Origin of the sequence: Mycobacterium gordonae (genome assembly GCF_017086405.1) — a bacterium.
In the GTDB taxonomy this organism is placed as follows: domain Bacteria; phylum Actinomycetota; class Actinomycetes; order Mycobacteriales; family Mycobacteriaceae; genus Mycobacterium; species Mycobacterium gordonae_D.
In genome coordinates this window covers 2073849-2130761 of record NZ_CP070973.1, presented here as the reverse complement: position 1 = coordinate 2130761, position 56913 = coordinate 2073849, and the positions used below count along the sequence as shown (strand labels likewise).

Annotated in this window: 56 protein-coding genes and 3 pseudogenes (2 of these 59 running past the window's edge); 35 read left to right on the top strand and 24 right to left on the bottom strand. The window is 65.1% G+C overall.

Features of this window, described 5'->3' with window-relative positions:
* Nucleotides 1-1315 carry the end of a type 2 lanthipeptide synthetase LanM family protein gene (locus tag JX552_RS09280; protein ID WP_205877056.1) on the top strand. The gene continues 1910 nt to the left of window position 1, outside the view, so only the last 1315 of its 3225 coding nucleotides appear in the window; its start codon lies off the left edge, out of view; it ends in the stop codon at nucleotides 1313-1315.
* Nucleotides 1316-1340: 25 nt separating this feature from the next.
* Here JX552_RS09280 and nrdE read toward each other — a convergent pair whose 3' ends face one another.
* The 4 genes from nrdE to JX552_RS09260 all read right to left on the bottom strand — a co-directional run bounded on the left by nrdE (nucleotide 1341) and on the right by JX552_RS09260 (nucleotide 5334).
* Nucleotides 1341-3506 carry a class 1b ribonucleoside-diphosphate reductase subunit alpha gene (nrdE, locus tag JX552_RS09275; RefSeq protein ID WP_205877055.1) on the bottom strand — a complete coding sequence of 722 codons (2166 nt, stop codon included), beginning with the start codon at nucleotides 3504-3506 and terminating at the stop codon, nucleotides 1341-1343.
* Nucleotides 3476-3949 carry a class Ib ribonucleoside-diphosphate reductase assembly flavoprotein NrdI gene (gene nrdI, locus JX552_RS09270; protein WP_205877054.1) on the bottom strand — a complete coding sequence of 158 codons (474 nt, stop codon included), beginning with the start codon at nucleotides 3947-3949 and terminating at the stop codon, nucleotides 3476-3478. Before nrdI ends, nrdE begins: the two co-directional genes overlap by 31 nt.
* Nucleotides 3950-3988: 39 nt before the next feature.
* Nucleotides 3989-4228 (bottom strand): redoxin NrdH, encoded by a 240-nt coding sequence (locus JX552_RS09265; protein ID WP_205877053.1) that lies wholly within the window; start codon nucleotides 4226-4228, stop codon nucleotides 3989-3991.
* Between the two features lie 545 nt (nucleotides 4229-4773).
* Nucleotides 4774-5334 (bottom strand): NAD(P)H-dependent oxidoreductase, encoded by a 561-nt coding sequence (locus JX552_RS09260; protein WP_205877052.1) that lies wholly within the window; start codon nucleotides 5332-5334, stop codon nucleotides 4774-4776.
* Nucleotides 5335-5449: 115 nt separating this feature from the next.
* Here JX552_RS09260 and JX552_RS09255 point away from each other — a divergent pair, with 115 nt between their 5' ends.
* On the top strand, nucleotides 5450-6049 hold the full coding sequence (locus tag JX552_RS09255; protein ID WP_205878339.1) for a TetR/AcrR family transcriptional regulator: 600 nt from the start codon (nucleotides 5450-5452) through the stop codon (nucleotides 6047-6049).
* The gene (locus tag JX552_RS09250; RefSeq protein ID WP_205878338.1) at nucleotides 6046-7086 is read left to right on the top strand and encodes a DNA polymerase IV; all 1041 of its coding nucleotides are present in this window, start codon (nucleotides 6046-6048) and stop codon (nucleotides 7084-7086) included. Before JX552_RS09255 ends, JX552_RS09250 begins: the two co-directional genes overlap by 4 nt.
* Nucleotides 7087-7153: 67 nt before the next feature.
* On the opposite strand, the gene JX552_RS09245 is transcribed toward JX552_RS09250, so the two are convergent.
* Genes JX552_RS09245 through JX552_RS09235 form a run of 3 tightly spaced genes read right to left on the bottom strand, consistent with a single transcriptional unit; the run spans nucleotide 7154 to nucleotide 10044 of the window.
* The gene (locus tag JX552_RS09245) at nucleotides 7154-8479 is read right to left on the bottom strand and encodes an RsbRD N-terminal domain-containing protein (RefSeq protein ID WP_205877051.1); all 1326 of its coding nucleotides are present in this window, start codon (nucleotides 8477-8479) and stop codon (nucleotides 7154-7156) included.
* Between the two features lie 10 nt (nucleotides 8480-8489).
* Entirely contained in the window at nucleotides 8490-9368 is an 879-nt protein-coding gene (locus tag JX552_RS09240) for an SDR family oxidoreductase (RefSeq protein ID WP_205877050.1), read from the bottom strand.
* A 28-nt stretch (nucleotides 9369-9396) separates the two neighbouring features.
* Nucleotides 9397-10044 (bottom strand): TetR/AcrR family transcriptional regulator, encoded by a 648-nt coding sequence (locus JX552_RS09235; protein ID WP_431195938.1) that lies wholly within the window; start codon nucleotides 10042-10044, stop codon nucleotides 9397-9399.
* A gap of 121 nt (nucleotides 10045-10165) precedes the next feature.
* On the opposite strand from JX552_RS09235, the gene JX552_RS09230 reads away from it, so the two are divergent.
* Nucleotides 10166-11656: a cytochrome P450 gene (locus tag JX552_RS09230; protein ID WP_205877049.1), complete on the top strand. Its 1491-nt coding sequence runs from the start codon at nucleotides 10166-10168 to the stop codon at nucleotides 11654-11656.
* A gap of 494 nt (nucleotides 11657-12150) precedes the next feature.
* Here JX552_RS09230 and JX552_RS09225 read toward each other — a convergent pair whose 3' ends face one another.
* The 3 genes from JX552_RS09225 to JX552_RS09215 form a co-directional block, all read right to left on the bottom strand.
* Nucleotides 12151-12480, bottom strand: a complete 330-nt coding sequence (locus JX552_RS09225; RefSeq protein WP_205877048.1) for a LysR family transcriptional regulator — start codon at nucleotides 12478-12480, stop codon at nucleotides 12151-12153.
* 167 nt (nucleotides 12481-12647) lie between these two features.
* Nucleotides 12648-13154, bottom strand: coding sequence for a homocitrate synthase (locus JX552_RS09220; RefSeq protein ID WP_205877047.1), 507 nt, complete (start codon nucleotides 13152-13154; stop codon nucleotides 12648-12650).
* A gap of 137 nt (nucleotides 13155-13291) precedes the next feature.
* A complete protein-coding gene (locus tag JX552_RS09215) occupies nucleotides 13292-14377 on the bottom strand; it encodes an IS630 family transposase (protein WP_205876017.1) in 1086 nt (361 codons plus the stop codon).
* Between the two features lie 207 nt (nucleotides 14378-14584).
* Here JX552_RS09215 and JX552_RS09210 point away from each other — a divergent pair, with 207 nt between their 5' ends.
* From JX552_RS09210 to JX552_RS09200, 3 genes are all read left to right on the top strand, one after another.
* Nucleotides 14585-14743 (top strand): hypothetical protein, encoded by a 159-nt coding sequence (locus tag JX552_RS09210; RefSeq protein ID WP_205877046.1) that lies wholly within the window; start codon nucleotides 14585-14587, stop codon nucleotides 14741-14743.
* Between the two features lie 254 nt (nucleotides 14744-14997).
* Complete coding sequence (locus tag JX552_RS09205) at nucleotides 14998-15138, top strand: hypothetical protein (RefSeq protein ID WP_205877045.1); 141 nt, start codon at nucleotides 14998-15000, stop codon at nucleotides 15136-15138.
* 184 nt (nucleotides 15139-15322) lie between these two features.
* Nucleotides 15323-15463, top strand: a complete 141-nt coding sequence (locus JX552_RS09200) for a hypothetical protein (protein ID WP_205877044.1) — start codon at nucleotides 15323-15325, stop codon at nucleotides 15461-15463.
* Between the two features lie 28 nt (nucleotides 15464-15491).
* On the opposite strand, the gene JX552_RS09195 is transcribed toward JX552_RS09200, so the two are convergent.
* The 3 genes from JX552_RS09195 to JX552_RS09185 all read right to left on the bottom strand — a co-directional run bounded on the left by JX552_RS09195 (nucleotide 15492) and on the right by JX552_RS09185 (nucleotide 19222).
* On the bottom strand, nucleotides 15492-16469 hold the full coding sequence (locus JX552_RS09195; RefSeq protein WP_205877043.1) for a sensor histidine kinase: 978 nt from the start codon (nucleotides 16467-16469) through the stop codon (nucleotides 15492-15494).
* A gap of 115 nt (nucleotides 16470-16584) precedes the next feature.
* Nucleotides 16585-18030, bottom strand: a complete 1446-nt coding sequence (locus JX552_RS09190; RefSeq protein ID WP_205877042.1) for a FadR/GntR family transcriptional regulator — start codon at nucleotides 18028-18030, stop codon at nucleotides 16585-16587.
* A gap of 7 nt (nucleotides 18031-18037) precedes the next feature.
* Entirely contained in the window at nucleotides 18038-19222 is a 1185-nt protein-coding gene (locus tag JX552_RS09185; protein ID WP_205877041.1) for a thiolase family protein, read from the bottom strand.
* Between the two features lie 63 nt (nucleotides 19223-19285).
* Here JX552_RS09185 and JX552_RS09180 point away from each other — a divergent pair, with 63 nt between their 5' ends.
* Nucleotides 19286-19624 carry a Zn-ribbon domain-containing OB-fold protein gene (locus tag JX552_RS09180; RefSeq protein ID WP_205877040.1) on the top strand — a complete coding sequence of 113 codons (339 nt, stop codon included), beginning with the start codon at nucleotides 19286-19288 and terminating at the stop codon, nucleotides 19622-19624.
* 19 nt (nucleotides 19625-19643) lie between these two features.
* Here JX552_RS09180 and JX552_RS09175 read toward each other — a convergent pair whose 3' ends face one another.
* A complete protein-coding gene (locus tag JX552_RS09175) occupies nucleotides 19644-21809 on the bottom strand; it encodes an acyl-CoA dehydrogenase family protein (RefSeq protein ID WP_205877039.1) in 2166 nt (721 codons plus the stop codon).
* A 78-nt stretch (nucleotides 21810-21887) separates the two neighbouring features.
* The gene (locus JX552_RS09170; protein WP_205877038.1) at nucleotides 21888-22646 is read right to left on the bottom strand and encodes an SDR family NAD(P)-dependent oxidoreductase; all 759 of its coding nucleotides are present in this window, start codon (nucleotides 22644-22646) and stop codon (nucleotides 21888-21890) included.
* A gap of 112 nt (nucleotides 22647-22758) precedes the next feature.
* On the opposite strand from JX552_RS09170, the gene JX552_RS09165 reads away from it, so the two are divergent.
* The 5 genes from JX552_RS09165 to JX552_RS09145 all read left to right on the top strand — a co-directional run bounded on the left by JX552_RS09165 (nucleotide 22759) and on the right by JX552_RS09145 (nucleotide 30331).
* Nucleotides 22759-24282 carry an ATP-dependent DNA ligase gene (locus JX552_RS09165; RefSeq protein ID WP_205878336.1) on the top strand — a complete coding sequence of 508 codons (1524 nt, stop codon included), beginning with the start codon at nucleotides 22759-22761 and terminating at the stop codon, nucleotides 24280-24282.
* A 24-nt stretch (nucleotides 24283-24306) separates the two neighbouring features.
* On the top strand, nucleotides 24307-26601 hold the full coding sequence (locus JX552_RS09160) for a carbon starvation CstA family protein (protein ID WP_205877037.1): 2295 nt from the start codon (nucleotides 24307-24309) through the stop codon (nucleotides 26599-26601).
* Nucleotides 26602-26738: 137 nt separating this feature from the next.
* A complete protein-coding gene (locus JX552_RS09155) occupies nucleotides 26739-27554 on the top strand; it encodes a class I SAM-dependent methyltransferase (RefSeq protein WP_346779314.1) in 816 nt (271 codons plus the stop codon).
* 595 nt (nucleotides 27555-28149) lie between these two features.
* On the top strand, nucleotides 28150-29679 hold the full coding sequence (locus JX552_RS09150; protein WP_205877035.1) for an Hsp70 family protein: 1530 nt from the start codon (nucleotides 28150-28152) through the stop codon (nucleotides 29677-29679).
* Nucleotides 29666-30331: a nitroreductase family protein gene (locus tag JX552_RS09145; RefSeq protein WP_205877034.1), complete on the top strand. Its 666-nt coding sequence runs from the start codon at nucleotides 29666-29668 to the stop codon at nucleotides 30329-30331. The genes JX552_RS09150 and JX552_RS09145 overlap by 14 nt, the downstream gene beginning before the upstream one ends.
* Before the next feature lie 9 nt (nucleotides 30332-30340).
* Here JX552_RS09145 and JX552_RS09140 read toward each other — a convergent pair whose 3' ends face one another.
* Nucleotides 30341-31039 carry an MspA family porin gene (locus tag JX552_RS09140; RefSeq protein ID WP_205878335.1) on the bottom strand — a complete coding sequence of 233 codons (699 nt, stop codon included), beginning with the start codon at nucleotides 31037-31039 and terminating at the stop codon, nucleotides 30341-30343.
* Between the two features lie 180 nt (nucleotides 31040-31219).
* On the opposite strand from JX552_RS09140, the gene JX552_RS09135 reads away from it, so the two are divergent.
* The 3 genes from JX552_RS09135 to JX552_RS09125 all read left to right on the top strand — a co-directional run bounded on the left by JX552_RS09135 (nucleotide 31220) and on the right by JX552_RS09125 (nucleotide 33097).
* A complete protein-coding gene (locus tag JX552_RS09135; protein WP_205877033.1) occupies nucleotides 31220-31483 on the top strand; it encodes a hypothetical protein in 264 nt (87 codons plus the stop codon).
* Between the two features lie 73 nt (nucleotides 31484-31556).
* On the top strand, nucleotides 31557-32387 hold the full coding sequence (locus JX552_RS09130) for an oxidoreductase (protein ID WP_205877032.1): 831 nt from the start codon (nucleotides 31557-31559) through the stop codon (nucleotides 32385-32387).
* Nucleotides 32387-33097, top strand: coding sequence for a hypothetical protein (locus JX552_RS09125; RefSeq protein ID WP_205877031.1), 711 nt, complete (start codon nucleotides 32387-32389; stop codon nucleotides 33095-33097). Before JX552_RS09130 ends, JX552_RS09125 begins: the two co-directional genes overlap by 1 nt.
* Before the next feature lies 1 nt (nucleotide 33098).
* Here the strand turns inward: JX552_RS09125 and JX552_RS09120 are convergent, their stop codons facing one another.
* On the bottom strand, nucleotides 33099-33515 hold the full coding sequence (locus tag JX552_RS09120) for a DoxX family protein (protein WP_205877030.1): 417 nt from the start codon (nucleotides 33513-33515) through the stop codon (nucleotides 33099-33101).
* Between the two features lie 299 nt (nucleotides 33516-33814).
* On the opposite strand from JX552_RS09120, the gene JX552_RS09115 reads away from it, so the two are divergent.
* A complete protein-coding gene (locus JX552_RS09115) occupies nucleotides 33815-34138 on the top strand; it encodes a DMT family transporter (RefSeq protein WP_205877029.1) in 324 nt (107 codons plus the stop codon).
* Nucleotides 34135-34722, top strand: a complete 588-nt coding sequence (locus JX552_RS09110; RefSeq protein ID WP_205877028.1) for a TetR/AcrR family transcriptional regulator — start codon at nucleotides 34135-34137, stop codon at nucleotides 34720-34722. Before JX552_RS09115 ends, JX552_RS09110 begins: the two co-directional genes overlap by 4 nt.
* On the opposite strand, the gene JX552_RS09105 is transcribed toward JX552_RS09110, so the two are convergent.
* The gene (locus tag JX552_RS09105; protein WP_205877027.1) at nucleotides 34689-35144 is read right to left on the bottom strand and encodes a CD225/dispanin family protein; all 456 of its coding nucleotides are present in this window, start codon (nucleotides 35142-35144) and stop codon (nucleotides 34689-34691) included. The genes JX552_RS09110 and JX552_RS09105 overlap by 34 nt on opposite strands.
* Before the next feature lie 244 nt (nucleotides 35145-35388).
* Between JX552_RS09105 and helR the strand changes: the two genes are divergently transcribed.
* Complete coding sequence (gene helR / locus JX552_RS09100) at nucleotides 35389-37563, top strand: RNA polymerase recycling motor ATPase HelR (protein ID WP_241010979.1); 2175 nt, start codon at nucleotides 35389-35391, stop codon at nucleotides 37561-37563.
* Here the strand turns inward: helR and JX552_RS09095 are convergent.
* On the bottom strand, nucleotides 37500-38141 hold the full coding sequence (locus JX552_RS09095; protein ID WP_431195937.1) for a TetR/AcrR family transcriptional regulator: 642 nt from the start codon (nucleotides 38139-38141) through the stop codon (nucleotides 37500-37502). The genes helR and JX552_RS09095 overlap by 64 nt on opposite strands.
* A gap of 235 nt (nucleotides 38142-38376) precedes the next feature.
* Between JX552_RS09095 and JX552_RS09090 the strand changes: the two genes are divergently transcribed.
* Nucleotides 38377-40812, top strand: a complete 2436-nt coding sequence (locus JX552_RS09090) for a glycogen/starch/alpha-glucan phosphorylase (RefSeq protein WP_241011111.1) — start codon at nucleotides 38377-38379, stop codon at nucleotides 40810-40812.
* Nucleotides 40813-40831: 19 nt separating this feature from the next.
* Nucleotides 40832-42096: pseudogene (locus JX552_RS09085) on the top strand (APC family permease).
* A gap of 19 nt (nucleotides 42097-42115) precedes the next feature.
* Here JX552_RS09085 and JX552_RS09080 read toward each other — a convergent pair.
* Nucleotides 42116-42322 carry a long chain fatty acid-CoA synthetase Faa4p gene (locus JX552_RS09080; protein ID WP_205877023.1) on the bottom strand — a complete coding sequence of 69 codons (207 nt, stop codon included), beginning with the start codon at nucleotides 42320-42322 and terminating at the stop codon, nucleotides 42116-42118.
* Nucleotides 42323-42471: 149 nt separating this feature from the next.
* Here JX552_RS09080 and JX552_RS09075 point away from each other — a divergent pair, with 149 nt between their 5' ends.
* The 6 genes from JX552_RS09075 to JX552_RS09050 all read left to right on the top strand — a co-directional run bounded on the left by JX552_RS09075 (nucleotide 42472) and on the right by JX552_RS09050 (nucleotide 46197).
* Nucleotides 42472-43218, top strand: coding sequence for an alpha/beta fold hydrolase (locus JX552_RS09075; RefSeq protein WP_205877022.1), 747 nt, complete (start codon nucleotides 42472-42474; stop codon nucleotides 43216-43218).
* Between the two features lie 38 nt (nucleotides 43219-43256).
* Nucleotides 43257-43601, top strand: a complete 345-nt coding sequence (locus JX552_RS09070) for a hypothetical protein (protein WP_205877021.1) — start codon at nucleotides 43257-43259, stop codon at nucleotides 43599-43601.
* Nucleotides 43602-43617: 16 nt separating this feature from the next.
* Nucleotides 43618-43980 carry a PaaI family thioesterase gene (locus JX552_RS09065; protein ID WP_205877020.1) on the top strand — a complete coding sequence of 121 codons (363 nt, stop codon included), beginning with the start codon at nucleotides 43618-43620 and terminating at the stop codon, nucleotides 43978-43980.
* A gap of 174 nt (nucleotides 43981-44154) precedes the next feature.
* Entirely contained in the window at nucleotides 44155-44604 is a 450-nt protein-coding gene (locus JX552_RS09060) for a hypothetical protein (RefSeq protein WP_205877019.1), read from the top strand.
* Between the two features lie 202 nt (nucleotides 44605-44806).
* On the top strand, nucleotides 44807-45277 hold the full coding sequence (gene rnhA, locus JX552_RS09055; protein WP_205877018.1) for a ribonuclease HI: 471 nt from the start codon (nucleotides 44807-44809) through the stop codon (nucleotides 45275-45277).
* Nucleotides 45278-45393: 116 nt separating this feature from the next.
* Nucleotides 45394-46197 carry a DUF1906 domain-containing protein gene (locus JX552_RS09050; RefSeq protein WP_205877017.1) on the top strand — a complete coding sequence of 268 codons (804 nt, stop codon included), beginning with the start codon at nucleotides 45394-45396 and terminating at the stop codon, nucleotides 46195-46197.
* Nucleotides 46198-46350: 153 nt separating this feature from the next.
* Here the strand turns inward: JX552_RS09050 and JX552_RS09045 are convergent, their stop codons facing one another.
* Both JX552_RS09045 and JX552_RS09040 read right to left on the bottom strand, forming a co-directional pair.
* Entirely contained in the window at nucleotides 46351-47028 is a 678-nt protein-coding gene (locus JX552_RS09045) for a TetR/AcrR family transcriptional regulator (RefSeq protein WP_205877016.1), read from the bottom strand.
* Between the two features lie 167 nt (nucleotides 47029-47195).
* Nucleotides 47196-47570, bottom strand: a complete 375-nt coding sequence (locus JX552_RS09040; protein WP_205877015.1) for a DoxX family protein — start codon at nucleotides 47568-47570, stop codon at nucleotides 47196-47198.
* A gap of 273 nt (nucleotides 47571-47843) precedes the next feature.
* Between JX552_RS09040 and JX552_RS09035 the strand changes: the two genes are divergently transcribed.
* The 5 genes from JX552_RS09035 to JX552_RS33675 are packed head-to-tail and all read left to right on the top strand — an operon-like array spanning nucleotide 47844 to nucleotide 50187.
* Complete coding sequence (locus tag JX552_RS09035; protein ID WP_205877014.1) at nucleotides 47844-48041, top strand: hypothetical protein; 198 nt, start codon at nucleotides 47844-47846, stop codon at nucleotides 48039-48041.
* On the top strand, nucleotides 48038-48421 hold the full coding sequence (locus JX552_RS09030; protein WP_205877013.1) for a nuclear transport factor 2 family protein: 384 nt from the start codon (nucleotides 48038-48040) through the stop codon (nucleotides 48419-48421). The genes JX552_RS09035 and JX552_RS09030 overlap by 4 nt, the downstream gene beginning before the upstream one ends.
* Nucleotides 48422-48453: 32 nt before the next feature.
* The gene (locus JX552_RS09025; RefSeq protein ID WP_205877012.1) at nucleotides 48454-49218 is read left to right on the top strand and encodes an FAD-dependent monooxygenase; all 765 of its coding nucleotides are present in this window, start codon (nucleotides 48454-48456) and stop codon (nucleotides 49216-49218) included.
* A 54-nt stretch (nucleotides 49219-49272) separates the two neighbouring features.
* Nucleotides 49273-49902, top strand: coding sequence for an FAD-dependent monooxygenase (locus tag JX552_RS09020; RefSeq protein ID WP_241010978.1), 630 nt, complete (start codon nucleotides 49273-49275; stop codon nucleotides 49900-49902).
* Nucleotides 49903-49914: 12 nt separating this feature from the next.
* A complete protein-coding gene (locus JX552_RS33675) occupies nucleotides 49915-50187 on the top strand; it encodes an aromatic-ring hydroxylase C-terminal domain-containing protein (RefSeq protein ID WP_346779313.1) in 273 nt (90 codons plus the stop codon).
* A gap of 168 nt (nucleotides 50188-50355) precedes the next feature.
* Here the strand turns inward: JX552_RS33675 and JX552_RS09010 are convergent, their stop codons facing one another.
* Nucleotides 50356-52935, bottom strand: a complete 2580-nt coding sequence (locus tag JX552_RS09010; protein ID WP_205877010.1) for a winged helix-turn-helix domain-containing protein — start codon at nucleotides 52933-52935, stop codon at nucleotides 50356-50358.
* A gap of 320 nt (nucleotides 52936-53255) precedes the next feature.
* Between JX552_RS09010 and JX552_RS09005 the strand changes: the two genes are divergently transcribed.
* The 3 genes and pseudogenes from JX552_RS09005 (at nucleotide 53256) to JX552_RS34045 (ending at nucleotide 56567) form a co-directional block, all read left to right on the top strand.
* Complete coding sequence (locus tag JX552_RS09005) at nucleotides 53256-54746, top strand: aldehyde dehydrogenase family protein (RefSeq protein ID WP_205878333.1); 1491 nt, start codon at nucleotides 53256-53258, stop codon at nucleotides 54744-54746.
* Nucleotides 54747-54965: 219 nt separating this feature from the next.
* A pseudogene (locus JX552_RS34050) lies at nucleotides 54966-55751 on the top strand (DUF222 domain-containing protein).
* Nucleotides 55672-56567 (top strand): annotated as a pseudogene (locus tag JX552_RS34045) (HNH endonuclease signature motif containing protein). The pseudogenes JX552_RS34050 and JX552_RS34045 overlap by 80 nt, the downstream one beginning before the upstream one ends.
* Here JX552_RS34045 and JX552_RS08995 read toward each other — a convergent pair.
* A protein-coding gene (locus JX552_RS08995) for a long-chain fatty acid--CoA ligase (protein ID WP_205877009.1) crosses the window boundary here: on the bottom strand, nucleotides 56564-56913 show its final stretch. The gene runs 1321 nt beyond the window's last position; the window shows 350 of its 1671 coding nt (coding positions 1322-1671); its start codon lies off the right edge, out of view; its stop codon occupies nucleotides 56564-56566. The pseudogene JX552_RS34045 and the gene JX552_RS08995 overlap by 4 nt on opposite strands.

Genomic DNA, 56913 nt, shown 5'->3' with positions numbered 1-56913 from the left:
TCAGATCGCACGGCAAACCGAAGTGATCGAGGTCAGCACCGCCACGCTCAGGCGCCAGGTGCCCCGCTTGACACTCGCACCGCTGAACAACGACGGCAGCGCCGGCGCAACGAGCGAGGACGCGTTCCACGCGGCGGCCGAAGCGGCCGTGAAAACCCTGAGCCAGCATGCCTTTCACGGCAACTCCGACGCGGCATGGATCGGGCTGGACTGGCTGGGCGATAACGAGGTATCACAACTCGTCGCGCTCGGGCACGATCTCTACAACGGCACTTGCGGCATAGCCCTCTTCCTTGCCGCGCACGCGGCAGTCACAGGTTCGGCGTCCTCGCGCGACCTCGCCGTTGCGGCGCTGGCCGACCTTCGGGAACGGCTGCACGGTCGCAACCCGGGCCGCGTTGCCCGCTTGCTGGGCCTGGGTGGCGGCTTCGGACTGGGATCGATCGTGTACGGCCTGGCAGTCGTCGCGGACCTGCTCGGCGACAGCGGGCTGCTCGCGGACGCTCACCGGATAGCGGAGCTGGTCACCGACGAGCTCATCGCGGCCGATCGACAACTCGACGTCCTGGGCGGTAGCGCCGGCGCCATTCTGGGCTTACTTCGACTGCACCGGCAGACCGGCTCCGGCGACGCGCTCGCGCGCGCCATCCGCTGCGGCAAGCACCTGCTGGCCCAGAGCCGCGTCGGAGCACCCGCACAGCGCACCTGGCTCACGCCCGGATTCGCCCGCCCGATCAACGGGATGTCACACGGGGCGGCCGGCTTCGCCTACGCGTTGGCGTCGCTGTCCTCGGTCACCGGATCCGACGAATTCGCCGACGCGGCACGGGAATGCCTGGCCTTCGAGAACGCCTCCTTCGATGCGCAGCGAGGCAACTGGCCGGACTTGCGCAGCGACCCGGCGGCATGGCCCTGCAAGTGGTGCCATGGCGCTCCTGGCATCGGGCTGGCTCGCGCCGCAATGACCGGGTATGCCGTGGTGCCGGGTGACGTGTTGCGGACCGATATCGGCCACGCGCTCACCGCTACCGCTCGCGCATGGCCCGCCCCGACCGACACCCTGTGTTGCGGCACACTGGGCAGTGTCGAATTACTTTGGGAGGCAAGCGATGTGCTCGGCGACCATGCGCTGCGCGACCGTGCCTCGCAGTGGCTGTTGTCGGTTGTGCTCACCGCCCGGGAACGAGGAACGTATCGCTGGAGCAGCGGCACCAGCCAGTTCAACCTCGGCTTGTTCCGCGGCGTCGCAGGGGCGGGGTACACGTCGTTGCGGCGTGTAGCCCCGGCCCTTCCCAACGTCTTGATGTGGGAATGAACGATCCGGCCCGGGGGCACCGACTCTAGAGCATGCAGGACACGCAGCCCTCGACCTCGGTCCCTTCCAGTGCCATCTGCCGCAGCCGGATGTAGTACAGCGTCTTGATTCCCTTGCGCCAGGCGTAGATCTGCGCTTTATTGACGTCCCGCGTGGTGGCCGTGTCTTTGAAGAACAGCGTCAGCGACAGCCCCTGGTCCACGTGCTGGGTGGCCGCGGCGTAGGTGTCGATGATCTTCTCGTAGCCGATCTCGTACGCGTCCTGGTAGTACTGCAGGTTGTCGTTGGTCATGTAGGGCGCCGGGTAGTAGACCCGGCCGATCTTGCCTTCCTTACGGATCTCCACCTTGGACACGATCGGGTGGATCGACGACGTCGAGTGGTTGATGTAGGAGATCGACCCGGTCGGCGGCACCGCCTGCAAGTTCTGGTTGTAGATGCCGTGCGTCTGCACCGACTCCTTGAGCCGCTTCCAATCCTCTTGGTTCGGGATGCGGATACCCGCGTCGGCGAAGAGCTGGCGCACCTTATCGGTCGCCGGCTCCCACACCTGCTCGGTGTACTTGTCGAAGAACTCCCCCGAGGCGTACTTGGACCGCTCGAAACCCTTGAAGCGGGTGCCGCGTTCGATCGCGATGCCGTTGGAGGCGCGCAGCGCATGGTAGAGCACCGTGTAGAAGTAGATGTTGGTGAAGTCGACGCCTTCTTCGGAGCCGTAGAAGATCTGCTCGCGGGCGAGGTAGCCGTGCAGGTTCATCTGCCCCAGCCCGATCGCGTGAGAGTCGTTGTTGCCCTGCTCGATTGATGGCACCGAGGTGATGTGGGTCTGGTCGCTCACCGCGGTCAGCGCGCGGATCGCCACCTCGATGGTCTGCGCGAAGTCCGGCGAGTCCATCGTCTTGGCGATGTTCAGCGACCCGAGGTTGCACGAGATGTCTTTGCCCACTTTGGCGTATGACAAGTCGTCGTTGAACAACGACGGCGTGGACACCTGAAGGATCTCCGAGCACAGGTTCGAGTGCGTGATCTTGCCCTCGATGGGGTTTGCCCGGTTCACCGTGTCCTCGAACATGATGTAGGGGTAGCCGGACTCGAACTGCAACTCGGCCAGCGTCTGGAAGAACTCGCGGGCCTTAATCTTGGTTTTGCGGATACGCCCGTCATCGACCATCTCGTAGTACTTTTCGGTGACCGAGATGTCGGCGAATGCCATGCCGTAGACCCGTTCGACGTCATACGGCGAGAACAGGTACATGTCCTCGTTCTTCTTGGCCAGCTCGAAGGTGATGTCGGGGATCACCACACCCAGGCTCAGTGTCTTGATCCGGATCTTCTCGTCGGCGTTCTCCCGCTTGGTGTCCAGGAAGCGGTAGATGTCGGGGTGATGGGCGTTGAGGTACACCGCGCCGGCGCCTTGGCGCGCTCCCAACTGGTTCGCATAAGAGAAGGAGTCCTCGAGCAGCTTCATGATCGGGATGACCCCCGAGGACTGGTTCTCGATGTTCTTGATCGGCGCGCCGTGCTCGCGGATATTGCTCAGCAGCAAGGCAACTCCCCCACCGCGCTTGGACAGCTGCAGCGCGGAGTTGATGGATCGCCCGATCGACTCCATGTTGTCCTCGATGCGCAGCAAAAAGCAGCTCACCGGCTCGCCGCGCTGTTTCTTACCCGAGTTCAGGAAGGTCGGGGTGGCCGGCTGGAAACGGCCGTCGATGATCTCGTCTACCAGCTTCTCGGCCAGTCCGGTGTCGCCAGCGGCCAGAGTCAGCGAGACCATCACGACGCGGTCCTCGAAACGCTCGAGGTAGCGCTTCCCGTCGAAGGTCTTCAGCGTGTAGGACGTGTAGTACTTGAACGCGCCCAAAAACGTCGGGAAGCGGAACTTCTTGGCGTAGGCGCGGTCGAGCAAACTCTTGACGAAATTACGCGAGTACTGGTCGAGAACCTCTCTCTCGTAGTAGTTCTCGCGAATCAGGTAGTCGAGTTTCTCGTCCTGGTTGTGGAAGAAGACCGTGTTCTGGTTGACGTGCTCGAGGAAGTACTGGCGTGCGGCGAGTACGTCCTTGTCGAACTGAATCTTGCCGTCCGCGTCGTACAGATTCAGCCTCGCGTTCAGCGCGTGGTAGTCCGTTTCATCGGGCAACCCGTGCACGCCGGCGGTTACAGGCTCTGCAATGACGGTTGGTGGCACGTCTGTTCCTTCCAATATTGAGCCCAGAATTGAGCGAGGCCCGCGCGAACGGCGGCCACGTCGTCCTCGGTGCCCATGAGTTCGAACCGGTAGAGGTACGGAACACCGCATTTGCGGGAGATCACGTTGCCCGCGTAGGCGAATTCGGCACCGAAGTTGTTGTTTCCAGCGGCGATGACGCCGCGGATCAGTGAGCGGTTGTGCTCGTTGTTCAAGAAGGCGATGACCTGCTTGGGTACGTAGCCGCCGTCATTGATGTTCGGGGTAGCCCGGCCGCCGCCGTACGTGGGCAGCACCAGCACGTACGGTTCGTCGACCTCGATGCGGCCATGCAGCGGTATCCGCGTGGCGGGAACACCCAGCTTCTGCACGAAGCGATGGGTGTTCTCCGACACTGAGGAGAAATACACCAGGTTGCGCACCGCGATCTCTGAGACGTCCATCGCGCACGCAACCCTTCCTCAGTCTGTTCGTCTGCCGTACTAGGCGCTCATCGCCGTTTCGGCGAGCGCCTTGATGCGGTCGGGCCGGAAACCCGACCAGTGGGCGTTGTCGGCCACCACCACGGGCGCCTGCAGGTAGCCGAGCGCCATCACGTAGTCGCGCGCCTCGGGGTCCAGGGTGATGTCTACCTTCCGGTAGTCGATGCCCTGCTTGTCCAGCGCCTTGTAGGTGGCGACGCACTGCACGCAGGCGGGCTTGCTGTAAACGGTGATGCTCATGGCTGTACCGCTCCTTTGCGGGGAAGAGTGGACGGGGATGGGCTAAGAATGGGCAACGACTGGATTGGTACCGCCGCGCTATATTCAGCGCCCCGGCGAGCCCCCAGATTCCCATCGTGCGGACGCTGGCTTCGAGCTGACCTGGCTCGACATGCGCGCTGCGATTCCGGGAAGTTCATCGCGCCCCGCCTGGCGGTTGGGACCTGATCGGGACTAGGTGAACCTGGGATCTGCCGGTGCTTGGAAACACTACACCTAGGGGGTGACAACATGAAGAGGTACAAGATGTTCTGAATAACATTTCTGAAATTCGCAGGTCGTAAGCCGTGTCGCGCGTGTCGCCCGGGCGTGTCGCAGATCACAAAATCGCGGCTCTGGCATCTCCGCGCGAGCGTGCAGGTAGGCATGGAACAGAGATATATCAGCGACCACCGACAACCCCGCCCGCGCGGCCGCTCCCGCCGCTACCAGCAAAGCCGCCGGCGAGAGCGCCGACGGCCTTGAGGAGAGAATTGGGCCGGCCCCAGCGGCGCGATGCAAACGGTTCAGCCAACCTCTGCGGCGAGCTTGCCGATCACGTCGCGCACGCTCGCCGACAACTCGGCGTGGTCTGCGGGTGCGCTGCCACCCAGGGTCTGCAACGGCACCGAGAGCTTGATCGCGTCGCTCACCCGGGCCCCGGCGATACCGAACGACTTGCGGGTTTCGTCGTGCGCCCACACTCCGCCGTACCGCCCCATCGAGCCGCCGATCACCGCCAACGGCTTGCCCTTCAACGCACCGTCGCCGAAAGGACGAGAGAGCCAGTCGATGGCATTCTTCACGACGGCGGGAATGGTCCCGTTGTACTCGGGCGTGATCACCAGGGCGGCGTCGGCATCGGCGGCCGCAGCCCGCAACGCCACCGCCTGGGCCGGCGCTCGGTCAAGTTCGCTGTTCATCGCATCGTCGATGTCCTCGTTGTAGAAGGGGATCTCGCCCAGCCCTTCAAACACCGCGACAGTGACCCCTTCGGGGGCCAACTGGGCAGCCAGGTCGGCGATCTGCCGGTTGACCGACCCCGCGCGCAGGCTGCCCACCAGGGCCAAGATCTTGATTTCAGCCACTTCCAGTCCCCTTCGGTTGTTGTCTACATCTTTGCACCGATCAAGCGGACTGCAGTCCGTTTTATTCCACGCGGGTTAAAGTTCAAGAGTGGGCAGAGTCGACGAGCCGGGTGAATTGCGGCTGTCTGCCCTCGAAGACCTCACCACCGAACCGCTGCCGGAACGAAGCGACGCCGCGCGAAACCGCGCGTTGCTGCTGGGCGCGGCGCGTCAGCTGGTGGCCCAACGCGGCGCCCACGCCGTAACCATGGACGACATCGCCGCCGCCGCCGGCGTCGGCAAGGGAACCTTGTTCCGCCGGTTCGGCAGCCGATCGGGTCTCATGCTGGTGCTGCTCGACGAAGACGAGAAGGCCAGCCAACAGTCATTTCTCTTCGGCCCACCGCCGCTGGGCCCGGATGCGCCGCCGTTGGAGAGGCTCATTGCCTTCGGCCGGGAACGCATCCAGTTCGCGCACACCCACCACGAGCTGATGTCGGCGGCAAGTCGAGACCCGCACATGCGCCATGTGGGCGCCGCCGTCGTGCTGCGCACCCACGTACGGATGCTGTTGCAAGCCGCGCACACGACGGGAGACCTCGACATCCAGACCGACGCGCTGCTGGCGCTGCTCGACGTCGGCTATGTCGAGCACCAGATCACGCAGCGCGGCCACACCCCACAGACATTGGGCGAGGCGTGGGCGAGCCTGGCCCGCAAGCTCTGCGGAAGCTGAGCGCGGACGTGACGCGCTGGGTCCTGCACGTCGACCTCGACCAGTTCCTCGCCGCCGTCGAACTGCGCCGCCATCCCGAACTGGTGGGCCTGCCGGTCATCGTGGGCGGCAGCGGTGACCCCACCGAAGCTCGCAAAGTCGTCACCTGCGCGTCCTACGAAGCCCGCGCGTTCGGCGTGCATGCCGGCATGCCGTTGCGCGCCGCGGCACGCCGCTGCCCGGACGCCACGTTCCTTGCCTCCGATTCCGCCGCCTACGACGAGGCCTCCGAGCAGGTGATGGAACTGCTGCGCGACCTAGGCCATCCCGTCGAAGTGTGGGGATGGGACGAGGCGTATGTCGCGGTGCCCGCCGACCCTGTCCCGGTCGCCGAGACCATCCGCACCACCGTCGCGGCGCAGACCGGATTGTCCTGCTCGGTGGGCATCAGTGACAACAAGCAACGCGCCAAAGTCGCCACCGACTTCGCCAAACCCGCCGGGGTGTTCACCCTCACCGACGCCAACTGGATGACCCTGATGGCCGACCGGCCCGTCGACGCGCTCTGGGGCGTCGGCCCCAAAACATCGAAAAGGCTTGCTGCCCTTGATATCACCACGGTGGGACAACTTGCCGGCACCGACGGCGAGCTGTTGACGTCGACGTTCGGCCCACGCACCGGACTGTGGTTGCTCCTGCTGGCGAAGGGCGGTGGAGACACGACCGTCAGTGCGCAGCCGTGGGTACCGCGCTCCCGCAGCCATGTCGTCACGTTCCCGCGCGACCTCACCGATCGCGCCGAAATAGACTCGGCGGTCAAGGATTTGGCCCTGCGAGCGCTCCAGGACGTGGTGGCCGAGCAGCGGATCGTGACGCGGGTGGCGATCACCGTCCGGACCGCGACCTTCCACACCCGCACCAAGATCCGCAAACTGGACGCTCCGTCCATCGAGTCCGACGTCATCACTGCAGCCACCCTGCGCGTCCTGGACCTGTTCGAGCTCGACCGCCCCATCCGGCTGCTCGGGGTGCGCCTGGAACTCAAAATGCCGTCCTGACCCCGACATTGCACGACCTCGGAGAGGTTCGAATCATCGAAAGCCCAGAACACACAGGTGCTTCGCGTCAGTCCAAAGGTGGCCGCAAGACGGCAGCGCCGTATCGTTGACAGGCCAACAGCGCGACTTCGACGTTGCGCTTGTCATCGATGGGACGCCCGCGCCGTGCGACAGCCCGCTGTAGGTCACTCTTGACGGTCTCGAGGCGCAGGCGGAGTTCCTCTGCGACCCGGTAGGGCCGACCGAAATTGAGATAGTTCCGCAATACCTCACGCAGGCGGGCATCGTCGTCGGTGTCGGACGCCAATGGACCGAGGACGTCGGCCACCCACCCACGCGTCTCCTCGACGTCCGCGTCCAGCAGAGCAGCGGAGACAATGCCGGCATCGGTCGCCGCGACTACCACATTCGACTGGCCGATGCCCTGCCCAGCGGCCGTGCGCGCGCGCTGCGCCTGGCGGTGAGACCGACGGAATCCTTCGACTCCGCAGCCCATCAGCCCGATCGCAAGGTTGGGCGCATGAGTCCGTAGGCGGACGAATTCGCGGATGTTCCCGACGGCGTTCCCCGGCACCCGGTGGTAGGGCAACCACACCCACGAAGCCGTCCGATCGGTGTCGACCAGCAGTGGGCTTGCCGTGCTCTCAGCGACAACCGCCAACGCGCGAACGAAGTCCCACCGGCTCGCGAGCCGGTCGTGTGCCGCATCCACGCTGGGGTACCACACGACGAGCGCCAAATGCTCCCAGGCCAGCGGATAGCCGATGGCCAGGGAAACCGCCTCGGTGTCAACCACTTTGGCTCCATCGAGCACCTCTCGAATCTGGGCCTCGCCGGCGATGCGCCGAGCCGCCAGTCGTAGCCGGTGTTCGCCCTGGTAGGCCGCAAGCGCCTGCTGCGACAGTACGTCGACGTACTTCGACAGCGTCCTGGTGAGGGTTTCGATCACCGCGACCTGGGACTCGGGCGCCAGGCCGGCGGCCTGCAGCTCGGCGACCACCACCTCGCCCAACCGACGCTGCCCGAGCCGGTGAGCGCGCAGCATCGCTTTGATCGGAATATCTTGGCGGGCAAGAGCTCGGGCATATTCGGTATGTGTTGGAGGTACCACGATCTGCGTGGCGTCGATGTCCTGAAGCAGAGCACGGAATATCGTCTGGAGCTGGTCGCGCATTGCGGCACGCATCAACTCGCGCATCGTGTCGTCGCGGGGAAGCTCCGGAGCATCGTCCTGGGCCGCGGTACAGAGCACGTCACTGATGGCGGCGGCCTGCTCGTCGAGTCGGGCAACAATCCTTATGACGTCGCTGTGCACGCCAACCTCCGCCGAAATGTGTCGGCCCCCGCCTAGACGGTAGATGTCCGGTGGGCGTAACGGGAAGCGAACCGCCACTTACGGCGTGCTAGCGCTCCAGTCGCGGCGGCGCCGGACGCAACGCGCGCGTGAAGATCGCATTGACCTGGCGCATCGCCACACTGTAGGGCCACCACGCCAGCCGTTTGAAGAGGTACAGTGCGCGGATGTCCTGCGAGGTGTAGATCAGATAGCGCTTCTTCGCGACCCCGGCCAGGATCTTCTCGGCGGCCCTCTCCGGCGAGACGGCATGGCCGCTGAACCGGTCCACCCAGCGCGCGACGTGTGGATCTTCACGGTCGACGCCGGCGATCTCGACGGTGTTGACCAACGGAGTCTGCACTGCGCCGGGCACTACCACCGACACCGCGATGCGGTGCCGGGCCAAGTCGAAGCGCAGCACCTCGGACAAGCCGCGCAGTCCGTACTTGCTGGCGCTGTACGCGGCATGCCATGGCAGCGCGACAATCCCAGCAGCCGAAGAGACGTTGACCACGTGCCCGCCCTGGCGAGCCGCGATCATCTGGGGGACGAAGGACTCGATCACATGAATGGGGCCCATCAGATTGATCGAGATCATCTTTTCCCATTGCTGATGGGTCAACCGGTCGACGGTCCCCCATGCCGAGACACCGGCGATGTTGAGCACGACGTCCATGCTGGAATGCCCCGCATGGATGTCGGCCGCGAACGCGGCCACCTCGTCGTAGTTGGCGATGTCCAACACCCGGTGGGCGGGCACCTGTGCGCCCAGTGCCCGGGCGTCCGCCACGGTCTGCGCCAAGCCGCCGTCGTCACGGTCGGTGAGGTATAACTCGGCGCCGTGGGCCGCCAGCCGAAGCGCGGTGGCGCGGCCGATGCCACTGGCCGCGCCGGTCACGAAACACCGCTTTCCGGCGAAATACTCCGCGGAGCCGCTCTGCACCATGGTCGGAACGATACCGGCGGTACCGGACCTATCTGGCCGGCCCACCCCACAGCGCGTTGAGCCACATCTGTTCGAGCACCGCGACCCGGCGTTCGAGGTCACTGTCGCGCCCCACCAACAGCGGATCGCCCGTCAACGTGAGCGCGGTGGTGCCCGCCAGGGTGCGGATCAACGTCGGGAGGTCGTCGCTGATCGGCCGTGCGGTCCCCGCCTTCATCTCGGCATCCACCACACTGACGATCTGACGGAACACCACGTCGAATTGCCGGTCGAGAATCTCCCGGATTTCGACGTCGGTGTGGCGGGCGGCATTGCAGGCGTTGACGACCGGGTCATTGTCGGCGTACACCGCCGCGGCACTGCCCACCATGCGCTTGGCGAACTGCTCCGGGGACTCCCCCGGCTGGCGTGGGGCGAAGTACTGTGTCAGTTCCTCGAGCTCCTCGGCCGCATCGGCAAGGATCTGCGCAAGCACAGAGTATTTCGAGTCGAAATAGAAGTAGAAACCCGACCGTGCCACCCCGGCCCGCAGGCTGATGGCGCTGACCGAAAGTTCGGCGAACGGGACTTCCTGCAACAGCTCTCGCACCGCCTGCATGATCGCTTGCCGATGCTTGTCACCGCGCCGACGGGATGCCTGCACGCCCTGGCCCTCATCGGCGGCTGGGCTACTCACTCGCTATCACCCTCTGACCATGCACGACATCGATCCAAAAAGAAAACTTGACAGGCGTCAAGTCGGTCCGAGATATTGAGGATCAGTGACGGTTACCACAACCGGTTAGGAGCGCAGGTCAATGGCGACTGGCAAAGCGACGATCAACACCCCGGACTATCTCCTCGACCAAGCCAGGCGCCGGTTCACGCCGTCTTTCAACAACTTTCCCGGCATGGGCCTGGTCGAACGCAGGTTGCGCAACACCCAGTTTCCCGAGAAAAGGCTTGCCGACCCACCCCCGGGCAGTGGGCTCCGGCCGATCATCGGTGACGCCGGCCTGCCGATCCTCGGGCACATGATCGAGTTGTTGCGGGGCGGGCCGGACTACCTGACGTTTCTGTACGAGACCAAGGGCCCGCTCGTCTTCGGCGATTCACCGTTTCTCCCGTTCGTATCGGCACTGGGTCCCGATGCCGCCCAAGCGATCTACTCCAATCGCAACAAGGACTTCTCTCAGCAGGGCTGGATTCCGGTGATCGGCCCGTTCTTCCGCCGCGGATTGATGCTCCTCGACTTCGAAGAGCACATGTTCCACCGGCGGATAATGCAGGAAGCGTTCGTCCGCTCGCGCCTGGTCGGCTATCTCGAGCACATCGACCAGGTGGTGCAGCACGTGATCTCGGATGACTGGGTCACCAACGACCCGCGCTTCCTGCTGTATCCGGCGATGAAAGAGATGACGCTCGACATCGCCTCAATGGTCTTCATGGGGCATGAACCCGGCTCCGATCGTGAGCTGGTCACCAAGGTCAACAAGGCGTTCACCACCACTACCCGGGCGGGCAACGCGGTGATCCGCAGAGGCGTGCCGCCGTTCACCTGGTGGCGCGGCCTCAAGGCACGAGAACTCCTGGAGGACTACTTCGCCGAGCGCGTCAAAGAGCGCCGCGGCAAAGAAGGCAACGACCTGCTGACGGTGTTGTGTGAGACCGAGGACGAGGACGGCAACCGGTTCTCCGACCAAGACGTGATCAACCACATGATCTTCCTGATGATGGCCGCCCATGACACCTCCACCTCGACGGCCACCACGATGATCTACCACCTGGCCGCACACCCGGAGTGGCAGCAGCGCTGCCGCGACGAATCGGACCGCCTTGGCGACGGCCCACTGGACATCGAGTCGCTGGAGAAGCTGGAGTCGCTCGACCTGGTGATGAACGAGTCCATCCGATTGGTGACGCCCGTCCAGTGGGCGATGCGACGGACGGTACGCGACACCGAACTGCTCGGTTACTACCTGCCCAAGGGCACCAACGTCACCGCCTTCCCCGGTTTGAACCATCGACTGCCCGAAATCTGGACCGATCCAATGAAATTCGATCCAGAGCGGTTCGCCGAACCGCGCAACGAGCACAAGCGACACCGGTATGGGTTCACTCCGTTCGGCGGCGGGGCGCACAAGTGCATCGGGATGGTGTTCGGGCAGCTGGAAGTCAAGACGATCCTGCACCGACTGCTGCGTCGGTATCGGCTGGAGCTGCCCCGGCCCGACTACCGACCGCGTTGGGACTACGGCGGCATGCCGATTCCGATGGACGGCATGCACATTGTGTTGCGTCCACTCTGACTTAGCAGCCACCGCAGCTCGCCGCCCGGTCCGGTCCTTGATGAAGGACGTTCGACGCGGACGGACACACGATGTCGATCTCCGCCAGAAATCACTTCGACCGGTTTCTCGATCTCGGGCACGCAGCAGACGGATACTGCGATGGTTTCGCTTCTACCCGGCCAAAGTCGCGTAAGTGGGCCGGTTCTCGGCGGCTTTGTTGCGTGTCATTTTGTAGACGAGTAACACATGGTTTACTCTTCACCGTCGCCTCTGGCCTAGATTTCGACCGTCGTCAACACTGGTTACGCCTCGCCAGGCTCAACCGCGGCGCGAACCGGAAATCTCGGTTTGCTCACCGAAGCTTTCAACCGCCGGCTTCCCAAAACCGTCGTCGTCCACTGCTTGCCGCCACGCCCGCGACCTTCGCGGCCGGCTCCGGAACCCACTACCAATCCGATCCCAGGACAGCGGATTCCTCGACTGAAACAACGCTCGAGACAACGCAACACTCCTCATTCAGACGGGGGTGTTGCATCGATCCCTTCAGAGCGCCCCGGGACTACCGTGCCGGAGGGAGCCGCCGCGGAGCCGCCGAGCAGCATCGGCAGGGCCTCGACCCGACGCAGGATATCCAGCGCCGCCCGATACACCACCTCACCCTGGGCAGTCGGGCGGACACCGCGGGTGCTTCGCAAGAGCAATGTCGCACCCAGTTCGGCCTCCAGGGACGCGATCTGCTGACTCAGCGACGGCTGCGCCACAAAAATTTTTTGGGCAGCACGTGAGAAACTGCCCGCTTCGACAACGGCGACAAAATACGTCAGCTGGCGCAAACTGAGCATCGATCAGCCACGTGACCCTTCGCTCGCACGATCGTTATTTCGTGTGGATCCCGCCGCCCGCCGCTGGCCGGATGCCGACGTCACGTCTCGCCGGCGCATTCGTGACCGGCACAATAATTGCATAGCGCAATAGTATCCATACGAACATGCGGTATTGGCAAACCCGACTAATCGAGCAACCGGTTCACACACGCGATCACCGCACGCAACGCAGACTCGGTGGAGTCCGCAGCCCACCCCATCGCCCATTCGGTTCGCACCCCGTCGGTGCCCCGAACCAGGGTAGCCATGTCGTTGCCCGAACAAATTTGGTGAAAGCTCAACACTTCCAACGGAATTCCGCGCCCATGCAGCATCGCCGTGAGCGCTGCGACTGCTCCGCCGGCCGCCGCGGTGGACGTCCCGATGCGGTCACCGACCGCGATCACGGCACGGAAGTTGCGGGCGTGCGGGCCGATCCTGGTGGCCGGTCGCGCGGCGTCGTCGCAGGACCAGTGCCTCAGACGCACCGGTCCGGCGGTGTGCCCGTAGACGTCGACAAACCCTTCCCAGGACAGGCCATCGACCTGTTCGCGCAAGCCGCGCGGGAGCGCCACCCCGAAGAGACGGCCGAACCATGCGGCGGCAGAAGTGCTGGCTGCGAAATTGTCGAGATCTTGGCTGAGGATGGTCATTGCGACGGTCTTCTCTGGCTAGAAGGAGCGACCGACGGTAATAGCTTCCGACCCACAGCGGGGGGTCGGTCTGGATCAGACCCCGCTGCGGGCACTGGTTACTACCGCATGCAACAGAAGACGCACGAGCGCAGACACTAGTGTCCTGAGTCATTAATTTGGGTGCAGTAGTTGCTGATGCTGGCCAGGATTTGGTCGGCGGTCTTGGTCCATACGTACGGCCTGGGGTTGTCGTTCCAGGTGTCGATCCAGGCGCGGATGTCGGCGTTGAGTTGACGGACCGAGGTGTGGGTGCCGCGGCGCAATTTTTTGGTGGTCAATTCGGCGAACCAGCGTTCGACGAGGTTGAGCCAGCTTGAGCTGGTCGGGGTGAAGTGCAGCACGAACCGGGGATGTGTTGTCAGCCAACGCTTTACCGCTGGGGTCTTGTGTGTTGAGGCGTTGTCGAGGATGACGTGGCAGTCCAGGTCGGCGGGCACTTCGTGGTCGATCTTTTTCAGGAAGGCTAGGAACTCCTGGGAGCGGTGTCGGGCGTGCAGGGAGCCGATGATCTTGCCGCTGGCCAGGTCCAGGGCCGCATACAGGCTCGACGTGCCGTAGCGCACGTAGTCGTGGCTGGCCCGCGCCGGCGTACCGGGCAGCATCGGAAACACCGGCTGCGTCCGGTTGAGCGCCTGGATCTGGGTTTTCTCATCGACGCAGAGCACCAGGGCACGCTCGGGCGGGTCCATGTAGAGCCCCACGATGTCGCGGACCTTCTCCACGAACAGCGGATCCTTAGACAGTTTCCACGAATCCTGCTTGTGCGGCGCCAATCCAAACGCGCGCCATACCCGCGAGACCATCGACTGGCTCAACCCGAGGTGGGTGGCCATCGACCGTGTCGACCAGTGCGTGGCATCGGCAGGGGTGGTCTCCAACGTCGCCGTGATCAACGCTTCGATCTGCCCATCGCCCACCATCCGAGGCCTCCCCGGCCGCGGCTCGTCGAGCAGCCCATCACAGCGCTGTTCAACAAAGCGGTTACGCCACCGCTGGACCGTTGTCCGTGAGATTCCCATCCGGGTAGCCATGTCGGAATTGGACTCACCGTCAGCGGCCGCCAACACAATTCGCGACCGTAACGCCAACCCCGCAGCACTAGTTCGACGCCGAGCCCAGCCCTCCAACTCGGCACGTTCAGCATCGGTCAACACGATCACGGCAGCCTGTGGCATGGGCACAACCCAGCTTAACAGCTGGACCGTAATTAATGACTCAAGACACTAGACCGTCTGCGCGTGGGAGCGCAACCGCATTACGCGGGGAGCCTGCAATTGCAGTGCACCCATTTCGCGGCAAAACGGCTCGCGTGATGCATTGCCGGAGTTAGCATCCTGATGGCGATTAATTCGCTAAATGGGGTATTCAGCAAACGAAGGGGGTAGCCGATGAAAGCACGCAAATCCGGTAGGGGGATTCAGGCGGTGAAAGTTGTGGTCGCCGTACTGGCCACGGCGTTTGCCCTGGCGTCCGCCGGTTGTACCGCACAAACCGCGGGTTCGGTCGGGGGCACCGTCGGCACGCCGCCTCCGCCCGCCGGCCAGTAAAAGCAACACCCAATAACGTCGGGGGAACCCGCTGGGAACCGCTGCACTCGCAGTCGGTTCCCAGCGGGCTGACGTACCGAATGAATGCATTTACCACCAAAGCCAAAATGGCAGAGTGCGCGCTGCGATTGAATTCGTGCTGAATTTTCCGCAGTTCCCCGAAAACCGGCTCGCCGGACGTCGAGCGGCGCTAGCATCGCAGACGCCAGTTGTCACATCAAGCACGCCCCGGCACGGCGTAGGAAGGCGAGAACATGCGCACCGAGCGGAAAACGCTGCACGCGGTTGGAGCCCTGATCCTTGCGGCGTTCGCGTTGTTTGCGGTCGGTTGCAGTCGCCCCATAGAAGCGCCGCGGACACCAGAAATCGGTGGCGGCACCTCGCAGCTCGGCTGACTAGCGCTAGCAGCGATCGACCGGCTTGACGGTAAGCCGGTGGCCCTCTCGCGCATGTCGTTGTGCCGTACGGGGATTAACTATCGTTCTCGGGTATTCCCCGACGGGGCCGAACCCGCTAGTGTGACGCAGGTAACACCTTCATCGGCGTCAATTCGCCGCCGTCCTTGAGGAGGGCTCGCCAATGAGCGCAAGAACCCGGGTGAAAGCCGTCATCGGCGCCGTGCTGTTCACCGGTTTCGCCCTGCTGTCCATCGGCTGCGCGCCGAAGGCGCCGGTCGCCCCGATAGTGCCGCCGCCGCCAATATCGGAAGTGCCCCAGTAGCGAATCCCGGCGGCAGCGCCAGACCCGGTCACCAATCCCGCGACGGATCCAACCTCAAATACGCCTGAATGGTGGTGCCGTTCGCGGTGGTGTGCGTACGCACCAGGTCCGCCATCGCATTGACGAGAAACAGTCCGCGACTGGCGGTGCCGCTGGCGGTCGGGCGCCTGAGTCCCACGTAGGGGTCTTTGAGCCGCCCGTCGTCGCGGGCCTCGCAGACCAGATGCTCGTTATGACGCCAGAACGCCAGCTGGCAGGAACCGCCGGCGTATTGCAGGCTGTTCGTCGCTAGTTCGGTCGCGATCATCTGCAGGTCGTCCACACCGTCTTTGGACAGTCCGACCCAGCCCGCATAGTCGGCGGCGAACGATCGCGCCGGGCGAAGGTCCGCGGTGCGCCGGACCGTGTATGTCACCGCGCCCGGGTGCGGGGGAAGCGGCTGATTGCAGCGTGCCAGTACTCGTTCCGGTGCGTAGTCTTCGCTGTGGTGGGCCGATCCGTCTTTCCACAGCAAGGGGTGGGTGCAACGGGCGTCTGCCAGCACATGGTCCGACAATTGGGTGGCGTCGTAGAGACACAGCCCCATCACGTTCCTCGTCTTGAGCGCCCCGTTGATGACGGCCTCGTGCTCCGCACAGGCCAGACATTCATCGCCGCTGCGCCCGGGCCAGACGAGCTGGCTCACGATCCGGACGGTGTCGTCGGCGTGTTTCTCGGCGAACGCGCTTTCCATGGCCAGGAACCGGCTTGGATTCCGCGCCGCGTCGGTGATGTCGACAAGGCGCAGTTCGGCATAAGACCCGGCGCGAGCCGCCACCAGCGACGGCCCCAACATCGCCAGCCTGTCCCTCGGCACAGCGACCAGCACCGGCTGGTCTAACGCAAAACCGTCAGCGGCAAACCGGACCACGGAGTCCAGACATTCCCGCTCGGACTGGTACAACAGCGCAGAATGCACAAAACCTCTCGTAGCGCCAAGGGGCTTGATCTCCGTGCTTGTTGCCATAGAGACTCCCACCCAACTCAGCCGGCACGCCACTGTGCCGACTGTCTATTGAGTATTGCTGTACCCAGCGCACGCCGTTGCCACGCGCGCCGTTTTGCTCTTCCGCGTGTCGCGGCTAGAGCCACCATGACGCCGCGGCGTCCAGGTGCCGCCGAACGCGATAGCACGCCAGACTGTCATCGCCGGAACCGATCGCTTCCAGGATCCGCCGGTGCGCGTTCTCCACGGCGGCCACGTCGGTCGACGTCAACTGGGCGTGCCCGGTGGTCGACCAGTGCCGGCGGAACAGTTCGACGATGATGCGCAGGAAGAGGTCGAGCAGTGCGTTGCCGGCCAGCTGCGCTAAACCCACGTGGAAACGGAATTCCTCGACAGCGGCGTCGCTGACTGCGCCCGCCGCGCCCCAACTGGCCCCGCGGGCCAGGAAAGCCGCCACGTCGGGGTCCGCTCGACGTGCCACGACTCTGGCCACATTGTCGACCTCGATGGCGTCGCGTACGCAGCGCAGGTCTTCCCGCGAGGGCTTGCGATATTGCAGGTACAGCGCGATGGTGTCGATGCTGGCTTGTGCGCGGGGCCGCGCGACGACCAGCCCGCCGCCGGGGCCTCGGCGCATATGGGCGACCTCGTGATATTCGAGCAGCCGCACCGCTTCACGCAGCGCCGCCCGGCTCACCCGGTAGCGCTTCAGCAGCGCCGTCTCGGTGCCGAACACCGAGCCGACCTGCCAGCCGTCGGCCGCGATGTCGTCGGCGATGTTGGCGGCCAGTACCTCGGCGAGCTTGCCGCGCGGCGCCTCGGATGGGAGGCGCTTGCCGACCGGGCCGGACGTGGCTGCACCCGCTGGATCACGGTGCTCGGCCAGCCAGGCCGTCACCCGCTGCACGTGCCCTGCGCTGAGCGTCTTGGCCCGGGCCGAGTCGCCGGCGGTGACGGCCGCCACGATGTCGGCGTGGGCGCCGCGCATCTTGCGAGCGGCGTCGGCTGCCTGCGCCGCGGAGCCGGTTCTCGAGGCGCGAGCATAGCGCTTGGTCAGTCTCATCAGGACATCGATAAACAACTGCAACACTGGGTTTTTCGATTGCTCTGCCAGTGCGATGTGGAATTCGTCGCCCGGTCGGCCCGGTCGGCCCGGTCGCCACTTCGCCTCGGCGCTGAATACCGCTCGTAGCCTCTCGATGCCGGCTTCGTCGATGCGTTCGGCAGCCAGCGCGGCCGCCAGCGGCTCGAGGACGAGGCGGGCGTTGAGCAGATCGACCAGCGTGGTGCCCAGATGTTCGAGGTAGATCACGACGGCGCGGGTAGCAGGGCCGGCATCGGGCTCGCAGATGAGCAACCCGCCGTTGGGTCCGCGTCGCATCCGGGCGACCTGGTGATGCTCGACCAGCCGCACGGCTTCGCGCAGCACCGAACGACTCGCGCCATAACGCTGTTGCAGAGCCGCTTCCGACCCAAGCGACTCCCCGACCACCCAGCCGCGGCGGACGATGTCCTCTTCGATACGACGGGCGATTTTCGCGGCTCGTTTGTCCGACCGAACGCGATCCGATTCGACGGTCACTGCCGCCTCAGCATGTGAGCAGCATGCATCCCGCGACCGGGCCACCGCCGACCGAAACCACGCCGACCTCCGGCCGCCGTTCAACCTGCCGCTCCCCTGCCTCACCGCGCAGTTGCACGCACCCTTCGTGCAATGCCCAGTAGCCGTGCATGCGGCCCGCCGAAAGTTGGCCGCCATAGGTGTTCACCGGCAGCAGCCCGTCTCTGGCGATGCGAGCGCCGCCCTCGACGAACGGGCCCGCCTCACCGTCGCCGCACACCCCGAGCGCTTCCAGCCAGGCAAGGGTGAGATAGGTGAACCCGTCGTAGAGTTGGGCCACGTCGAGGTCCGAGGGCGTCAATTCCGTCCGCGACCACATCTGCGCCGCCGCGTCCGACATCGCCATTTTCGGATAGTCCTGGCGGTGAAACCATCCGCCGGCACCATCGGAACCGCCGATGGCCTCGACTTTGACGGCGCGGTGTGGACAGTCGTCGGCGTACTCGCCGTGGGAAACCACGACCGCGATCGAGCCGTCGATGGGTACATCACAATCCAGCAATCCGAACGGCGTGGACACCGTTCGGGCACCCCTATAGTCCGCCATGGTCATCGGATCCCGGTAGACCGCAAGGGGATTCAGCGCGGCGTTGCGACGTCCATTGAGAGCGATCCAGCCCAGCTGCTCCTTGGTTGTTCCGTACAGGTCCATGTGCCGACGGCAGTTCAGGGCCAGCCAGTTGGCCGCCGAGTACGCGTGCGCGGCAACCAGATCGTTGATGTCGTCCATGGCGCCGACGGCGGGACGCTCACCTTCGGGGGCGTCGAACATCCGGGCAAGGGGTGGAGCGGGAGCGTTCTTGTCCTGCAGTATCGTGCCGCCCAGCATCTGGATGGTGCGGTAGACCACCACGTGGCGGGCGCGTCGCTCGGCGACGGCGCGGCACGCGGACATCACCGGACTGAGCAGACCGCCGGTACCAAAGCCGCTGCCACAGTCGGCGGCATCGATCCGCAGTTCGGCGTTGACCTCGGCGGCGGGAGTATCACCCAGCGTCGCGATACCGTCGACATCGGCCGCCTGCAGTCCGGCGTCGTCGATGGCGGTCCGCACCGCCTCCATGGTCAGGTCGCGACCGGGAATCCCGGTGCGACGTCCGATACGCGAGATTCCGATGCCGGACACGATCGCGTCTTTCTCGAAGTACTTCAATCTGCACCGCCCGTAGACCCCACACGCGACATACCAGGACGAATTGAGTGTACTGTATTAGTCGTGTCGAACTCCCCGTTGCTCGTCGAGCACTGCGATGAGTGCGCGCACTGGGTGCATCCGGCCGCCGGAGAATGCCGCGATTGCGGCGGGCCACTGATCGCCAAACCCGTGTCCGGCCAAGGCACGGTGTTCACCTACACCGTCAACTACCACCCTTACAACCCGGAGATCCCGACACCCTACGTGATCGCACTGGTCGAGTTGGCCGAACAGGACGGTCTTCGGGTTGCCGCCAATATCGTTGACTGCGAACCGGATTCGGTAGCATCCGGGATGGCCGTTGCCATCCTCCCACAGCGGGGCACCGGCGGCGCCCCGCTGTTCGCGCCTGTCGTCTAGCTGCGCGAGCAGACGCGTCTCAGTTGATCAGCGGGTCGCGCGGCATGCCGAGAATCCGCTCGGCGATCTGGTTGCGGGTGACCTCCGAAGTCCCGCCGGCGATCGCCATGCCGCGCGCACCCATCACCATGCGTCCGGCCATTGCCGCGGGGCCATCCAGCAGTGCCGTCTCCGGACCGGCCAGGGCCGTCGAAATGGCAGCGCCCTCGATCATGTGGTCAGCCAGCTTCAGCTTGGTGACATTGCCTTCGGGCCCCGGACCAGCACCCTCCACGCTGCGGGCGGCGCGCCGCAGGTTGAGCAGTCGCAGCGCATTCTCCTCGGCCAGATAGGTGCCCACCCGAATCACCGCGCCCGCCAACTGATCTGAACGACGTTGGGTCTGCTTGACCAGTTCGGAGGCCAACCCCTCGTAGAACGAGCCACTGCCGCCGATGCTGACCCGCTCGTTGCCCAGCGTGGCGCGCGCCACCGTCCACCCGGAGTTGGGCGCCCCGACCACGTCCTCGTCGGGCACGAACAGGTCGTTGAAAAACACCTCGTTGAACTCCGCGCCGCCAGTGATCTGCCGGAGCGGGCGCACCTCGACTTCGGGGGCTTTCATGTCCACGATGACGGTGGTGATCCCCGCGTGCTTGGGCGCCTCCGGGTCGGTGCGCACGGTGGCCAGACCTCGCGCGCAGTACTGCGCCCCACTGGTCCACACCTTTTGCCCGTTGATCTTCCAGCCGCCGTCGACCCGGGTGGCGCGGGTCTTGACCGACGCCGCATCCGAGCCGGCCTCGGGTTCGGAGAACAACTGGCACCAGATCTCGTCCTTGCGCAGCGCCTTCTCCACGAACCTTTCGATCTGCCAATCGGTGCCGTGCTGAATCAGCGTGAGGATGACCCAACCGGTGATCCCGTAGTCGGGACGCCGGATGCCCGCCGCGCGGAACTCCTCTTCGATGACGAGCTGCTCCACCGCGTCGGCGGCCCGACCCCACGGCTTGGGCCAGTGCGGCATCACGTAACCCGTCTCAATGAGCTTGTCGCGCTGCGCCTTCTTCTCCAGCCTGGCGAGTTCGGTGGCGTCAGCACGGATCTGGGTGCGCAACTCCTCGGCCTCCGGCGGGAGGTCCAAACTGTTCTCCCGCACGACTCCGGCCGCGGTGAGATCGAAGACGTCACTGGCCGGCGCGTCACCGCCCAGCAGGGCTGAGGTGACCAGGGCGCGGCGCAGATGCAGATGCGCGTCGTGCTCCCAGGTGAAGCCGATGCCACCGTGCACCTGAATGTTGAGCTCCGCATTCCGCGCGTAGGCGGGGCAGGCCAGTGTGGCGGCGACGGCCGAGACCAACCGGAACTGCTCTTCGTTCTCCGACGCCGCGCGGGCGGCATCCCACACGGCGGCCAGCGCAGACTCCGCCGCCACCAGCATGTTCGCGCAATGATGTTTCACGGCTTGGAAAGTCGCGATGGTGCGGCCGAACTGCTTGCGCACCTTGGCATATTCGACCGCCGATTCGACACAGTCGGTCGCACCGCCGACGGCCTCGGCGGCCAGCAGCGTCCGCGCCCGGGCCAGGGCCGAGGCGGCCGCGCCGGACAGGATGTCGTCGTCGGTCACGGTGACGTTATCCAGTCGAACGCGGCCGGAGCGTCGGGTCGGGTCGAGGTTCTCCGGCACCTCGACGGAGATGCCGGACCGTCCGCGGTTCAGCACCAGCACGTCGTCACCGGCAGTGAGCACCAGCAGGTCCGCCAACCCGGCGCCGAGCACGATCCCGGCCTCCCCGTCGGCAACGCCGTTCGAAACCCGAACGCTCCCAACCAGACCGACCCCCGCGGCAACGGTTCCGTCGATCAGGCCCGGCAACAGCCGGGACTGCTGAGCGGCGGTCCCGGCGTGGGCGATCACCGCCGAGGCGATGACGGTAGGCACGAACGGCCCAGGGGCCACCGCGCGGCCGAGTTCTTCGATCACCACCACCAGTTCGGGCAGGCCGTAACCAGATCCGCCATGCTCCTCGGCGATGTGCAGACCGAGCCAGCCCAGTTCGACGAAGCCCTGCCAGAACGAGGGCCGCGCCTCCTCCGGCGCGTCGAGCAGCGACCGCGCCGCCGCGCGCGCCTTCTGGGACGTCAGAAACCCGCGCGCCACCTCGGCGAGTTCGCGATGGTCGTCGGTCAGTGCGATACCCATGCGGGTCCTCCTCGCGGCGCTGGTGAATCTCTAAAGAGTGTACTCAATGCGCCGCGGGCGGCTGACCCGGCCGGGGTACTACTTGGGCGCGAACCGCTGCCCCGCGTCAAGACGCAGGCACTGACCGTTGAGCATCGGGTTGTCCACGATGGCCGCAACCAATTTGGCGTACTCCTCGGGCCGGCCGAGCCGCTTGGGAAATGCGGCGTCCTTCGTCAGCGCCACCGCGAATTCGTCCGGGATGCCCTGGGTCAACCCGGTGGCGAACAGGCTCGGCGCGATCGCCAACACCCGGATGCCCAACGACCCGAGGTCGCGCGCCATGGTCAGGCACATGCCCGCGATACCGGCCTTGGCTGCGGTGTAGGCGACCTGCCCGATCTGGCCCTCGAACGCCGCGATGGACGCGGTGTTGATGATGACGCCGCGCTCGTCATCCTCCGGGTCGTTCTTGGCCATGTGGGCGGCGGCCAGCCGGCTGATGTTGAAGGTGGCGATCAGGTTCAGGTCGATAACGGATTGAAACGACTCGAGGTCGTGCGGGCCGGACTTGGTCATGGTCCGCTTGGCGATCCCGCCGCCGGCGGTGGTCACCGTGACGTGCAGGCCACCGAGATCGTCGACCGCCGCCTGCAGCGCCTGCTCGGTGCCGGGGAAGTCGGTGACGTCGACCGGATAGAACTTGCCGTCGATTCCGTCGGCTACCGCCTTGCCGTCCGAACTCTCCCGGTCGAGCACCGCGACCCGGGCGCCACGCTGGTGCAGAAGTTCGGCGCTGGCCCGTCCCATTCCCGAGGCGCCGCCGATGACGACGACTTTCTTCCCGCTGATCTCCACCCGAACCTCCAATATCTGGGTTGTCAGATTCCCTGCAATTTGTAACGTCAGACCGTCACGTTAACGCGTCTGGCCGAGCACCATGTCACCGAGTCATGCCAAGCTCGAAACCGTGCTCCTCCTCGACGTCGCACGCACTTCGCTCACCGTGGGCGCCACCTCCTCGCGGCTGACCAAAGTCGCCCACATCGCCGAATTGCTGCGCGGTGCTGCCGACGATCCCGAGCTGGTCGCAACCACGGTCTCCTGGCTTTCCGGCGAGCTGCGGCAACGCCAGATCGGGGTCGGCTATGCCGCGCTGCGCTCACTGCCGCCGCCCGCATCTGGTCCTGCGCTGAGCGTCGGACAGGTGGATGCCACCTTCACCGAGATCGGCGCCGTCGCGGGCAAGGGTTCCCAAGCGCGCCGCGCCGGCCTGCTGACCGGTCTGTTCGCCGCGGCCACCGAAACCGAGCAGACGTTCCTGGTTCGCCTCCTCGGCGGCGAGCTGCGCCAGGGCGCCCTGATCGGGATCATGACCGACGCCGTGGCCAAGGCCGCCGGGCTTCCCGCCGCCGCGGTGCAACGGGCCGCAATGCTGGGCGGGGACCTGCCGGCGGTCGCCGCGGCCGCCCTCGGCGGCGGCTCGCTGGGTGCCTTCACGTTGCAGGTCGGAAGGCCGGTCGGGCCGATGTTGGCGCAGACCGCGACCGACGTCGGCGGCGCACTCGAACGCCACGATGGCACAACGATTTTCGAAGCAAAGCTGGACGGCGCGCGAGTGCAGATCCACCGCCGCGGCGACGACGTCACCGTCTATACCCGCAGCCTCGACGACGTCACCGCACGGCTGCCCGAGGTGGTGGAAGCCACGCTGGCCCTGCCGGTGACCGACCTGATCGCCGACGGCGAGGCGATCGCCCTGCGCCCGGACAACAGGCCGCACCGCTTTCAGGTGACCGCGTCCCGGTTTGGACGATCCGTGGACGTCCCAGCGGCGCGCGACAAGCAGCCCCTGTCGATGTTCTTCTTCGACATCCTGCACCGGGACGGTACCGATCTGCTGGACGCGCCGACCACCGAGCGGCTCGCGGCGCTGGACGAACTGGTGCCCGCGCAGCACCGGGTGGACCGGCTGGCCACCTCCGATCCGGCGACCGCGGCCGCCTTTCTCGACGCGACGCTGGCCGCGGGCCACGAAGGGGTGATGGCCAAGGCGCCGGGCGCGCCGTATCAGGCCGGCCGGCGCGGCGCGGGCTGGTTGAAGATCAAACCGGTGCACACCCTGGACCTGGTGGTGCTGGCCGTGGAGTGGGGCTCTGGGCGGCGCCGCGGCAAGTTGTCCAACATCCATCTCGGTGCACGCGATCCGCAGTCCGGCGGGTTCGTCATGGTCGGCAAGACCTTCAAGGGGATGACGGACGCCCTGCTGGAGTGGCAGACGCAGCGGTTCACCGAGTTGGCGACCGACGGCACGGACGGCTACGTCGTGCGGGTCCGACCCGAGCAGGTGGTCGAGATCGCCCTGGACGGGGTGCAGGGGTCTTCGCGCTATCCCGGCGGCGTGGCGCTGCGATTCGCCAGAGTGGTGCGTTACCGCGAGGACAAGAGCCCCGTCGAGGCGGACACCATCGACGCGGTACGCGCCATGTACTGATCCAGCGCCGAGCCCGAATCCACGATGCGACACACCAGGGGCGGCATCGGTAGATTCATTTTCGTATCGGACGCTGGAAGGGAGCCCGTGAACAGCGACATCAGCTATATCCGCACCGAACCTGACCTGCCACCTGTCGCGATCATCGATCGCTCGCCGATCACCCTCGGACACAAGATCGTCTTCGGCCTCATCGCCCTTGTCGGCGCGACCGCATGGACGATCGTCGCCTTCGTCCGCGGCGAGACGGTCAACGCGGTCTGGGTCGTGATCGCCGCGGTCTGCACCTACGTCGTTGCGTTCCGGTTCTACGCCCCGCTGGTCGAGGCGAAGATCGTGCGTCCGCGGGACGACCTCGCGACACCGGCGGAGATTCTCGACGACGGCACTGACTACCTGCCGACCGACCGGCGGGTGGTGTTCGGCCACCATTTCGCCGCGATCGCGGGCGCCGGTCCGCTCGTCGGCCCGGTGCTTGCGACACAGATGGGTTACCTGCCCAGCAGCATCTGGATCGTCGTCGGCGCCGTGCTCGGCGGATGCGTGCAGGACTACCTGACGCTGTGGATCTCCACCCGCAGACGCGGCCGGTCACTGGGTCAGATGGTCCGCGACGAACTCGGTGCGATCGCCGGAGCGGCGGCGCTGCTGGGGGTACCGGTCATCATCACCATCCTGATTGCGGTGCTCGCGCTGATCATCGTTCGCGCGCTGGCGCAGAGCCCGTGGGGCGTCTTCTCGATCGCCATGACCATCCCGATCGCCCTGTTCATGGGCTGCTATCTGCGGTTCCTTCGTCCCGGACGAATAGCGGAGGTGTCGGCGATAGGGGTGGTCCTGCTCCTGCTCGCCGTGATCTCCGGTGACTGGGTCGCCGGAACGTCCTGGGGCGCGAGGTGGTTCACCCTGTCGCCGGTCACGCTGGCCTGGCTGCTCATCAGCTACGGCCTGGCGGCATCGGTGCTGCCGGTGTGGCTCCTGCTTGCGCCGCGCGACTATCTGTCGACCTTCATGAAGGTCGGCACCATCACCCTGCTGGCGGTAGGCGTCTGTGTGGCGCACCCGGCCATCGAGGCACCCCCGGTCTCGCGGTTCGCCGTCAGCGGCGATGGTCCGGTGTTCGCCGGCTCGTTGTTTCCGTTTCTTTTCATCACCATCGCCTGTGGTGCGCTTTCGGGCTTCCATTCGCTCGTCTGCTCAGGCACGACGCCGAAGCTGCTCGAAAAGGAAGGGCAGATGCGCCTCATCGGCTACGGCGGCATGATCACCGAGTCGTTCGTCGCCGTCATCGCACTGCTGACCGCGGCCATTCTCGACCAGCACTTGTACTTTGCGATCAACGCGCCGTCGCCGCAGACTCACAACACCGCTGCCACCGCAGCGCGGTACGTCAACGGGCTCGGGCTGAGCGGCCCGCCGGCAACCGCGGAGCAGATCAACCAAGCCGCTGCCGGCGTCGGCGAAAAGACGATCGTCTCGCGTACCGGCGGCGCCCCCACCCTTGCCTTCGGCATGTCGGAGATTCTGCATCGGGTGTTCGGCGGCACGGGCCTGAAAGCCTTCTGGTACCACTTCGCGATCATGTTCGAGGCGCTGTTCATCCTGACCACCGTCGACGCCGGTACCAGGGTCGCGCGATTCATGGTGTCCGACGCACTCGGAAACCTGGGCGCTCCGCTGCGCAAGTTCCGCAATCCCAGCTGGCGCCCGGGCGCGTGGCTGTGCAGCCTGGTGGTGGTCGCCGCGTGGGGCGGCACCCTACTGCTCGGGGTGACCGACCCGTTGGGTGGCGTCAACTCGCTGTATCCCTTGTTCGGAATCGCCAACCAGCTACTCGCGGGGATAGCGCTGACCGTCATCACGGTGATCGTCATCAAGAGCGGCCACGCGAAATGGGCGTGGATCCCGGGCTTTCCGCTGTTGTGGGACCTGGCCGTCACATTGACGGCATCCTGGCAGAAGATCTTTTCCGCGGACCCCAAAGTCGGCTACTGGACCCAGTATGGCCAGTACTTGGCGGCCAAGCAGGCCGGCAAGACCGCGTTCGGTTCGGCGACCGACGCCGCCCAGATCGACGACGTCATCCGCAACGCCTTCATCCAGGGCACTCTGTCGATCGCGTTCGCAACTGTCGTCATCGTGGTGGTCGTTGCGGGAATCCTGGCTTCAGTCAAGGCGATTCGGGGTTCCGGGGGGCCGTTGAGCGAAGACGACCAGGTCAACTCCCGGCGGTTCGCCCCGTCGGGATTGATTCCCACCGCAGCCGAACGCGACGTGCAGCGTCAATGGGATGGAGTTCCGACTCCGCGCCCCAGCTAGTCAGGACCGGCGATGCAGAGAGTTCGAAGCACGTGCGTTGTGCACGCATGGCGAAGGTAGAAAATTTGCCTCCTGCCCTGCCGGGCCGCCACATTGTAAAGTTCCGTCACGTGTCAATCCAGGCAAGGCTCAACGCGATACGTCCCCAGGGCGTCGGGAAACCATGGCACGGCTGGTACGTCGGAGATGAATTCACCCGAATTAAAGCCGTGAAGCAAGCGCTGAACGCGCGCCAGAATCCTGTCTACCTGGAAATCGGGGTGTGTCGCGGATACGCTCTCCGACGCATTTGGGCCGACGAGAAGATTGCCGTGGACCCCGAGTTCAAACTTTCTGCGCGTTCGCGTCGGCTGGCCGCCGAGAAAGCGCGCGCGACACACTACTTCGAGATGTCCAGCGACGCGTTCTTCGAAAACGAGAAGGCGTTCTTGACACAACGGCAACTGGACGTCGCGCTCATCGACGGGCTGCACACCTACCCGCAGGTCGTGCGGGACGTCGAGAACACTCTGCGCTACCTCCGCGAGGACGGCGTCATCATCCTGCACGATTGCAACCCGGTATACGAGCACATCGGTCGCCCCGCGGAGAGCCACAGCGACTTTCGGGCGCATGCCCGCTGGTGGCAGTGGCTTTGGAGCGGCGACGTATGGAAGGCGATCGTCCATCTGCGTAGCACGCGTGACGACTTGCGCGTCGCGGTGCTGAACTGCGATTTCGGCGTCGGGGTCCTACGGAAGGGAAAACCGGAATCGCGATTGTCCTACTCCGCTGCCGAGGTCGAGGCGCTCGACTACTCAGATTTGGTCGCCGACCGTGAACGCTTGCTGAACCTCAAGCATTTCTCCTACCTTGATGAATTTCTCGCGTCCGCGGCGGAGCCGTCGCATTCCGGCCCGCGCGCCCGAGGCATTCGGACGCGGGGTGTGAAATTTCGGCGGACCGCACGGTAGACACAACCTCCGCAGACCTTGCTTTCGAGAAAAGCGCCGGTCAACGGAACCCGATGACGACACATCCCTATCTCGCGAAAATCCGAGCGAACTCACCAAATACGGGATCCGCGAAAAAGTGTCCGAGCGGTGGGCGCGCGCTCGGCGGCTTATTCATGGTGCGACCTACGAGCCCGTCCGAAAAACACAAGTGTGCGTCGGGCATAGATTGACCGTTGAATTGCCTACGTTACGGACCAACGAGATGGCCAGGTTTGTTTTCTTCCTCCGCGCCAGATCGCCTGAACCGAGTCGTTCGACTGGATGGTCGCCACCGCCTAGGGAAGCAAACCCGGCAGCTGCTCGATACCGGCGTTATACGTCAGCGCGACCTTACCGACGACGATCAGGTTGAAAACCGGATCGGCAGCGTCGGGTTCAGCCGGTCAACACTCCCGCGGTCCCACTAGGGTTTTAGGTCGCAAAGTGACGTTCCCGAACACACTTGCCTATTGGCTGACCAGCGACATGTCCGCACCGCGCCGCTAGCTCGGCCACGGCGCGCAGGTGACGCGATGGTGCCGAACTGCCTTGCCGGGACCTAGAATTGTGCGGAATGAGAGTCGGCATCGACTTCGGCACCACTCACACCGTCGCTGCGATCGTCGACCGTGGCAACTACCCGGTCGTCGCCTACGACGGTGTGGACGCGTGGCCGTCGGTGATCGCGGCCAACCCCGCAGGTGAGTTGCGCTTCGGTTTGGACGCCGCCACCGTCCGCCACGAACCCGGCTGGGAGGTGCTCAGGTCGTTCAAACGTCTGCTCAACGACGCCGGCCCGCAGACCACGGTGAGGTTGGCCGGCCACGAATACCGGTTGACGGACCTGCTCACCGGATTCCTGGCGCAACTCAAGAGTGATCTGATCCTGCGCTCGAACGCCGGCGCCGTCAGCGGCGAAGCCGTCCAGGCCGCGATCAGCGTGCCGGCCAATTCCTCGAGCGCACAACGCTTTATGACGCTCGATGCCTTCGCGGCGGCGGGTTTCGAGGTCGTCGCACTGTTGAACGAGCCGTCCGCCGCCGGGTTGGAATACGCCCACCGGTACCGCTCCACGATCACCGCCAAACGCGAGTACGTCCTGATCTACGACCTGGGCGGCGGCACCTTCGACGCCTCACTGTTGAAGATGGCCGGCCACGTCAACGAAGTCGTGGTCAGCGAGGGAATCCAACGCCTCGGCGGAGACGACTTCGACGAGGCGATCGCACAGTTGGTGCTGGCCGACTCAGCGCTGCCGGCGCCGCGGGGCGCCCCCCATGAGCTCCTGGTCGAGGAATGTGCCACCCGCAAAGAGGCGGTCGGCCCGCAGACACGGCGTTTCCTGGTCGACCTCACGGTGATCGACGGTGTCGACCGGCCACCGTTTTCCTGTCCGATCGACGATGTCTACGCGGCCTGTGCGCCGCTCGTCGATAAGACCACCGAGCTTCTTTCACGCGTCCTGCACGACCCGGTCGGGGACGGCAGGGACGTCCCGTGGTCGGAAGTGGCGGGCATCTACGTGGTGGGCGGTGCGGGCAGCTTCCCCATCGTCTCGCGCATGCTGCGCGCAAGCTTCGGCGACAAGCGGGTCAAGCGCTCCCCGCACCCGTTTGCCGCGACGGCCATCGGACTTGCCGTCTTCCTCGATACCGAGTCGGGTTTCGTTCTATCCGAACGTTTTTCACGGCATTTCGGAGTGTTCCGGGAGGCGCACGCCGGCGCCGACGTAGTCTTCGACCCGATCGTGCCCAAAGACGCCGCCCTGCCTGCCGACGGGCGCACCCCGCTGGTTGTCAGCCGTAAGTATCGGGCGGCGCACAACATCGGGCACTTCCGGTTCGTGGAGTGCAGCCGCGTGGTCAACGGGCGGCCCGACGGCGACGTCACGCCCTATGATCCGGTCCTGTTCCCGTTCGACCCGGCCCTACGCGACCGCGACGATCTGGGCCGCCAACCGGTGGGCCGGTGGCCCGAAGGCCCCGACGTCGAAGAGATCTACACCGTTGCGCCTACGGGCGCGGTGGAAGTCACCCTCACCACCCAGCCGACTGGCATTCAACGCACTTTCCGGCTGGAACGGCGGGGCCATGGAGCTCTATGACGTCATGCGAAGCACTTTCGCCGCTCGGGAATTCACCGACGACGCAGTGCCCGATGAAGTGTTGTACCGCATCATCGACAATGCCCGATTCGCGCCAAGCGGCGGCAACCGCCAAGGCGCGCACATCACGGTGGTGCGTGCTCCCGACACTCGCCGTCGGCTCGCAGAACTCGGCGCACCGGCCGCCCGCCGCTATTTCGCCCAGCTGACGGCCGGTGAAAACCCTTGGAATGCCATGCTTCCCAGCGCGGTGTCACAAGACGTCATCGACCAGACCGAAGTCCCCGAGAGGTTCATCGCGCCGACGATCAACGCCCCGGTCGTGCTGGTCGTGTCGGTGGACCTGAACGTGGTGGCGGCCCTGGATCAGGGGTTGGACCGCGTCGGTCTAGCCGGCGGCGCGTCAGTATATCCCCTGGTGTGGAGCATCCTGCTGGCCGCTCGCAGCGAGGGATACGGCGGCACCATCACGACGATGGCCATTGCCCGCGAAGACGCGATTCGCGACCTGTTGGGAATTCCGGACACGCACGCGGTCGCGGCACTCGTGCCGCTCGGCCGACCGCAGCGCCAGCTGACGAAACTACGCCGCCGGCCGGTCGCGGAGTTCGTCACCCAGGATCGCTTCGACGGCCCGGCGTTCACGGGCTGACGCCGGCAGTCAGACGGCCTTGGTCGTGCCGACGTAGGACACCACGACGTCGGATTCGTCGGTGATGCGGGTCAGGGTCGAATACGAGCGGATGAACGACTGACCGACGCATCCGTCGATCTTGATGTGGAAGTCGCTGATCATGATCCAGGGGTTCGGGCCCTTGAACTCTTTTCTGACCACCGGGACCACGACCACGAACCCGGGTTTGAGGCCGACGCTGACCACCCCGTTATACGAGCCGGTGATCAGCGGCAGCAGTACCGGCGGCTGGCCAGGCCCCAGCGGCAACTCCGCGCCGAGAGACGGCGCGATGCCGCCGCCGTTGGCCATAGTGACGCCGTTGGCAGTGCTCATGTCGATGCCGCAGCCGATTTCGAATCCAACCTCCAAAATGCCGTGCGCCGCTTCGGGTCCCACCAGCGACGCGACGAACACTCCGCTGGAGAGGTATTCACGCGACGACGCCGCGGTGGTCAACGGCGCGACGGGTACCTGTTTCTCGTCTTTCGCCCCCAGAGCTAGTGTCCAGCCATCGGGCGTAGTGATCCGAGCGGGTGCGCCGGGCGGCAGCAACCCATCGGCCGGCGACGCCGTGCCCGACACCGGTTCGGCGTCGGGTTGGGCATTGCCCGGCACCGCCGGAGTCGACAACACAAGGCACACAGCGAAGACCGCAGCACGGCGAAGGACCGCGGAAATCGGCATCACGGCCTACACGCTAGGCACGGCGGCAGCACTCGCCGGGTTTGCCGCGAGGCGCCATTTCAGAGTTGTTGCACGTTTGTGGCTGGTTCGCGACGCAGGCACGGGAGGCTGGACAAGCTGGGCGGCGAGTAGACTCCCCGTTAGCCGGTGGATCGCGCCGATCGGCAGGGAGGGCGACCGATGACACGTCACAGGATCGCATCAGCTCTCGCGGCTGCCCTGGTCGCGCTGACTGCACTGGTTGGCAGCGCCGGCGTCGCCCGAGCCGATCCCGAGGACTCGGTACCTCAGATCATCGACGATCTTCTCATCATCATCCCGGGGCTGACCCTCGATCCACGCGACCGGGACGCCTCTCAAAACGGCCCCGGACCCAAGGAATGGACCGGTAGCGGAATGTACTGTCAGAACCGAAACGTCAAGTGCCAGAAGATGGGATTCTGAGTCGGCCGAGGCACGTCGCGAAGTCCGTTCCGCCTGCGGCCTCGATGGCCTCTGACCGGAAGGAACAGCGCCGATGTCCACCTGGCTGATAACCGGTTGTTCGACCGGCATCGGACGCGCTCTCGCCGAGGCGATCATCGACGCCGGCCACAACGTCGTCGTTACCGCACGCGACGTCACGAAGGTCGCCGACCTGGCCGAAACCGCAGCCGACCGCACCCTAGCCGTCGCCCTCGACGTCACCGACACCGACCAGATCGACGCCGCGGTGCAGCAGGCCAAGGAACGGTTCGACGGCATCGACGTCCTGGTCAACAACGCCGGCTACGGGTATCGCGCGGCGATCGAAGAGGGTGACGACGCCGAGGTGCGAGCACTGTTCGAAACGCACTTCTTCGGCAGCGTGGCCATGATCAAGGCGGTGCTGCCGGGCATGCGGGAGCGCCGCCGCGGTGCGATCGTCAACATCTCCTCCATCGGTGTGCAGCTGACGCCGGTGGGATCGGGCTACTACTCGGCCGCCAAGGCCGCGATGGAAGGCATGAGCGGGGCGCTGCACGGTGAGCTTGCGCCCCTCGGCATTTCGGTCACTGTCGTCGAACCTGGCGCCTTCCGAACAGATTTCGCCGGGCGATCGCTGACCCAGTCGTCCACCGTCATCGACGACTACGCCGAGACTGCCGGACGCCGTCGCAGAGAGAACGACACCATGCACGGCAGTCAGGCCGGCGACCCGACCAAGGCGGCCAAGGTGATCATCACCGCCGTCGAATCCGACGAGCCGCCGGCCTTCCTGTTGCTCGGGCAGGACGCTCTATTCTCCTACCGCCACATCGCCGAGCGGCGGGCGGCCGAGGTCGCCGCCTGGGAAGAGTTCACCACCAGCACCAACCTGGACAGCTGATGCAAGCGGCGGTGCTGGGGATCATCGGTGTGGTCGTCCTCGCTGCGATGGGGATGACCCTGCTGATCATCGGATTGCGGAATCGTTCGGCGCCGCACATTCAGGACCCCGTCGGTTACCCGCCGGGTTACCCGCCCGGCTATCCGCCCGCGTTCCCCGGATACCCCGGCAGCGTATATCCACCGTTGCCTCCGCCACCGCGAAAGTCCGGCACCGGCCTGATCATCACCGGCGTCGCGTTGCTCGCCCTGAGCGCTCTCGGGATCGTCGGCACGGTGGCCCTGGCCGCCGGACGGAGTTCCCGCCTGGCGCTGGGCGACTGTTTCACCAACGAGATCCTGGACAAGCAGCGCTGGAAGGCCAAGAGCTGCAGCAACCCCGAAGCGGTGCTGGAATACGCCGCCAAGGTCGACGCCGGCGGAAACTGTCCCGACGGCAAGCTGGAGAGCAGCGCCTACCTGTCCGTCGAGCACGACGGGTATCGACGCTGCTTCATACCCAATCTGCTTGTCAGTCATTGCTATTCCTCCGACCACAACGGTGAGACCATTCGCGCGGTGAGTTGCGGCACCGGCGGCAGCGTGGTGCGAATCACCACGCGATTGGACAACACGATCGACACTTCCGCCTGCCCGTCGGGAGCGCGTACCGTGACGTTCCCCCAGCCCAAGCGGACCTACTGTAGCGAGCAGGTGGACGGAATCATCTGAACTACAATCGATTTCCGCGCACCGCGTAGCGCCCGGGCCCCAGGAAAATCAGCAGGAAGAAGCCGAAGCAGAAAAGGATCGCCGGTGTCCCCCCATTGCCTTCGGGCGGAGGGCCGATCGGCCAGAGCGTCAGTGGCTGATGCATCCAGAAATACGCCACCGCCATCTGCCCGGACGCGATGAAGGCGGCGATGCGGGTGAACAGTCCCACCGCGATCAGCAGTCCGGCCACGAGCTCGATCACCCCGGCGTACCAGCCGGGCCAGTCACCGAGTTCGACCGGATACCCGGACGAGACGGGCCAGCTGAACAGGATCATCGAGCCGTAGCCGGCGAAAAGCAGTCCGTAGACCAACCGGAACAGGCTCAGGACGGCCGGCGACATCCCGGCCAGGCGGCGGTTGAGGTCGTTCGTCATAATGCCCACGTTACGGTCGTCGCCCGGCATGTCCGAATAGCGGCGCGGGCGCCTCTCACGCCATGCCACCAGCCTGGACTGCAATCCCTGGTGTCGTCGGCAGGCAGAACATCCCTGACCATCCCGTCTTTGCTTGAGCCTCACGTGGCCTGTGTCGCAATCGATTTTGCACAATTCACCGAGTCGGCGCCGGGGTCCAACCACAGCCTGCGCGCAGCTACCTGTGCGACAGGCTGTCCACCGTCGTCTGGTAGTGTACATTTGTACATGTACTTATGTACACTACGGAAAGGGCGATCGTGGCCTACCTGTTTCTGTTCGTCGCCATCTTCGCGGAGGTCGCGGCCACCAGCATCCTCAAGAGCACCGAAGGCTTCACTCGACTGTGGCCGACCGTGATCTGCCTGCTCGGTTATGCCGTCTCCTTCGCGTTGCTGGCGCTGTCCATCTCACGCGGGATGCAGACCGACGTCGCCTATGCGTTGTGGTCGGCGATCGGGACGGCCGTGATCGTGTTCATCGCGGTGGCGTTTCTCGGATCCCCCTTGTCGGCGGCGAAGGTGATCGGCGTCGGCTTGATCGTCGGCGGTGTGGTCACGTTGAACCTGGGGGGTGCGCATTGAGTTCCGCGCGCGAACGCCGGCCGCGCGACCCGGCCGGTCGCCGTCAGGCGATCGTCGAAGCGGCCACCCGGGTAATCGCCCGTCGCGGGCTCGGCCAGCTGACGCACCGCCTGGTGGCGTCCGAGGCGGATGTGCCGGTGGGGTCAACGACGTACTATTTCGGCGATCTCGGCGAGCTGCGGGAAGCCGCGCTGACACACGCGGCCGCCACCTCTGCCGCGCACCTGGAAGAGTGGCGGCGGATATTGGACGCCGGCACCGACCTACCCGCCGCCCTGGCCCAGCTCACCGCCGACTATCTGGCCGATCACGACCGGTATCGGACGCTCAACGAGCTGTATCTGGCGGCCAGCTACCGAGCCGAGCTGCGGCCCTTGGCGCGGGTGTGGAACGAAGGCATCGTCGCATTGCTGGAACCGCGCGTCGGGCGCCGGGCGGCGGAGGCCATCGCGGTGTTCCTCGACGGCGCGATGTCGCACCCGTTGGCAACGGGTACCCCGCTGAGCACCGAAGCGCTCACCGACGCCATCGCCCGATTGGCCGACAATCGCTACGACACGCGCGCGCCCAGCCGGCCCAGGTAGGACAGCCAGAGCAAGGTGCCGAGCACCGTTGCGACGATTGCCCAGGTCTTGGCGGTATTAGAGGACTGGGTGGCCTCGGCCCACCGACCCTGTGCCCACAGACCGTCGACCTTGCTGGCGTACACGGTGGCCACGATGCCCGGGATGGTGCACAGGAAGATCGTGATGATTGCCCACACCAGATAATTGTTCGGCTTTCCCGGCTGGCCGTAGGGGCCCTGCGGCGAGAACCCGCCGTACGGTTGCGGCGAAGGCGGTGGGTAACCGCTGCCCGGGTACCCGCCGCCCGGTGGCGGATAGCCGCCGTAGGGCCCCTGCGGCGGCGGGGGTGGAGCGTACCCGCCGCCCTGGTAGGGCGGATAACCCCCCGGTGGCTCGTAACCACCAGGCGGCGGATAGTTGTCGGGCGGCGGTGCGGTCATGGTGGCTCCAGGCGGCGGGGAGTTAGCTGGATATCGCCTAACAGTGAACTGCCGCATCGGGACTGTCAATGCCCGATGGCCACGGCCGAATGGCCCCTACCACCCTATCGCGACACCTGGGGCTTGCGGCAAGGCCCGGGTCATGCCGCACAATGGCTGGCCGGACACCGGGACCCGCATAGGGGCCCGAAAATTGGGGGTTGCATTGCGGGAATCAACGGAGGGGTTCGACGCGGAACTGCAAATGGAACAGGACTACGTCACCGGCCTCTACGCACGACTGGACGCGGAACGCGCCGCAGCGAAGTCGAGGTACAGCAACGCATTACGGGGTGACGGCGAAACACCGATGGACCGCGATGTCGAGGTGCGGGCGCTGGCCCGGCGGATGAAGCGCCTCGACGTCGCCGACGACGGGTTGTGTTTCGGTCGGCTGGACGCTGTTTCGGGCCACCGGTCTTACATCGGGCGCATCGGATTACTCGACGAAGACAACGAATACGAACCGTTGTTGATCGATTGGCGGGCGCCGGCGGCGCGCCCGTTCTACACCGCCACGGCGGCCCACCCGGAGGACATCCGTCGACGCCGTCAGTTCCACACCCGCGGACGCGCCGTCGTCGACTTCACCGACGAGGTGCTGGGCCGGCCCGATGACGGCGATAAGCACGAAAGTTCAAGTGACGCAGCCCTGCTCGCCGCGATCAACGCCCCCCGGGGCGACGGAATGCGCGATATCGTTGCGACCATCCAGGCCGAGCAGGATGCGATCATCCGGCTGGATCACTCCGGTGTGCTGGTGATCGAGGGAGGCCCCGGCACCGGCAAGACAGTGGTCGCACTGCACCGCGTCGCCTACCTGCTCTACACCCAGCGCGAGCGGATGGAACGCCACGGCGTGCTTGTCATCGGCCCGAACCCGGAATTCCTCGATCACATCAGCCGCGTCCTGCCGTCGCTGGGCGAATCCACCGTGGTGTTCATGACCATCGGCGATCTCGTACCCGGCCGGCGCATCACCGATGAAGACGAACCGACCGCCGCGCAACTCAAGGGTGCACTGAAGATTCTGGACGTGCTGGCTGCCGCGATAGCCGATCACCAACGGCTGCCGGAGGATCCGCTGTCGATCAAACTGTCCGATGTCACCCTGCGCATCGACGCCGAGACGGCACAGTGGGCCAGGGAGGAGGCCCGCGCCACCGGGCTGCCGCACAACGCGGCCCGCGCCGCATTCACCGACATCGTCACCTGGGTCTTGACTGAGCGCGCGATTGCCAAGATCGGCCGGGGCTGGCTGACCCGGTCGGACCGCAACGCGTGGGAGAAGCTCCGGGAGGAGCTGATCGAGGAACTCGCGGACAACGCCGCGTTCGCGGCCGCACTCGACGAGCTCTGGCCGATCTTGACACCAGACAAGGTGCTCTCGGCACTGCTCGAATCCCGCGAGAAGCTGCGCGCGGCCGGTGCCGACCCGGCGCTGTGGCGAGAGACCGGCGACGCGTGGACGGTGTCCGACGTGCCGCTGCTGGACGAACTGGTGGACCTGCTGGGAGTCAACAAGGAAGCCGAGGAACTCGCCAGGAAGGCGGCGGAGCGCGAGCAAGCCGAGGAGGCCGCCTATGCGGCCGGGGTGCTTGACCTCATGGTCAGCCGCGAAGATCTGATGGACGACGAGGACCAGCTGCTCGCCCAGGACCTGCTCTACGGCGAGGACCTGGCCGAACGGTTCGTCGAGCGCGATTTCCGTGAACTGTCCGAACGCGCTGCAGCGGACCGGAATTGGACGTATCGGCATGTGGTGGTCGACGAAGCCCAGGAGCTGTCCGAAATGGACTGGCGGGTATTGATGCGCCGTTGTCCGGCCCGATCCTTCACGGTGGTAGGCGATCTCGCGCAACGGCGGTCACCGGCCGGAGCGACGTCCTGGGCTGCCATGCTCCGGCCGTATGTGCCCGGTCGCTGGGTTTACCGTCCGCTGACGGTGAACTACCGGACCCCCGCGGAGATCATGGCCGTCGCCACCGCTCTGCTGGCCGACTTCGCACCCGACGTCGTGGCGCCGGAGTCGGTCCGTGCATGTGGTGTCCCACCGTGGTCCCGACAAGTCGATCAGCACCAGCTGGTTTCTGCCATCGAAGAATTCGTGCGCGACGAAGCCTCCCGGGATGGCACGAGCGTGGTGATCGGGCCGCCCGGGGTGCCCGGCGCCGTGGTTCCCTCGGCGACCAAGGGGCTGGAGTTCGACGCGGTTCTGGTGGTGGATCCGCAGCGGATCGTCGCCGACGGCCCGCGCGGCGCCGCCGAGCTTTACGTAGCGCTCACCCGCGCCACCCAGCGCCTCGGCGTCCTGCATCAGGAGCCGCTGCCGCCGGTGCTGGGCGGCCTGGCGAAAACGTCTGAGTCCACATACCGCTGAATGTTGGGTGCGACGGCGGCAACCACGTCGTCTTCGGACATCGACGCGACGGGTTCGATCTTCCAGATGTAGCGGATCAGCGCGAAGCCGATCAACTGACTGGCGATCAACCCGCTGCGCCACAACCGATCCGTTTCATCGGTTCCCAGCGTCGAGCCGCCGATGAGGCTGCGCTTCACCACCATGCGCAGCTTTTCCCGGGTGCGCTCGTCGTGCGCGGCCGTCAGCACCACGGCCCGCAGCACCGGACCGATCTCGTCATCGGCCCACGCCGCGAGCACCGTGCGCACCAGACGAGTGCCCAACTCGTCACGTGGCGTGGCCCATGTCTGGGCGACGGTCTCCAGCCACCTGGGCGGCGGATCCGTGGCCGCGTCGAGCAGGCGCTCCTTGGAGCCGAAGTAGTGATACACCAGCGCCGGGTCGACGTCGGAGGCGCGAGCGACCGCGCGGATCGTGGTCCCCGCCCAACCCTGGGTGGCGAATTCCTGCCTGGCGGCGTTGAGGATTCGCGCCTGCAGCACGCCGCGCTCATCGCGTGGCCCTGGGGTCGCCACCTTCTTCGCCATATATTTCATCGTAGCGTGAGACTAATGCATATCGAGTGCATAGCCGCTGTTCATGTATTGAGCAGGCGTTCGCCTGCCGGGTGTGCAAACATCGCTGCCAGACCGTCTGCCTTGTTTCCCCGTGCTTTCGTGAGATTTCCAAGGAATGAGACCCGCGATGACTGATCTTGATCAGACGCCCTCCGACGAAATTCCTGCCACCGGTCCCAGTCGGGCCGAACTGATCGAGCACTCCCGGACCGGAATGGGCGCCGCCGCACTGCAACGCGCGATCACCGACCACCTGCGCTACTCGATTGGTCGACCGGCCGCCGCGCTGCGTCCCGAGCACTACTACCGCGCGCTCGCGCTGGCCGTTCGCGACCGGATGCAGGACCGACGGGTGGCCTCGACGCAGGTCTCGCTCGATCTTGGCCGCAAGGTGACCTGCTACCTGTCGGCCGAATTCCTGATGGGCCCGCAGCTCGGCAACAACCTGCTGAACCTGCGCATGGAACGAGCCGCCAAGGCAGCACTGTCCGCTATGGGCCAGAACTACGACGAGGTGCTGGCCTGCGAAGAGGAACCCGGCCTGGGCAACGGCGGTTTGGGCAGGCTCGCCGCGTGCTATCTGGATTCGCTGGCCACCCTGGAACGCCCGGCGATCGGCTACGGTATCCGCTACGAATTCGGCATCTTCGATCAGGAGATCCACGACGGCTGGCAGGTGGAGCAGACCGACAACTGGCTGGACAGCGGAAACCCTTGGGAGATCGCCAAACCCGACGTCAATTATCTGGTCAAGTGGGGCGGATACGTCGAGCGCTACACCGACGACACCGGACGCGAACGGGCTCGGTGGGTACCGGGCTTGATGCTCAAGGGCGTTGCCTACGACACCCCGATTCAGGGTTACGGCGTCAACACCTGCAACGTGCTGACGCTGTGGAGCGCCCGCGCAGTGAAGTCGTTCGCACTGGAGGCGTTCAACACCGGCGATTACTACAAGGCGGTCGAAGACGAGGTCACCTCCGAGACGGTCACCAAGGTGCTCTACCCCAACGACGAGCCGGAGGCCGGAAAGCGGCTGCGGCTGTTGCAGCAGCACTTCTTCGTGTCCTGTTCGTTGCAGCACGTACTGCACATCATGGACGATCTGGCCGACGTCTCCGTGCGTGAGCTGCCTCAGCGATTTGCCCTGCAGCTCAACGACACTCACCCGTCGATCGGTGTCGCCGAGTTGATGCGGCTGCTGATCGACGAGCGTCAGCTGGACTGGGAGGAGGCGTGGGACATCACCGTCGCCACGTTCGCCTACACCAACCACACGCTGCTGCCCGAGGCACTGGAAACCTGGCCGCTGGAGATGTTCGGCGAGTCGCTGCCGCGTCACCTCGAGATCATCTACGAGATCAACCGACGGTTTCTCGACGAGGTGCGCATCCGGTTCCTCGGTGACCACGACCGGGTGCGCAGGATGTCGCTGATCGGCGAGGAAGGCGGCAGGAACGTCCGGATGGCGCATCTGGCCACCGTCGGTAGCCACGCCGTCAACGGGGTCGCGGCACTGCACTCCGAGCTGCTGAAAGACAGTGTGCTCAAGGACTTCTACGAGATGTGGCCGGAGCGGTTCAGCAACAAGACCAACGGCGTGACGCCCCGCCGTTTCCTGGCGCTGGCCAATCCCGGCCTGCGAGAACTGCTGGACCGCACCGTCGGGGACGGGTGGCTGACCGATCTGGGCCGGCTGCGTGGGTTGGAGCAGTTCGTCGACGACTCGTCCTTTCGGGAACAGTGGCGTGACATCAAGCGCAACAACAAAGCGCGCCTGGCCTCCTTCGTGCGCTCGGCGACCGGAGTCGAGCTGAATCCGGAATGGATCTTCGACATTCAGGTCAAACGCATCCACGAGTACAAGCGCCAGCACCTCAACGTGCTGCACATCGTCGCGCTCTACTACCGGCTCAAGCAGAACCCCGGACTGTCAATTCCGCCGCGTGCCTTCATCTTCGGCGGCAAAGCGGCACCGGGGTACTTCCTGGCCAAGCGGATCATCAAGCTGATCAACGCCGTTGCAGAGACGATCAACAACGACCCGGAAGTCAACAAGTTCCTGAAAGTCGCGTTCATCCCGAACTTCAACGTGCAGAACGCGCACCTGATCTACCCGGCGGCCAACGTGTCCGAGCAGATCTCCACCGCGGGCAAGGAAGCCTCGGGCACCGGAAACATGAAGTTCATGATCAACGGCGCCCTGACGGTCGGCACGCTGGATGGGGCCAATGTCGAGATTCGTGAGGAGGCGGGACCGGAGAACTTCTTCCTGTTCGGCATGAACGTGCAGGAGGTCGAGGCGCTCAAAGCGAGCGGTTACCGTCCGGCGGATTACATCGACAGCAACGAGGAGCTCAGCGCGGTGCTTGATCTGATTGCCGGCGGGACGTTCTCGCACGGCGACCACCAGGTGTTCCGGCCGCTCGTCGACAATCTGCGCCACCACGACTCGTTTCTGGTGTGCGCCGACTTCGCGTCCTACGTGGCATGCCAGGAGCAAGTCAGCCAGGCGTGGCAGGACCGGGATGCGTGGACGAAGATGTCGATCCTGAATACCGCACGCAGCGGTAAGTTCTCCTCAGACCGCGCCATCGCCGAATACTGCGAAGACATCTGGAAGGTCTGGCCACTGACCGTCAAGATCTGAGAAAGACACGGGAGCCTTGATGACCGAAGCAGTGCCGGCGGAGTCCTCCGACGACTTCTGCGAAGAATGCGGCTACGAGCCGCAACTCGAAGGCGGTTCGTCCTATCAGTGGGCCTCCCGGTTGGCCAACCCGAAGATCGGCCGGTTCTTCGGCTGACCGACTTTCTGTTACCTGATTACCGTTCTGATGGCAATCGACAGCGCGATGTCGAGTCTGATGCCGTTGTTCGACATGGCGTCTGACGACGGCACCGCGCGGCTGCTCACCATGACGGTCATGGTGATCCAGGCCATGCTTGCGATCGCCTCGACAAGGATTGTGGCGCTGGTCAATTCGCCGGCGTTGGACATCGAACTGTCCAACGTCGTGTTATTGGCCAGCGCGCTCGTCGTCGCAGTCTCGGTGCCGGACGCGGCTCGGTCGACAATCTCACCTCACGCGGCATCACCGAAGGAGCCTCGGATTACTTCGCCTTCGGCGGCGGGTCGATGGCCGTCATGATCGTCGGACTGGGCACCCAGGTCGGGTTCGACTCTGCGGCGAACATGGCCGAGGAAGCCAAGAATCCCTTCCGCAGCGTTCCGCGCGCCATCGTGGGATCGGTGGCCGCGGGCAGCGTGCTGGGCCTGCCTTTCCTGATCGCGTTGACCGTGGCCATCGACGACATTGCGCACGTTTCGGCGGCCGGTTCTTCGGTGGCGACGATCATGCGCGATCAGCTCGGCCCGGTGACCGAGCGAATCTTGCTGGTCGCCATCGCAATTTCCTCTTTCGGCGGCGGGATGGTCACGCTGACCAGTTGCTCACGCATGATCTTCGCGACGTCGCGCGACGAGCGATTCCCCGCCCACCGGTTGATGCGCCGCGTGCATTCGCGTAGTCAGACGCCGATCCCGGCGACCGTCGTGCCCGTCGTCATCGGCATCGGGGTACTGGCCGCCCTGCCAGGCGACGCCCTGCTGGACCTGATCACCTCGGGAACCGTTTTTCCGGCGCTGACCTACGGGATGATCGCCGTCCTCTACCTCGCGGTGCGCAAACGACTCGATCGTCAGGAGGGCGCCTTCGATATCGGGCGCTTCGAGCTACCGATCGCGGTCGCCGCGCTGATCTGGTCGGTCTGCGCGCTGATCATCCTGCTCTCCCCCGCAGCCGCGGTCGTTCCGATGATCATCGTGGCCGGCCTGCTCGCGACGGGCGCGGTGTACTTCGCGTACCTGATGATCTCCAACCGCGCCGTGCTCGACCACGAGCCCGGGGATATGACCGCGTTCTCGCATTGACGGCCAGACTGCGCCGGGCCTAACCGCTCTCGTTGGCGACCCAGACGGCGACGTAGCCGATCGGGATACCGGTCTTACGTGCGATGCATTGGCGCGCAGCGAGTTCGACCGCCGACCGGCGAGCGGCGCGGGCGATCCCGTCCACTTCGGGAATCCGGATCAGCCAGCCGTCGGCGTCCCGGGTGATGTCGATGTCGAAGCACTGGCCAACCGTTACGCAGTTCATACGCTGTGTACGACCTCTACGCATGGAATGCGGGCGGCGCAGAGTGGGCTGAAGAGGCATAGGTGTGTTCCTGAGTCGATGACGGACCGCGCGCAAGACTAATCCGACTGCGGGGTAAAACCTAATCGGAACTTGTCTGAGGAGGGATCGTGTCGATTGTTCTCGTGCATGGCAACCCGGAGACCGACGCGATCTGGGACCCGCTGGTCGACGCCCTCGGTCGCCAAGATGTGGTGCGACTGTCACCGCCCGGATTCGGCGCGCCACTGCCCGACGACTTTCCTGCGACCTACCTCGCCTACCGGGACTGGCTCGAAGGCGAACTGGAGCACATCGGCGGCAGGATCGACCTGGTCGGCCACGACTGGGGTGGTGGGCACGTGATGAATGTGGTGATGCACCGGCCCGAGCTGGTCCGCAGCTGGGCGAGCGACGCCGTCGGTCTCTTCGACGCGGACTATGTCTGGCACGACCTGGCCCAGGTCTGGCAGACACCCGGCGACGGCGAGCGACTCGTCGACACCATGTTGGGCGGCACGGTCGAAGACCGGGCCGCGCAGATGGGCGCGCTCGGCATACCGTCAGACATCGCTACCGCAATCGCGCGCGAGCAGGATGCGGCCATGGGCCGGGCGATATTGGCGCTCTACCGCTCGGCCGGCCAGCCTGCGATGGCCGACGCCGGACGGGCACTGGAGACCGCCGCGGCCCGGCCCGGGCTTTCGTTGCTGGCGACCGACGATCCGTATATCGGCGGTGAACAGACGCGGCGCCGCGCGGCGCAACGGGCCGGCGCGCGCACCGCGGTGCTCGATGGCCTCGGACATTGGTGGATGGTGCAGGACCCGGCGCGCGGCGCGGCGGCGCTGACTGAGTTCTGGGATTTGCTGGACTGAGCGCCGCCGGCTCGCAAACAGGCCTTACGCTTCGTCTCGTGGGGAAATATCTCGTGCTGTATTCGCCGGCCCACCGAACCGGCCAGGAGCTTCGGTGGCGCTTAGCCGAAGACGCCGATGTCACCGACGTTCGCCAACGCCTCGACAAGGCGCAACCCAGCGAATTCGTGACCGTCCCCGTCGTGCTCGAAGACGAACTGGAGACGCTGCTGCTGCGCGTGCAACCCCATCAGTTCGGCGCGTGGCTCGTCCTTGACCTGCCCGAAGCACAGCGCGCGACGGCCTCCCTGCCTGCGGCCCGGGCGCGGGTGCCGGACTTCGGGCAGATCTTCCGGGACGCGGCAGAGGCCGTGCGGGAATCCACGCGCCAGCAACGCAAGTGAAGCAGCGGGTCTGACGGTGAGTCACTTCGCCCAATTCCTCGGCTTTCGATACCTGCCGTCCGAGGGGCGGGACGCGGTAGTGGAGGCGTTGCCGTGCGCTGAGCACTGCAACGAACGCGGAACCGTGCACGGCGGGTTCCTCGCTGCGCTGCTGGACACCGGCACCGGACTGGCCGTTCACTCCGCCCTCAGTGAGGGCATGGCGGCTCCGCACTTCGACTTGACGATCCAGTACCTGCGGCCGGCGGTTGCCGGCACGGCGCTGACGTGCACGGCGCGCACGACGAAGGCCGGCCGCCGCGTGGTCGCCTCGGAAGCGGAGGTATTTCAGGACGGCAGGTTGATCGCCCGCGCGATCGGCAGTCACGCGGTCGTTTAGAGCAGCCGAACGGCAACGGTGACCCGGCCGTTACCGTCGCGGGTGGCCACCGCATGCCCGCTGCGCTCGGGTGCGCGCCCCCGGCCCGGTCAGAGGCATAGAAAATTCGGCTTTGGGTAAACACCTGTGTAATAGACGCCTTGCACAGAACCGGAGGGCTGAGCAGTGAGGTGGGTGTTGGGTGTGGTGGGCACCGCGGCCGTGCTTGGAGCGCTGTTCGGACTGTCCATTTCGCTATCGCTGCAGGTTGTCGATCGCAGCGGTTCACCAATCGCCTGTGGCACCGGATTCCACCCCGACAATCGCCGCGCGGTCCGCGAAGACGCCGTTAACCAAGATCTGCACACCAGCTTCGGCGCACCGTACGAACCCAGCGACTACACGGATCAATGTGACGCACTGGTGGCCGCGCGACGCGGAATCTCGCTCAAAGTCCTCGTATTCGGAGGCGCGTTGCTGGCAACCACTTGTGTGCTGGGTCTGCGCGCAACCGGATACCGGGATCTCTCCGGCCCCGGTCAGCCAAAACGATGGGTCGGCGCCGCGGCCTCCCAGCCATCCGTCCCCTATTGCGACGATCTGCATCAAGCGCTCGGCACCATCGGCATCCGCGTCCAGCACTGAGCCGAAGACCGCTTCACGACGCCGCGGCCGACGGGCACGTGCAGGACGCGTACCGCCTGGAGCGGTACCGCGCGATGGCTACCGCGCTCGGCTTCCAAGGCCATGCGGCCTGGGCGAACGCAATGACGTGACCCGCCCGCCGGACGGCTCGAAATCGCGAGTCCTACATCCGATCACGTGACGCAGTGCCTATTCTCAGCGCATGGTCGACACCGTCAGGGACATCGTCGTCATTCACACCGACGGTGGGTGCAGGCCCAACCCGGGGCCCGGCGGGTGGGGGGCGGTGCTGCGCCAGCGCCAGCACGTCCGCGAGATGTACGGCGGTGAATCCAATCCGACCAGCAACAACCGGATGGAGCTGACGGCGCCGATCATGGCGCTCGAGGCGCTGACTCGAGTGGTGACGGTCCACCTCTATACCGACAGCACCTATGTCCGCAACGGCATCACGAAATGGGTCCTCGGCTGGGAGCGCAACGGCTGGATGACTGCCGCGAAGCAGCCGGTGAAGAATGTCGATCTCTGGATGAGGCTGCAGGCGGCGTGCGCGCGGCACCAAGTCGAGTGGTTTTGGGTGAAGGGCCACGCTGGCGTGGCGGACAACGAACTCGCCGACCAACTGGCAACCAGGGGTTTGCAGGAAGCGATCGCGTCAGCCGCTATCCGCTGACTGGAGCGGGGGGCTGCCGTCGGCAGGGCTCAGCCCGGTGAACCGCACGGACCGATTTGATATCAGCTAGCGCACGCTACTTCTGTTAACAGAAGTCACGTACTTAACATCACGCGATGCAGGACTGGTCAATCAATTATTGCCCACGCCAGGCGCGCCCGCTTGCTCGTCGAGACTTATTGCGCTATGCCATCGCCCTGTCTGCGCTGCCGGGCTTTCATGCGGCCTCGGCAACAGCACCCGCGACGGCTGCCGCCGCACCCAAACTGATCGACTTCGCCATGCGCCAGATTCCCGCGGAGCACATCAAAGCTGCCGGTTACTCCGGTGTCATCAACTACGTGTCACTATCCCGACCCGGGTCGTCGTTCGGCGCCAAGCCGATCACCCGCTCCTACGCCGAGCAGCTGACCGCTGCGGGGCTGATAATCGTCAGCAACTACCAATACGGCAAGCCCGGCGGGACGGCATCATCGGACTTCAAGCGCGGGTTCACCGGAGGCGTCGACGACGCCCGCACCGCCTGGAAGTTGCATACCGCGGCGGGCGGCGGCCAGAGTGCGCCGATCTTCTTCACCATTGATGAGGACATCAACCACGACACATGGAACAACCTGGCGCTGAAGTGGTTTCGCGGTATCAATTCGGTGCTGGGGGTGCAGCGCACCGGTGTCTACGGCGGTATCGATGTGTGCCAATGGGCGGCCGCCGACGGGGTCATCGGCAATTCGCGCACCCCGGGACGACGGTGGGCCTGGCAGACCAAAGCCTGGTCCGGCAGTCGGATCGACCCCGCCGCGGTGCTCTACCAGCGGGTGGTCAGTACGGCATCCAATCCCGGTCCGAAAGTCGGCGGACAAGAAGTCGACGTCAACGACGTCCTCGCCGATGATTGCGGTCAGTGGAACCTGCATCGCTGAGCCAGCGCAGACCCTCGACTGGGTCTCTCGCTCCTCTGTGTCGCCACCCACGGCCCGATCTCGAGTTCCCTCGTTGGGTGGTTGTACCGGTCAGGACTGATCGCGCAGAAGCGTTCCCCCGCTGCGCAATTCAACGAGGCGAACCCGGGAACGTCACGCTTTCCGGGGACGGGACTTGGCTGGCTGTGGCAGGCGCAGACCCTCGATGAGCACGGTGGACACCAGGTCGGCGTGCTCATGGACGCTGTCGACGTCGTCAGCCACTGCAGAGCCCAGCGCGTCGGCGAGAGGCGCCAGCGTGAACGGCGCCGCGCCCCCGTGTGTAGTCAGGAAGAAGAACGTGCTGTGCGGAATTCGTCTGATGGTGCCCTCATCGGCGAGGTGGCTGAGCAAGCGAATGATCTGGACTTGCGAGGGCTCGATGTAGCGCGTGTAGATGTAATCGAGCCGCTCGGTGGGCTGCCGTCCTTCGGAGTTCATCAGGGCCAGCAGTTCAGGGTGGGTGGCCGAGTAGATCAGGAACCCCCGCACCGCCAGGCGCAGTTGTTCTAGCGCTTCGGTGATCGTCGGATCGAAGATCCCCTGCATGAAGCCGACCAGCCCCCCGAAGCCATAGTCCACCGCGGCGCGCCACAGATCTTCCTTCGTGCCGAAGCGTTGGTAGAGCAGGTTATGACTGACGCCGAGTTCGCGATTGATGGTCCGCAGTGACGCACCGTCGTAACCGAGCAGGGCGAATTGCTTAAGTGCCACAGCTAGGATCGTGTCTTGCTGCACCGCGTCGGAGCCCCTTGGCCGGCCGCGCCGACGTTCGTTGGCCGCCTCGCTCACTGATGTCATGCACCTATTTTACCTGTTAGTAGCAATTTTAATATTGCTGATCATCCATTTCTCGTGGTCGGCCCGGGCTCTTCCCGCCGCAAAGCGATGTCGCGCCATCGCGTAAGCCCCGCAAGGATCAATGACGGGCTGACCCAACGTTTGGTTCGCTGTCGGCGTCAGAACGCGTGCGGGCCGAATCGGCCCCACGCCACGACGAGCGCGGCGATGGCGAGCACGACATTGACCGCGACGTTGGGAAATTCGCGGCGCCGGGCGTGGGTCACGATGGCGCCCGCCATAACCAGCACGACGCCAATCGCCGCCAACGGGGTCAGGACCGGGGCAATGTGCACCAGCGGCGGGACGATCAGGCCGATCGCGGCGGCCAATTCCGCCACTCCGAGCAGCTTGAGCGCAGGCGCGGGGAACGCGTCCACCCAGTCCCCAAGCGTGTCGCGAACCCGTGCGCGCGGCATGACCACCTTGGCCAGGCCGGCGCCGACAAAGGCGAGGGCGAGCACGATCTGCAAGATCCAGAGCACGGTGTTCATCGAGGAATTCCTTTCGGTTGATGATGAATTCGGGTTGCCGGTTAGCGGCGATACGGCGTTGGGCGGCGACAATGGGGTTCGCGGCCGCGCCGGATCGTTTGGGTTTGCCCGCTCCGATGCACCGCGGTCGCCTCCTTTAAGGCTGCACAACTCTCACCTTATCATCAAATTGTTGGTCGTCAATTTAAATGTTGACATAACCAGACGCGGCCTACGGTGGTGCCCTCGGCCGATGGCTGACCGTCCGCTACTCCCACCGAAAAGGACTACGCCATGAGCACTGCAGTGAGCGCCGAGATCACCACGCTGCCAGAGGCGTTCATAGCCACTGCGGGTCGGCGCGGCGTCGCCGCGGCGATCCTGACCGCCGACCTGGATGTGGCCCTGACGTGGTCCCAATATGCCTTCGCCATTGCTGAGAAATACGCCGCTCGCATCACCGCCCTCTACGACAGCACTGTCCAATCATGACGGCGAGCCAGGCGGAAGCCCTGGTGCACAACTTCGGAACCGTCGATGCGGGCGACCTCGACGCGGCGCTGGCGACGATGACCGACGACGTGACGTTCCGTTTCGGATCCGGCGACATCGCCCGCGGCAAGCACGGATTCATTGCCAGCAGTGTGACATTGGCTACCGCAGTGGCGTCGATGTCACACGACCTAAGCACGGTGTTGCGGTCGGTCGACAAACTCGAGCCGGCGGTGATCGCGGAGATGACTGTGACCTACGTCCGCCACGACGGGTCCTCGGTCATGCTGCCGTGTGTCAACACCTTCCGCTTCCCTGACGGACTTATCGCCGACTATCGCATCTACGCCGACATCGGCCCCGTGTTCGGTCCTGCCTGATCGCCCCTTTCTAGACCCACCTGGAGATCACCATGACTACATCTCGCCTCACCGCCGGCACCGGAGCGATCGAACACGTTCCGGTGCTCATCGCCGGCGCCGGACCCGTCGGCCTCATCCTGGCGCTCGAACTCGAACGCCAAGGTGTCAAAGCCCTTCTGGTGGAACGCAACAACACCACCACTCGGCATCCGAAGATGGACATCACCAACGGACGCAGCATGGAGTTGTTCCGTCGTCTCGGCATTGCCGATTATCTGCGCAAGATCGCCACCCCAGCTGACAACCCGACGGTGGTCAGCTGGGTCACCCGGCTGGACCGCTGGGAACTGACCCGATTCACCTACCCCAGCGCCGATGACACCGCCGCGCTGATCCGATCGCGCAACGATGGCACCTTGCCACTGGAACCGAGCATGCGCGTCTCGCAGATCCTGCTGGAACCGGCACTCAAGGAACTACACGAGACGCTCGCCCAACACATCACCGTGCAATACGGCTGGAAGGTCGACACTTTCACCCAGGACGGCACGGCAGTCGATGTCATCTTGCGCTGCGGCGACACCGGCGAAACCCGCCAGGTCCGCGCCGACTATCTCGTCGGGTGTGACGGCGGTGGCAGCACGGTGCAGGGCGTTGGGCATCGAAGTCGACTTCACCGATCTGCGCCGTCTCGTCCTCGAGAAATTGGGCCCGCGCAGGGTGGTAGGCATGCTGGCCCGCGGTTGGGCTGCCAACCGCGAGCACCCGGTCGATGGTCGTTTCTTTATGGTCCATTTCACCACCACCGATCGTGAACCGTTCCGCCGCTTCGGCACCGTGTGGCACGTTCAGTCCCCCAGGGCTGGACATTGATCTCCCAGAACGACGACGACGCATGGACCTTCCACTGCCCCTTGGGCGTTGGCGAGGACGCCGCGGCGATCGATCCCAAGGAATTCCTCTACCGCCACCTCGGGTGCCGATTCGGCTGCACCATCATGGTCGCCAACGAGTGGAACCCACGTCTCGGGGTGGCCCGCCGGTTCGGGATGGGCCGGGTATGGCTGGCGGGTGACGCCGTACACCAGGTTCCCCCCACCGGCGCCTACGGCATGAACACCGGCGTCGGCGACGCGGTTGGCCTGGGCTGGGTCTTGGCCGCGCTCCTTAGAGGCTGGGGCGCTCCAAAGTTGCTGCAAGCCTACGAGACCGAACGGCGCTCGGTGGCGTTGCGCAACAAGGCCGCGGCGGGCCGGCACACCCTGGTCCGCATGGCGGTCAAGTCAGCGTTCCGAAACGCCATCCACAGCGAGGGCTGGAACGGTGAACGCGCCCGCCGCCGCCTCGGACGCGAGATCGCCGACCTGGGCAATCTCGAAAACGAAGCCCTAGGAGTCGAACTGGGATACCGCTACGACCACTCTCCGATCGTGGCCACCGAAGCCGGACACGCACCCCCACAGACTCTTGACGCCTACACGCCGAGCACCTGGCCCTGAGCACGCCCGCCCATCGTCTATCTCTCCGACGGGCGCGCCCTGTTCGACCTGTTCGGCCCTGGCTTTACCCTGCTGCGATTCACCGACATTGACACGACCGCACTGACCGAAGCCGCCGGGGTGCGTCACGTTCCGCTGACCGTCGTTGAGGTACACGACGCGCACGCCCACCGCCTCTACGAGCGCGACCTGGTGCTCATCCGCCCCGATCAACACGTCGCCTGGCGCGGCAATAGCGCGCCCAGTGACCCGCTGCGCCTCATCGACACCATTCGCGGCGCTTAGTCCACGGACGTCCGACCCAACGACGAATTCAATGAAGGGCGGGCCAACCCCGCCTCCGGCTGCAGGTGCTGTAGGGTCGAGACCGAACGATCTGGCCAACTCAGCGGCACCGATTGGTTCAGCGTCATTCCGACGCCGCCACCGAACTGATCGTGTCCATGCCGCGCCCTAGACAGTTGAAATCTTGAGCGATGCAGCCATATTCGATGCCGTTATAGTTGAGACGAAATTCTGAACGCGTTTTGACGCCGGGTCGGATGAACTGAACTCATCTGTTGCTGCGGTGTCCTGCGCGAGGCGCAGCAGCTGCGGTCCCTCGTCGATGAGCAACCGGCTAAGTCCAAGCGCGGCGCATGTTCTCAGCGCTGGCGCTAGGATGCGTTGCGCTTCTTCGGTCTCGCCAGCTATCGAGAGGCAGAGCGACAGTTGAAGCCTGGCGCTAAGGTGTGCACGCGGGTGCTTGCCCTGGTCGACATGACCAAGTTGGGCGCGCGCCCGCTCGCAAGCTGCACTGAGCGCCGAGTGGCTGCCGTCGCTGAGCAGCAGTCGGATTTGTGAGTCTTCCGCCAGTTCGGCCGTTTCGTAAGCGATTCCGTCGAGTGCTTGCGCACTCAGGCCCATAACTCGCTGAGCGAGTCCCTCGTCGATGTCTTCGGCCGACATCGCAGCCAATCGGACCCGTTCATAAATGAGGCGAGCTTCGAGTCGTGGTAGTAGCGCCTCTTTCGCAATTTCCATGCCTTCGGCAATGCGGCGGTCTGCGGCGGTCTTGTCGCCGCGCGCCATCTTCAGCCGCGCCCCCGTCCCGAATGTCGCGAACATGATGTCGACGATTCCGCCCTCGGCGCCGAGTTCGTAGGCGTCGTCGAGCAATGCCTCGGCTTCGTCGAGTTGACCGCGTTCGTAGAGAAGCTGCCCCAGCAACGAGCCAGCGATCTTGGCGATATAGGAGGGGCGACCGGACGGCAACAGCGCGATTCGGATGCCTTGGCGCAGGTGCGCTTCGGCGCCGGTGACGTCGAGTTGCTCGTTCGCGGCGATCGCGGCAAGACAGTGTCCGTAGGTAACGCTGAGTGCACCGGAGGTCCGCTGATGAAATGGGCGTGCCCACTTCTGCCAGCGAAGCGCGTCAGCGAAGTCTCGCACCTGCAGCGCACAAAATGAGGCGAGATCGGCTGCGCGGCAAAGAATGAAGGGGCGAAGCGTATCGGCCCGGTCCACACATGCCTGAACCGCGGCATCGGCGGAGGGGTCAATGCGGTCCTGGAAAGCCGCGAGGATCGCGACAATGAGGTCCAATTCGGCGCGCAGGTCACCGGCTTGGTCGCTTGGAACCGAGTCGAAGGCTTCCTCAGCCAATCGAAGAGCTTCCAGCACACCCGCCGTGCGGCTAAGTGCGACGTTTGCCCAGGCAAGGTCGGCCTGCAACCTCGGGCGCACATCCGCATACTGCGCCGGCAGCTTGGCCGCAAGCCCGATCAACGTATGCATCTGGTTCTTTTCGTGCAGATCGCCGGCCGCGTGCTCGACAACGTCGACCGCTTGCCGTCCGTCGCCGGCGAGGATCAGATGATCGACTGCCTGGCTTAGCATCTGGTGTTCGGTAAACCACTGCGCGGCCCGGCGGTGTAGTCCTGGTATGCGGTCCACCGCGTCACGCTCGAGGCGGCGCATAAGGAAATCGGCGAACTGGTCGTGATATTGGAACCACGTGCCTTTGGCATCGATCCTGCGCAGGAATAGATTGCGCTTTTCGATCTCTTCGAGCAGGCTCTGGCTGTTGTGATTGTTGGTGAGCGCCGTCGCCAACCCACTGCAGATCTGTTTGGTGATGCTGGTCGACATCAGGAAGTCGAGGAGGTCTGACTCGAGGCTGTTCAAGACGTTGGACGCCAAATAGTCATCTATTGCGTCATGCGCGTCATGTCGCCCGGACAGATCCTCGATGAGCGCAGCCGGGTCGGCCTGGTCGCGAAGCGACAAGGACGCCAGTTGCAGGGCGGCGGCCCGTCCGCCGGTGGACTCCTCGAGTTCGGCGACGTTGGCGGGTGTGAGCTTGAGACCGCGTCGCTTGACCAGCAGCGCCCGGGACTCGTCCACATCGAACCTGAGCAGGGACTCGTCGATTTCGGTCAGCTCCCCCTGCGCCGACAACGCGTCGAGCGGAAGGCCATCACGCGTACGACTCGTGACAACCAAATGTAGGTGATGGCAGCCATTCTCAATCAAGTACGCCAATGCATTCATGGTCTCGCCATTGTCCACCCGATGCCAATCATCGATTACCAGGGCGAGGGTTTGTTTATCGGAATGCAGACCATGGAGCAAGGCGTAAAGGACATGTTGCTGCACATTCTCCAAATGCCCCTCGAATTCTTGCTGTAGTCTGTCAGCAAGTTCTGGGAGGGTACCCCGGACCGCCTTGATGAGGTGGGTGAGAAACCAGACCGCGTTGTTGTCGTCGCTATCGATGGCCAACCAAGCGGTTTTCACTTTCTGCTTGGTGAGAGTTTCGACCCACTGCTTGGCGACGGTGCTCTTGCCGTAACCGCCGGGCGCGTGGATCAGGACCAGCTTTGGTCTCGGCCCCGATCCGAGCCGGTCCAGGATTTCTTGCCTCGGCAGGTCTGCGCGCCGCCAGTCGGTGTAAGCGTGGAACCCGGTGATGAGTGCCGCGATGAGCACCGGACTCAGAATCGCCAGGCAGAACCCGATGATCGTGAGGTAGCTACCGATTACCTCGAACATGGTTGGAATCTCTTTCTCCGCGAGGCGGATCGGGTGAGCCTCGTGTCGGCTAGGAAATCGTCGACTGGCTCGCCGCCAAAGCGGCCTGGCCGAAAGATATCGCGGTGATCACTTCCATCGCTGCTCCCCGAACGGGGTGCTTTCGTCTCCTTTCCGGATCATTGCCCCAACCGACACAGCGGGACACACGCGTGTTTCCGGCAGGTGAGTTACCCGAACCCTCCGTTCGGGCGATAGTGCTTCGCGGTGCCCCCCTGTTGACTTGATCCAGACTTGGAATCGGAGGCGTCAACGTGGCAACGGACATCAAGCACTACCAAATGTTCATCAACGGAAAGCATGTCGACTCGGACGAAATGGACGAGATCCGCGACCCGGCGACCGAGGAAGTGCATGCCACGATAGCCCGGGGAACGGCTGAGCACGCCGACACCGCCGTGGCTGCAGCGCGCGCGGCATTCGAGTCAGGCTCATGGTCGCGGTTGGCTCCAGCCGAGCGATCACGAGTGCTGACCCGGATCGCCGAGCGCCTGAGCAGTGAGCTCGAGGACCTCGTCGAGCTGGAGATTCACGCCAACGGCGCCACGGTGCGGCAGGCGACGGGTTTTCATGTCGGCTATGCGGCGCCACACTTCTCGTACTTCGCCGAGCTTGCTGCCTCTTACCAGTGGGAGCGGCAGGTATCGACGCCCGCCTTTCCGACGCTGTCGACGAACGTGATCCGCCATGAGCCCCTCGGCGTCTGCGCCGCGATCGTGCCCTGGAATTTTCCCCTGTTGCTCGGTATTTGGAAGGTCGGCCCAGCGCTGGCGGCCGGCAACTCGGTGGTCATCAAGCCCGACGAAAAGACTCCGTTGACTCTGCTGCGTCTGTGCGAGATCGCCCACGAATGCGGGGTGCCCGAAGGTGTCATCAACCTTGTCACCGGTCCCGGCGCAGAAGTTGGGGCCAGGCTGGCCGAACATCCTGATGTCGACAAGGTGGCGTTCACCGGCTCGACCCCGGTCGGCCGCGAAATCATGCGCCTGGCGTCGGGAACCGTGAAGAAAGTCTCCCTCGAGCTCGGCGGCAAGGGCGCGCAGGTGCTGCTCGACGACGCCGACCTCGACGTCGCCATCGACGGGGCTTTATTCGGCTGCATGCTGTACTCCGGCCAGATCTGCGAATCGGGCACCCGCTTGCTCGTGTCCGACAAGATGTATGACCTCGTCGTCGACCGCCTCGTCGACCGCGCGTCGGCGCTCAAACTCGGGGACACGACCGACCTCAACACAGACGTAGGACCGGTCATCTCCGCCAGACAGCGCGACCGGGTGCTGGGGTTCCTGGACAGCGCAAGGCAGAGCGGCGCCAAGGTCGTGCTCGGTGGTGGCGCGCCGCTGGGAGAGCGATTCACGAAGGGCTACTGGATCGAGCCGACCATTCTCGCCGAAGTCAGCAATGATATGGAAGTCGCCCGGGAGGAGATCTTTGGGCCGGTCCTGTGCGTCCTGCGCTACACCGATGAAGCCGACGCGATCCAAAAGGCCAACGATTCTCAGTACGGCCTGAGCGCCGGGGTGTGGAGTACCGACTATGAGCGGGCGCTCGAAGTCGCGTCCCAGCTGCGCGCCGGAACAGTGTGGATCAACAACTGGCACCAGATCGATCCGGCACTGCCGTTTGGCGGTTATAAGCAGAGCGGTTTGGGCCGCGAACTCGGGCCGCACGCGCTCGACGAGTACACCGAGACCAAGCATGTGCATATCGATCTCACCCAGAAGGTCGAGCGCCACATCTTCGGCGCGCTGCTGTCAGAGTCACCCGCATAGCCGACGCTACCGGGCAGACGCTGCCTATTCTCGTCGTGACTGCGCGCCGGACGCAGCGGACATTGATGCCGCGGTTTGCGGAGCGCCGTCCCAGTCGTCACTTCAGTAACGCGAGCTGGGCAGCACTCGGTCGTGAAACGCGATATCGCCCGCAATATCAACAGGTTTGGCCCTCCGAGCCGATCAGAACGTGTCGGTGCCCGATCGTAGAATTGGGGTATGGCAGCGAGCACGCGTGAGGAGGTCGTGGCGGTCCTCGATGCGTCAGACGGCACCCAGGACAAGTTGTGCGAGTTGACCTTTGACGCGTTGACGACCCCGGAGCTGCTGCGGGTGATGGAGCGCCTGGAACGCCGGGAACGCCGCTGCCGATCGGTGCGCCACGCGCTGATCAACCACCTGGCCACCCGCGCCGGCGAAGAAGAACTCGGCGGCAAACTCCCCGCGGCATTGGCCGATCGGCTGCGGATCACCAAGGCCGAAGCCAACCGCTGGATCGCCGAGGCCGAGGACCTCGGAGAACGCCGCGCGCTGACCGGCGAACCGTTGGCGCCGAAGCTGACCGCGACCGCCGCCGCCCAACGCGATGGCCTGATCGGCGACGCGCACATCCGGGTGATCCGTGACTTTGTTTGCCCATCTGCCCGGCGCGGTGGATGCGGGCACCCGGGAGGCCGCCGAGTCCGATCTGGCTGGGAAGGCGCGCGACTTTCGGCCTGACAGGTGGCCAAGTACGCCCACGAGTTGATGGCGCTGCTGCACCCCGATGGCGACTACTCCGAGGAGGAACGCGCCCGCAAACGCGGCCTGGTACTGGGTCGGCAGAAGTACGACGGTATGTCGCGCCTCAGCGGCCTGATCACCCCTGAACTACGGGCGTTGATCGAAGCCGCCTGGGCCAAACTGGCCGCGCCGGGCGCGTGCAATGCCGAGGACGACACCCCGGTGTTGGAGCCCGACCCAGACCGCCGCGACACCCCGCAGCCAGGCGCAGCGCCATCATGACGCGCTGATCGCCGGCCTGCGCGCGCTGTTTGCCTCCGGGGACTTGGGCAGTCACAACGGGCTGCCGGTGTCCATCGTCGTCACCACCACGCTGCAGGATCTGGAAGCCGCCGAGGGGCGGGCCCGCACCGGCGGGGCACCCGGGTACCGATGACGCGGCTGATCCGCTGGGCCGCCACCTCACACGACTATCTCGCGGTGTTCGACCAGGCCAAGCCCTTGGCGCTGTTTCACACCAAACGCTTCGCTAACCTGGCGCAGCGACTGATGTTGCTGGCCCAACACGGCGGCTGCACCAAGCCGGGCTGCAACGCCCCCGCCTTGCACTCCCAGGCGCATCACATCAGCGGTTGGCGCAACACCCACTGCACCGACATCCACGATCTGACCCTGGCCTGCGGCGTCGATAACCGTCTCGCCGAAAAAGGCTGGACGACCCGCAAGAACGCAAAAGGCGACACCGAATGGATCCCGCCGGCCCACCTCGGTCACGGCCAACCGCGGGTCCCAACTTTCATCATCCCGAGAATCTCTTCGCACCCGCCGACGACGAACCCGATTGACGCCAGGGGTCGGTCAGCCTTCGGGCCCCTCCCGCGGCGAATTCGCTTGCACACGAATCGACTTCGAGCCAAACCGGCGGGCATTGTTGTGTGCGGTCCGCGTACGCGTCCACCCCATGCTCTGCTCGACCGGCGGCAGGGCGACGCAGCGCGCCGTACTCGTCGGGACCGGCTGACCCCCGAAGAACTTACGGGCGCGGCGTGGCTCGTTCCCAATCACGTTGCGCTGCAAGGCTGTCCGATCACGATTTAGTCGGAACCCTTGACGGCCGCCCTCTCACGCTCGGATCGTACCGGCCGCCGGCCGGGTAGCTGCCCGTCGGACAGCAGTTTGCGCAGCTCCTTCTTGTTGAACTTGCCGACGCTGGTCTTGGGAACCTCGACCACATAGGCGTATTCGTCGGGGAGCTGCCACTTGGCGAACTGCACCTTGAGGTGCTCGTTGAGCGCTTCGGGCGTTGCGCTCTCGGTGGCGTCGACCACAACGCACGGCAATGGTCGCTCGGTCCAGCGCTCATCAGGCTTCGCGATCACGGCAGCCTCGAGTACGGCCGGGTGCGACATCAGCGCGTTCTCCATCTCGATCGACGAAATCCATT

Bases quoted from the DNA above. Each gene is read 5' to 3' on its own strand.
- nrdI (WP_205877054.1), bottom strand. From the start codon at position 3,949: ATGGACGTCTCAGAGATCGCGGTGCGCAACCTGGTGTATTTCTCCTCA.
- JX552_RS09265 (WP_205877053.1), bottom strand. From the start codon at position 4,228: ATGAGCATCACCGTTTACAGCAAGCCCGCCTGCGTGCAGTGCGTCGCC.
- JX552_RS09240 (WP_205877050.1), bottom strand. From the start codon at position 9,368: ATGGTGCAGAGCGGCTCCGCGGAGTATTTCGCCGGAAAGCGGTGTTTC.
- JX552_RS09230 (WP_205877049.1), top strand. From the start codon at position 10,166: ATGGCGACTGGCAAAGCGACGATCAACACCCCGGACTATCTCCTCGAC.
- JX552_RS09225 (WP_205877048.1), bottom strand. From the start codon at position 12,480: ATGCTCAGTTTGCGCCAGCTGACGTATTTTGTCGCCGTTGTCGAAGCG.
- JX552_RS09220 (WP_205877047.1), bottom strand. From the start codon at position 13,154: ATGACCATCCTCAGCCAAGATCTCGACAATTTCGCAGCCAGCACTTCT.
- JX552_RS09210 (WP_205877046.1), top strand. From the start codon at position 14,585: ATGAAAGCACGCAAATCCGGTAGGGGGATTCAGGCGGTGAAAGTTGTG.
- JX552_RS09205 (WP_205877045.1), top strand. From the start codon at position 14,998: ATGCGCACCGAGCGGAAAACGCTGCACGCGGTTGGAGCCCTGATCCTT.
- JX552_RS09200 (WP_205877044.1), top strand. From the start codon at position 15,323: ATGAGCGCAAGAACCCGGGTGAAAGCCGTCATCGGCGCCGTGCTGTTC.
- JX552_RS09195 (WP_205877043.1), bottom strand. From the start codon at position 16,469: ATGGCAACAAGCACGGAGATCAAGCCCCTTGGCGCTACGAGAGGTTTT.
- JX552_RS09175 (WP_205877039.1), bottom strand. From the start codon at position 21,809: ATGGGTATCGCACTGACCGACGACCATCGCGAACTCGCCGAGGTGGCG.
- JX552_RS09160 (WP_205877037.1), top strand. From the start codon at position 24,307: ATGCGACACACCAGGGGCGGCATCGGTAGATTCATTTTCGTATCGGAC.
- JX552_RS09150 (WP_205877035.1), top strand. From the start codon at position 28,150: ATGAGAGTCGGCATCGACTTCGGCACCACTCACACCGTCGCTGCGATC.
- JX552_RS09145 (WP_205877034.1), top strand. From the start codon at position 29,666: ATGGAGCTCTATGACGTCATGCGAAGCACTTTCGCCGCTCGGGAATTC.
- JX552_RS09140 (WP_205878335.1), bottom strand. From the start codon at position 31,039: ATGCCGATTTCCGCGGTCCTTCGCCGTGCTGCGGTCTTCGCTGTGTGC.
- JX552_RS09135 (WP_205877033.1), top strand. From the start codon at position 31,220: ATGACACGTCACAGGATCGCATCAGCTCTCGCGGCTGCCCTGGTCGCG.
- JX552_RS09130 (WP_205877032.1), top strand. From the start codon at position 31,557: ATGTCCACCTGGCTGATAACCGGTTGTTCGACCGGCATCGGACGCGCT.
- JX552_RS09125 (WP_205877031.1), top strand. From the start codon at position 32,387: ATGCAAGCGGCGGTGCTGGGGATCATCGGTGTGGTCGTCCTCGCTGCG.
- JX552_RS09120 (WP_205877030.1), bottom strand. From the start codon at position 33,515: ATGACGAACGACCTCAACCGCCGCCTGGCCGGGATGTCGCCGGCCGTC.
- JX552_RS09105 (WP_205877027.1), bottom strand. From the start codon at position 35,144: ATGACCGCACCGCCGCCCGACAACTATCCGCCGCCTGGTGGTTACGAG.
- helR (WP_241010979.1), top strand. From the start codon at position 35,389: ATGGAACAGGACTACGTCACCGGCCTCTACGCACGACTGGACGCGGAA.
- JX552_RS09095 (WP_431195937.1), bottom strand. From the start codon at position 38,141: ATGAAATATATGGCGAAGAAGGTGGCGACCCCAGGGCCACGCGATGAG.
- JX552_RS09090 (WP_241011111.1), top strand. From the start codon at position 38,377: ATGGGCGCCGCCGCACTGCAACGCGCGATCACCGACCACCTGCGCTAC.
- JX552_RS09080 (WP_205877023.1), bottom strand. From the start codon at position 42,322: ATGAACTGCGTAACGGTTGGCCAGTGCTTCGACATCGACATCACCCGG.
- rnhA (WP_205877018.1), top strand. From the start codon at position 44,807: ATGGTCGACACCGTCAGGGACATCGTCGTCATTCACACCGACGGTGGG.
- JX552_RS09050 (WP_205877017.1), top strand. From the start codon at position 45,394: ATGCAGGACTGGTCAATCAATTATTGCCCACGCCAGGCGCGCCCGCTT.
- JX552_RS09040 (WP_205877015.1), bottom strand. From the start codon at position 47,570: ATGAACACCGTGCTCTGGATCTTGCAGATCGTGCTCGCCCTCGCCTTT.
- JX552_RS09035 (WP_205877014.1), top strand. From the start codon at position 47,844: ATGAGCACTGCAGTGAGCGCCGAGATCACCACGCTGCCAGAGGCGTTC.
- JX552_RS09030 (WP_205877013.1), top strand. From the start codon at position 48,038: ATGACGGCGAGCCAGGCGGAAGCCCTGGTGCACAACTTCGGAACCGTC.
- JX552_RS09025 (WP_205877012.1), top strand. From the start codon at position 48,454: ATGACTACATCTCGCCTCACCGCCGGCACCGGAGCGATCGAACACGTT.
- JX552_RS09010 (WP_205877010.1), bottom strand. From the start codon at position 52,935: ATGTTCGAGGTAATCGGTAGCTACCTCACGATCATCGGGTTCTGCCTG.
- JX552_RS09005 (WP_205878333.1), top strand. From the start codon at position 53,256: ATGTTCATCAACGGAAAGCATGTCGACTCGGACGAAATGGACGAGATC.